Annotated in this window: 56 protein-coding genes (1 of these 56 running past the window's edge); 20 read left to right on the forward strand and 36 right to left on the reverse strand. The window is 53.8% G+C overall.

Annotated features, from left to right (window positions below; genetic code table 11):
* Positions 1-241 (forward strand): hypothetical protein (locus BM022_RS15775; RefSeq protein WP_218146881.1); only part of this gene is annotated, 241 nt, incomplete at its 5' end.
* A 136-nt stretch (positions 242-377) separates the two neighbouring features.
* Here the strand turns inward: BM022_RS15775 and BM022_RS12225 are convergent.
* The 13 genes from BM022_RS12225 to BM022_RS12285 form a co-directional block, all read right to left on the reverse strand.
* Complete coding sequence (locus tag BM022_RS12225; RefSeq protein ID WP_143079581.1) at positions 378-758, reverse strand: hypothetical protein; 381 nt, start codon at positions 756-758, stop codon at positions 378-380.
* A 78-nt stretch (positions 759-836) separates the two neighbouring features.
* The gene (gene sucD, locus BM022_RS12230) at positions 837-1,724 is read right to left on the reverse strand and encodes a succinate--CoA ligase subunit alpha (RefSeq protein ID WP_091139674.1); all 888 of its coding nucleotides are present in this window, start codon (positions 1,722-1,724) and stop codon (positions 837-839) included.
* Positions 1,725-2,915 (reverse strand): malate--CoA ligase subunit beta, encoded by a 1,191-nt coding sequence (locus tag BM022_RS12235; RefSeq protein ID WP_091139676.1) that lies wholly within the window; start codon positions 2,913-2,915, stop codon positions 1,725-1,727.
* A 175-nt stretch (positions 2,916-3,090) separates the two neighbouring features.
* A complete protein-coding gene (locus tag BM022_RS12240) occupies positions 3,091-4,038 on the reverse strand; it encodes an HpcH/HpaI aldolase/citrate lyase family protein (RefSeq protein ID WP_091139677.1) in 948 nt (315 codons plus the stop codon).
* Positions 4,039-4,315: 277 nt separating this feature from the next.
* Positions 4,316-5,332 carry an endolytic transglycosylase MltG gene (gene mltG / locus BM022_RS12245; RefSeq protein WP_091139679.1) on the reverse strand — a complete coding sequence of 339 codons (1,017 nt, stop codon included), beginning with the start codon at positions 5,330-5,332 and terminating at the stop codon, positions 4,316-4,318.
* 378 nt (positions 5,333-5,710) lie between these two features.
* Positions 5,711-6,949 carry a beta-ketoacyl-ACP synthase II gene (gene fabF / locus BM022_RS12250; protein WP_091139680.1) on the reverse strand — a complete coding sequence of 413 codons (1,239 nt, stop codon included), beginning with the start codon at positions 6,947-6,949 and terminating at the stop codon, positions 5,711-5,713.
* Between the two features lie 37 nt (positions 6,950-6,986).
* Positions 6,987-7,223, reverse strand: coding sequence for an acyl carrier protein (acpP, locus tag BM022_RS12255; protein WP_091139682.1), 237 nt, complete (start codon positions 7,221-7,223; stop codon positions 6,987-6,989).
* A 155-nt stretch (positions 7,224-7,378) separates the two neighbouring features.
* Positions 7,379-8,119 carry a 3-oxoacyl-ACP reductase FabG gene (fabG, locus tag BM022_RS12260; RefSeq protein WP_091139684.1) on the reverse strand — a complete coding sequence of 247 codons (741 nt, stop codon included), beginning with the start codon at positions 8,117-8,119 and terminating at the stop codon, positions 7,379-7,381.
* Positions 8,120-8,187: 68 nt separating this feature from the next.
* Complete coding sequence (gene fabD / locus BM022_RS12265) at positions 8,188-9,147, reverse strand: ACP S-malonyltransferase (RefSeq protein WP_091139685.1); 960 nt, start codon at positions 9,145-9,147, stop codon at positions 8,188-8,190.
* A gap of 182 nt (positions 9,148-9,329) precedes the next feature.
* Positions 9,330-10,289 (reverse strand): beta-ketoacyl-ACP synthase III, encoded by a 960-nt coding sequence (locus tag BM022_RS12270; RefSeq protein WP_091139687.1) that lies wholly within the window; start codon positions 10,287-10,289, stop codon positions 9,330-9,332.
* Positions 10,286-11,347 carry a phosphate acyltransferase PlsX gene (gene plsX, locus BM022_RS12275; protein ID WP_091139688.1) on the reverse strand — a complete coding sequence of 354 codons (1,062 nt, stop codon included), beginning with the start codon at positions 11,345-11,347 and terminating at the stop codon, positions 10,286-10,288. Before plsX ends, BM022_RS12270 begins: the two co-directional genes overlap by 4 nt.
* Before the next feature lie 56 nt (positions 11,348-11,403).
* Positions 11,404-11,583: a 50S ribosomal protein L32 gene (rpmF, locus tag BM022_RS12280; RefSeq protein ID WP_091139689.1), complete on the reverse strand. Its 180-nt coding sequence runs from the start codon at positions 11,581-11,583 to the stop codon at positions 11,404-11,406.
* Positions 11,584-11,601: 18 nt separating this feature from the next.
* Positions 11,602-12,093 carry a YceD family protein gene (locus tag BM022_RS12285; RefSeq protein WP_091139691.1) on the reverse strand — a complete coding sequence of 164 codons (492 nt, stop codon included), beginning with the start codon at positions 12,091-12,093 and terminating at the stop codon, positions 11,602-11,604.
* A gap of 225 nt (positions 12,094-12,318) precedes the next feature.
* On the opposite strand from BM022_RS12285, the gene BM022_RS12290 reads away from it, so the two are divergent.
* Both BM022_RS12290 and BM022_RS12295 read left to right on the forward strand, forming a co-directional pair.
* The gene (locus BM022_RS12290) at positions 12,319-12,915 is read left to right on the forward strand and encodes a Maf family protein (protein ID WP_177191716.1); all 597 of its coding nucleotides are present in this window, start codon (positions 12,319-12,321) and stop codon (positions 12,913-12,915) included.
* Complete coding sequence (locus BM022_RS12295; RefSeq protein WP_091139692.1) at positions 12,912-13,619, forward strand: SAM-dependent methyltransferase; 708 nt, start codon at positions 12,912-12,914, stop codon at positions 13,617-13,619. Before BM022_RS12290 ends, BM022_RS12295 begins: the two co-directional genes overlap by 4 nt.
* A gap of 187 nt (positions 13,620-13,806) precedes the next feature.
* Here BM022_RS12295 and BM022_RS12300 read toward each other — a convergent pair whose 3' ends face one another.
* A complete protein-coding gene (locus BM022_RS12300; RefSeq protein ID WP_091139694.1) occupies positions 13,807-14,757 on the reverse strand; it encodes a S49 family peptidase in 951 nt (316 codons plus the stop codon).
* 210 nt (positions 14,758-14,967) lie between these two features.
* Positions 14,968-15,972 carry an RluA family pseudouridine synthase gene (locus tag BM022_RS12305; RefSeq protein ID WP_091139696.1) on the reverse strand — a complete coding sequence of 335 codons (1,005 nt, stop codon included), beginning with the start codon at positions 15,970-15,972 and terminating at the stop codon, positions 14,968-14,970.
* Between the two features lie 408 nt (positions 15,973-16,380).
* Here BM022_RS12305 and BM022_RS12310 point away from each other — a divergent pair, with 408 nt between their 5' ends.
* The gene (locus BM022_RS12310) at positions 16,381-19,215 is read left to right on the forward strand and encodes an Rne/Rng family ribonuclease (RefSeq protein WP_091139697.1); all 2,835 of its coding nucleotides are present in this window, start codon (positions 16,381-16,383) and stop codon (positions 19,213-19,215) included.
* 129 nt (positions 19,216-19,344) lie between these two features.
* Here BM022_RS12310 and BM022_RS12315 read toward each other — a convergent pair whose 3' ends face one another.
* From BM022_RS12315 to glnE, 5 genes are all read right to left on the reverse strand, one after another.
* Positions 19,345-19,875, reverse strand: a complete 531-nt coding sequence (locus BM022_RS12315) for a low molecular weight protein-tyrosine-phosphatase (protein WP_371264336.1) — start codon at positions 19,873-19,875, stop codon at positions 19,345-19,347.
* Positions 19,876-20,040: 165 nt separating this feature from the next.
* A complete protein-coding gene (locus BM022_RS12320) occupies positions 20,041-21,417 on the reverse strand; it encodes a phosphomannomutase/phosphoglucomutase (RefSeq protein WP_091139763.1) in 1,377 nt (458 codons plus the stop codon).
* Between the two features lie 216 nt (positions 21,418-21,633).
* Positions 21,634-21,840: a zinc-finger domain-containing protein gene (locus tag BM022_RS12325; protein ID WP_091139700.1), complete on the reverse strand. Its 207-nt coding sequence runs from the start codon at positions 21,838-21,840 to the stop codon at positions 21,634-21,636.
* Positions 21,841-21,893: 53 nt separating this feature from the next.
* Complete coding sequence (locus BM022_RS12330; RefSeq protein ID WP_091139702.1) at positions 21,894-22,814, reverse strand: branched-chain amino acid transaminase; 921 nt, start codon at positions 22,812-22,814, stop codon at positions 21,894-21,896.
* 234 nt (positions 22,815-23,048) lie between these two features.
* Positions 23,049-25,829, reverse strand: coding sequence for a bifunctional [glutamate--ammonia ligase]-adenylyl-L-tyrosine phosphorylase/[glutamate--ammonia-ligase] adenylyltransferase (gene glnE, locus BM022_RS12335; protein WP_091139703.1), 2,781 nt, complete (start codon positions 25,827-25,829; stop codon positions 23,049-23,051).
* A 607-nt stretch (positions 25,830-26,436) separates the two neighbouring features.
* Here glnE and BM022_RS12340 point away from each other — a divergent pair.
* The 3 genes from BM022_RS12340 to tldD all read left to right on the forward strand — a co-directional run bounded on the left by BM022_RS12340 (position 26,437) and on the right by tldD (position 33,142).
* Entirely contained in the window at positions 26,437-30,291 is a 3,855-nt protein-coding gene (locus BM022_RS12340; protein ID WP_256209155.1) for a YhdP family protein, read from the forward strand.
* Between the two features lie 483 nt (positions 30,292-30,774).
* Entirely contained in the window at positions 30,775-31,641 is an 867-nt protein-coding gene (locus BM022_RS12345; protein WP_091139768.1) for a carbon-nitrogen hydrolase family protein, read from the forward strand.
* Between the two features lie 31 nt (positions 31,642-31,672).
* Positions 31,673-33,142 carry a metalloprotease TldD gene (gene tldD / locus BM022_RS12350; RefSeq protein WP_091139705.1) on the forward strand — a complete coding sequence of 490 codons (1,470 nt, stop codon included), beginning with the start codon at positions 31,673-31,675 and terminating at the stop codon, positions 33,140-33,142.
* A gap of 223 nt (positions 33,143-33,365) precedes the next feature.
* Here the strand turns inward: tldD and BM022_RS12355 are convergent, their stop codons facing one another.
* The 4 genes from BM022_RS12355 to BM022_RS12370 all read right to left on the reverse strand — a co-directional run bounded on the left by BM022_RS12355 (position 33,366) and on the right by BM022_RS12370 (position 35,178).
* Positions 33,366-33,797: an RDD family protein gene (locus BM022_RS12355; protein ID WP_256209156.1), complete on the reverse strand. Its 432-nt coding sequence runs from the start codon at positions 33,795-33,797 to the stop codon at positions 33,366-33,368.
* A 66-nt stretch (positions 33,798-33,863) separates the two neighbouring features.
* A complete protein-coding gene (locus BM022_RS12360; protein ID WP_091139706.1) occupies positions 33,864-34,253 on the reverse strand; it encodes a DUF3106 domain-containing protein in 390 nt (129 codons plus the stop codon).
* On the reverse strand, positions 34,235-34,609 hold the full coding sequence (locus BM022_RS12365; RefSeq protein ID WP_091139708.1) for a DUF3619 family protein: 375 nt from the start codon (positions 34,607-34,609) through the stop codon (positions 34,235-34,237). Before BM022_RS12365 ends, BM022_RS12360 begins: the two co-directional genes overlap by 19 nt.
* Positions 34,606-35,178 (reverse strand): RNA polymerase sigma factor, encoded by a 573-nt coding sequence (locus BM022_RS12370; RefSeq protein WP_091139709.1) that lies wholly within the window; start codon positions 35,176-35,178, stop codon positions 34,606-34,608. The genes BM022_RS12365 and BM022_RS12370 overlap by 4 nt, the downstream gene beginning before the upstream one ends.
* 618 nt (positions 35,179-35,796) lie before the next feature.
* Here BM022_RS12370 and BM022_RS12375 point away from each other — a divergent pair.
* The 6 genes from BM022_RS12375 (at position 35,797) to BM022_RS12400 (ending at position 39,632) form a co-directional block, all read left to right on the forward strand.
* Complete coding sequence (locus tag BM022_RS12375; RefSeq protein ID WP_256209157.1) at positions 35,797-36,288, forward strand: TlpA family protein disulfide reductase; 492 nt, start codon at positions 35,797-35,799, stop codon at positions 36,286-36,288.
* 1 nt (position 36,289) lies between these two features.
* The gene (locus BM022_RS12380; protein ID WP_091139712.1) at positions 36,290-36,943 is read left to right on the forward strand and encodes an energy transducer TonB; all 654 of its coding nucleotides are present in this window, start codon (positions 36,290-36,292) and stop codon (positions 36,941-36,943) included.
* Between the two features lie 4 nt (positions 36,944-36,947).
* A complete protein-coding gene (locus BM022_RS12385) occupies positions 36,948-37,712 on the forward strand; it encodes a MotA/TolQ/ExbB proton channel family protein (RefSeq protein WP_091139714.1) in 765 nt (254 codons plus the stop codon).
* Entirely contained in the window at positions 37,712-38,131 is a 420-nt protein-coding gene (locus BM022_RS12390; RefSeq protein WP_091139715.1) for an ExbD/TolR family protein, read from the forward strand. Before BM022_RS12385 ends, BM022_RS12390 begins: the two co-directional genes overlap by 1 nt.
* A 124-nt stretch (positions 38,132-38,255) precedes the next feature.
* Positions 38,256-38,777: a FecR family protein gene (locus BM022_RS12395; protein ID WP_091139717.1), complete on the forward strand. Its 522-nt coding sequence runs from the start codon at positions 38,256-38,258 to the stop codon at positions 38,775-38,777.
* A gap of 153 nt (positions 38,778-38,930) precedes the next feature.
* A complete protein-coding gene (locus tag BM022_RS12400; RefSeq protein ID WP_091139719.1) occupies positions 38,931-39,632 on the forward strand; it encodes a type 1 glutamine amidotransferase in 702 nt (233 codons plus the stop codon).
* A 25-nt stretch (positions 39,633-39,657) separates the two neighbouring features.
* Here the strand turns inward: BM022_RS12400 and BM022_RS12405 are convergent, their stop codons facing one another.
* From BM022_RS12405 to BM022_RS12425, 5 genes are all read right to left on the reverse strand, one after another.
* Positions 39,658-40,143 carry a YajQ family cyclic di-GMP-binding protein gene (locus tag BM022_RS12405; protein WP_091139720.1) on the reverse strand — a complete coding sequence of 162 codons (486 nt, stop codon included), beginning with the start codon at positions 40,141-40,143 and terminating at the stop codon, positions 39,658-39,660.
* 54 nt (positions 40,144-40,197) lie between these two features.
* Positions 40,198-41,439: an argininosuccinate synthase gene (locus BM022_RS12410; RefSeq protein WP_371264335.1), complete on the reverse strand. Its 1,242-nt coding sequence runs from the start codon at positions 41,437-41,439 to the stop codon at positions 40,198-40,200.
* Positions 41,440-41,507: 68 nt separating this feature from the next.
* Positions 41,508-42,434 (reverse strand): ornithine carbamoyltransferase, encoded by a 927-nt coding sequence (gene argF, locus BM022_RS12415; RefSeq protein WP_091139722.1) that lies wholly within the window; start codon positions 42,432-42,434, stop codon positions 41,508-41,510.
* Between the two features lie 74 nt (positions 42,435-42,508).
* Positions 42,509-43,681 carry an aspartate aminotransferase family protein gene (locus BM022_RS12420; protein WP_091139724.1) on the reverse strand — a complete coding sequence of 391 codons (1,173 nt, stop codon included), beginning with the start codon at positions 43,679-43,681 and terminating at the stop codon, positions 42,509-42,511.
* Positions 43,682-43,779: 98 nt separating this feature from the next.
* On the reverse strand, positions 43,780-45,759 hold the full coding sequence (locus tag BM022_RS12425; RefSeq protein WP_091139725.1) for an aminotransferase class I/II-fold pyridoxal phosphate-dependent enzyme: 1,980 nt from the start codon (positions 45,757-45,759) through the stop codon (positions 43,780-43,782).
* 118 nt (positions 45,760-45,877) lie between these two features.
* Here BM022_RS12425 and BM022_RS12430 point away from each other — a divergent pair, with 118 nt between their 5' ends.
* Positions 45,878-47,269 (forward strand): NfeD family protein, encoded by a 1,392-nt coding sequence (locus BM022_RS12430; protein WP_091139727.1) that lies wholly within the window; start codon positions 45,878-45,880, stop codon positions 47,267-47,269.
* A 15-nt stretch (positions 47,270-47,284) separates the two neighbouring features.
* Positions 47,285-48,052: a slipin family protein gene (locus BM022_RS12435; protein WP_091139728.1), complete on the forward strand. Its 768-nt coding sequence runs from the start codon at positions 47,285-47,287 to the stop codon at positions 48,050-48,052.
* Positions 48,053-48,139: 87 nt separating this feature from the next.
* Here the strand turns inward: BM022_RS12435 and rpsT are convergent, their stop codons facing one another.
* Entirely contained in the window at positions 48,140-48,403 is a 264-nt protein-coding gene (gene rpsT / locus BM022_RS12440; RefSeq protein ID WP_091139729.1) for a 30S ribosomal protein S20, read from the reverse strand.
* Between the two features lie 175 nt (positions 48,404-48,578).
* On the opposite strand from rpsT, the gene murJ reads away from it, so the two are divergent.
* Positions 48,579-50,117 carry a murein biosynthesis integral membrane protein MurJ gene (murJ, locus tag BM022_RS12445; RefSeq protein WP_091139731.1) on the forward strand — a complete coding sequence of 513 codons (1,539 nt, stop codon included), beginning with the start codon at positions 48,579-48,581 and terminating at the stop codon, positions 50,115-50,117.
* 104 nt (positions 50,118-50,221) lie between these two features.
* Here murJ and BM022_RS16100 read toward each other — a convergent pair whose 3' ends face one another.
* On the reverse strand, positions 50,222-50,512 hold the full coding sequence (locus tag BM022_RS16100) for a hypothetical protein (RefSeq protein ID WP_256209158.1): 291 nt from the start codon (positions 50,510-50,512) through the stop codon (positions 50,222-50,224).
* Between BM022_RS16100 and BM022_RS12450 the strand changes: the two genes are divergently transcribed.
* On the forward strand, positions 50,511-51,209 hold the full coding sequence (locus BM022_RS12450) for an MlaA family lipoprotein (protein ID WP_256209159.1): 699 nt from the start codon (positions 50,511-50,513) through the stop codon (positions 51,207-51,209). The genes BM022_RS16100 and BM022_RS12450 overlap by 2 nt on opposite strands.
* A 152-nt stretch (positions 51,210-51,361) precedes the next feature.
* Here the strand turns inward: BM022_RS12450 and htpX are convergent, their stop codons facing one another.
* The 5 genes from htpX to xseA form a co-directional block, all read right to left on the reverse strand.
* Positions 51,362-52,240 carry a protease HtpX gene (gene htpX, locus BM022_RS12455; RefSeq protein ID WP_091139734.1) on the reverse strand — a complete coding sequence of 293 codons (879 nt, stop codon included), beginning with the start codon at positions 52,238-52,240 and terminating at the stop codon, positions 51,362-51,364.
* 170 nt (positions 52,241-52,410) lie between these two features.
* Positions 52,411-52,929: a disulfide bond formation protein B gene (locus tag BM022_RS12460; RefSeq protein ID WP_256209160.1), complete on the reverse strand. Its 519-nt coding sequence runs from the start codon at positions 52,927-52,929 to the stop codon at positions 52,411-52,413.
* Complete coding sequence (locus BM022_RS12465) at positions 52,922-54,124, reverse strand: THUMP domain-containing class I SAM-dependent RNA methyltransferase (protein WP_091139737.1); 1,203 nt, start codon at positions 54,122-54,124, stop codon at positions 52,922-52,924. The genes BM022_RS12460 and BM022_RS12465 overlap by 8 nt, the downstream gene beginning before the upstream one ends.
* Positions 54,125-54,149: 25 nt before the next feature.
* A complete protein-coding gene (locus BM022_RS12470) occupies positions 54,150-54,524 on the reverse strand; it encodes a DUF423 domain-containing protein (RefSeq protein ID WP_091139739.1) in 375 nt (124 codons plus the stop codon).
* Between the two features lie 164 nt (positions 54,525-54,688).
* The gene (gene xseA / locus BM022_RS12475; protein ID WP_091139740.1) at positions 54,689-56,032 is read right to left on the reverse strand and encodes an exodeoxyribonuclease VII large subunit; all 1,344 of its coding nucleotides are present in this window, start codon (positions 56,030-56,032) and stop codon (positions 54,689-54,691) included.
* A gap of 299 nt (positions 56,033-56,331) precedes the next feature.
* Between xseA and BM022_RS12480 the strand changes: the two genes are divergently transcribed.
* From BM022_RS12480 to BM022_RS12490, 3 genes are all read left to right on the forward strand, one after another.
* Positions 56,332-56,943: a MotA/TolQ/ExbB proton channel family protein gene (locus BM022_RS12480; protein WP_091139741.1), complete on the forward strand. Its 612-nt coding sequence runs from the start codon at positions 56,332-56,334 to the stop codon at positions 56,941-56,943.
* 32 nt (positions 56,944-56,975) lie between these two features.
* Positions 56,976-57,401 (forward strand): ExbD/TolR family protein, encoded by a 426-nt coding sequence (locus BM022_RS12485; protein WP_091139743.1) that lies wholly within the window; start codon positions 56,976-56,978, stop codon positions 57,399-57,401.
* A gap of 258 nt (positions 57,402-57,659) precedes the next feature.
* On the forward strand, positions 57,660-57,671 hold the 5' end (the start) of the coding sequence (locus BM022_RS12490; protein WP_091139744.1) for a Trm112 family protein. The gene runs 201 nt beyond the window's last position; 12 of the gene's 213 nt are visible here — the first part of the coding sequence; its start codon is at positions 57,660-57,662; the stop codon falls past the right edge of the window.

Consider the following 57,671-nt stretch of genomic DNA (forward strand, 5'->3'; position numbering starts at 1 on the left):
TGCGCTCGCGCTCAACAGCGCGCCACATGCCAGCGTAACCACCCTCAGCCAAGGCTTAAATGCCATCTCTTCTCTCCTATCTTCCGTAGTAATTTTTTATTCAGATATCAAAACTAACTTGCCGACCGCGTGTCTTATTACTGCCCTTATTGCTGCTTATAGGACACCGCCCGCACGTCATCCCTATTTCAATATCCGGTCTTATCCGATAAATCCCCAGGGCAATCCCAGGCTACTCTAGAACGCCGCATAGCCTAACTCCCATACCTTATTGTGTCAAGAAAATTACAGCGGGAAATAAACAACCCGTTGTTCTCTATAGAAGAGGCGCTAAACTCTTCCAAGCGCGCGCACCGATGGGTCGCGACACGTTGCTGTTACTTATTCATCGCCAGCCATAATATAAGACCACACAGAATGGCAATCAACAAAACACAGACGATAAGCAATATCCTTACTCGAACTCGAAAAACATCGATAGCATCGACGATAAGCGCATTTTGCTCAGCAAGCGACTTGATTAACGCGGCCGATGATTTTTGCTCATTGCTCAGTTCAACGATCTTTGCCTCGATAAGTCGTGTACGCTTATTCAGCTTGTCCAGGCTGAGCGTCCCTTCGTCCCCGAACGGGCTCGGCTCTGCCGAAAATCCGCTGCTATCCGTCTTTACGGCAGAAAAAAGCTGCTTCGCTGCCCTGACAATATGCGGCGCGGATTCCAGTACGCTTCCCCATGGAATTATTTTTAATGCAGTCATCCAGCCAAATGCCATACTCAAGCCCCCGCGTTAAAAGCGCACCTGACAAGCAACTCGGGACATCACCCTCCAAGTACTCTACATCCGGGCTAATACTGCCGCAACTGTGTCTCCAATGGCGGAAGGCGTCGGGGAGATCGTTACGCCTAGATCTCTTAACGCGGCGACCTTTTCCGCCGCACTTTCACCAGCGGACGAGATAATCGCGCCCGCGTGACCCATACGGCGGCCTTCCGGTGCGGTCAAACCAGCAATATACGCGACCACCGGCTTGGTCATATGCTCGTTGGCAAAAATGCCGGCTTCTACTTCCTGCGGGCCTCCGATCTCCCCGATCATAACCACTACCTTGGTCTCCGGATCGGCTTCGAACCTCTCCAGGATATCACGGTGCGAACTGCCTATAATGGGATCCCCACCGATGCCGACTGAAGTCGAGATTCCGATGCCCAGTGTCCTCATTTGGTCGGCGGCCTCGTATCCCAGGGTTCCAGAGCGGCCAACAATTCCGACCTCACCCCGAAGGTAGATATGGCCAGGCATGATCCCGAGCATTGCCCGCCCTGGGCTAATCGTACCGGCGCAGTTTGGGCCCGTCAGGACCATTCTCCTTTCGATGGGGAACCGGCGTAAAAAGTTCTTAACCGTCATCATGTCCTGGGTTGGAATACCATCGGTAATCGCGACACAATATTTGATGCCGGCGTCAGCGGCTTCCATAATTGAGTCCGCCGCAAAAGCAGGAGGCACGAATACAATGCTCGCGTCTGCGCCGACTTGCTCCACGGCCTCTTTAACAGTATTGAATACGGGCAAGCCTAAGTGCCGCTGGCCCCCCTTGCCAGGAGTCACACCAGCGACCACGTTCGAACCGTAGCTAATCATGTCCTGCGCATGAAAAGTTCCGGTTTTACCGGTAAAACCCTGAACAACGATACGTGTACTCTCGTCAATTAAGATTGCCATCTATTTTCCTTCGCGCTCTTTCGCAACCACTTCGTTACGAGCCTGAACCACTTTCTCGGCCGCTTCGGCCAATGTTCCCGCCGTAATGATCGGCAGTCCGCTTTCCGCAATGATGCGCTGACCCTCCGCAACGTTTGTGCCCGACAACCGCACCACCAGCGGCACCTTCATCTCGATATTTTTCACCGCATGCACGACGCCTTCGGCGATCCAGTCACAACGGTTTATCCCCGCAAATATATTGACCAGCATCGCTTTGACGCCCTTATCAGCCAAAACCAGGCGAAATGCTTTCTCCGTACGCTCCGCAGACGCACCGCCTCCAACATCCAGAAAGTTCGCTGGTTCGCCGCCTGCCAGTTTAATCATATCCATGGTTGCCATGGCTAAACCGGCACCATTGATCATGCAACCGATGTCACCGTTCAGGCCAATGTAGCTCAAGCCGTGGTCAGCAGCAGCGACTTCCCTCGGATCCCCTTGGGTTTTATCCCGCAACTCGGCGATTTCATGGCGCCGGAACAAGGCGTTGTCATCAAAGCTCATTTTTGCATCAAGCGCGATGAGCTCGCCGGTCGCGGTGACCACCAGCGGGTTAATTTCCAGCATATTCGCATCAAAATCACGCATGGCACGGTAACAGCCTCGGATGGTTTTAACCGCATGACTCAATTGTGTCGATTCCAACCCCAAGGAAAAAGCCATCTCCCTTGCCTGGAAGTCCTGGAGGCCGACGGCGGGTTCAACAAAAATCTTTTTGATTGCATCCGGATTTGTTTGGGCCAATTCCTCGATTTCCATACCACCCTCGGAAGATCCCACCATGACTATGCGTTCGGAGCTGCGATCAATTAGAAAACAGAGATACATTTCTTTCGCGATTTGCGTCCCGGCTTCCACATACGCGCGTGAACAAACCTTGCCCATTGGCCCTGTTTGGCGTGTAACCAGATTTTTTCCGATCAATTCTTCTGCAGCCGCCTTTATCTCATCATGCGACTTACATACCTTGATGCCACCGGCTTTACCGCGCGATCCGGAATGAATTTGCGCTTTTACCACCCAGACATTTCCGTCGATTTCCCGCGCCCGCTGCACGCTTTCCTCGGGACTGTAAGCCAGTCCTCCTTCCGCGATCTTAACGCCATATTTCGTCAAAATCTCTTTTGCCTGATACTCGTGAATATCCAATGCATCACCTTATTCGTCGTAGATATCAATAATGAAACGAATGTCCAACCCCGGGGGGCGCAACTGATCCCGAGCAAAGACTTAGTGCTCCTCCGGCCTTCTCAATAACGGACTGACTCCGGTCGTTGATGAGATAAAAAGAAAAGCCGCTTAAAAAGCGGCTCTAGATATGGCATCAGCCTCTGGCGGCGATCGCCTCCGCCATCTCCACCACATTATTTGCCATCCGTGCAGAAGCAGCATCGATCAGACGGCCATCCAGCGCAGCTGCGCCTTTACCCTGAGCGGCTGCTTCCTTTAACGCAGCCAGAATGCGCTGCGCCTTTTCGACCTCGGCGGCGGGCGGTGAAAAAACCTCGTTGGCAAGGGAAATCTGCGAGGGATGTATAGCCCATTTTCCCTCACAACCCAGGGCCGCGGCCCTTTTGGCTGCCAGCTTATAGCCCTCTGGATCTTTGATATCCCCAAACGGGCCATCAATGGGGCGCAATCCATATGCCCGGCACGCCACCGTCATGCGGCTGATGGCATGATGCCATTGATCCCCAGGATAGTCGGGGTTGAGGCCGCCGATATTCGTTGTTCGGGCACGGTTGCTCGCGGCGTAGTCAGCCACGCCAAAATGCAGCGCTTCCAGGCGACCACGTGCGCCACTGCGCGCGATATCTTCTACATTCGCCATCCCCAGGGCGGTCTCGATCAATGCCTCGATACCTATCCGGTTCTTGAGTCCTTGCTGCATCTCCAACTGACTGAGCATGGCCTCTACCATATATACATCCGCGTAAACGCCGACTTTCGGAATCAACAAGGTATCGATCCGGTCGCCCGCCTGCTCAACCAGATCCACCACGTCACGTACCATGAATTGCGTATCCAGGCCGTTTATGCGCACCGAGATGGTTACACCGTGAGCTCTCCAGTCCAGGTCGTTGAGGGCTTGAATAACATTCCGGCGTGCCGAAAGTTTGTCGTCCGGAGCAACCGCATCCTCAAGATCAAGAAAGACAAAGTCTGCGCCGCTTTTCATCGCCTTTTCAAACATGCCCGGGTTTGAACCGGGAACAGCTAATTCACAGCGCTGCACGCGCACGACGGCAGCTTCATATAACGTATGGCTCATTTATTTATTCCGATGGAATTAACTAAAAATTGGCGGGATGATGAAAAAAAGATGGGGATGGCCGACTCTTCCCGGCATGAGTGAAAAAGGAGACCCCTCTGGCCTGTTCTTTTTTTGTTTATTATCAATAAGGCCCTATTTTACTTTTGATGGAGGGAATGTTCAATTCATACTTTCACTAAGTAAGCATACAAACAATCGTCAACACGTGCGGCTGCGGCTTCGCGCCTTACTTACGCAACGTGATTCGCAATATCCCCAATGAATATGAAACTTTTCACCGTGCCGCCTTTGGTGGCGCATTGGGTACTTTTTGATACTTCGATACTGCGCGATTGTGATCCGCTAAATTGTTGGAAAAATGAGATTGACCATTTCCCCTTGCAACAAAATAGAGCGCGTCCGTCTTCGCAGGATTGAGCGCGGCCTGGATGGAGGCCAAACCCGGCAGCGCAATCGGAGTGGGGGGCAGACCACGACGCGTATAGGTGTTGTATGCCTGATCAGTTAGAAGATCTTTCTTACGCAGGTTTCCATCAAATCTGTCGCCCATGCCATAAATAACCGTGGGATCAGTTTGCAGCAGCATGTTGAACCGCAACCGATTAACGAATACTGCCGCCACCATTCCACGGTCGTTCTCTCTGCCGGTTTCCTTTTCAACGATCGAAGCAAGTATCAAAGCCTGGTACGGGTTTTTCAGCGGCAGATCAGGCTCCCGTTCGCCCCATGCGGTATTGAGATGATTTCGCATCACCTTATACGCTCGCTTCAAAATTGCGGTATCGCTACTACCCCGGGCAAAAAAATAGGTGTCCGGGAAAAATAAACCTTCTGCTGCTGTTTCGGTAGCGCCGATCAGCTGGAGAATTTCGCTGCTACTCAGATTGACCGTATCATGCCGTAGCGCTGGGTGCTCATCCAGCGTCTGCCGAAGCTGGGAAAAGGTCCAGCCTTCTATAAATTTTATCTCGCTCTGGCTGATATCACCCTTGGTGATCCGATTCAGCAGCTCGAGCGGTGTAATGGGCTCGGCAAACTCGTAGTCACCCGCCTTAACAGAGGATGCCAGCCCTTTCATCCGCGATAACAGAATGAAAAGGCGCGCGTCATCCAGCACTCCCGCGTCCGTTAATTGATTTGCAACGCTGGTCAAGCTACTGCCCTGCTTGATGGAAAATTCGTAGGGGACAACTGGCAGCTGAACGGGAGCGTTGAGCTGATAGGTAATCCATCCGGCAGCGAGCAACCCCCCCGCCAGCAGGAAGATGATCAGGCGTTTTAGTGTACACATGGGCAAGCCAATTTTATCCCGTCCCGTTTAGGTAGCGCGCCTTCTTTTCCGCGCGCCGCCAGTACAGATAACAAAAATAGAGGCAAGCGAATGTTGGGGGGAAAAACCCGGGGAACGGCACGATGCCGAGCTGCGTCTGAAAGATACCTAGGGAAGACGCTCCACCTGAAGCAGCCCCAGGGGGCGGGCGAGAGAAGTATTTGGACAGTCCCCGGGCGGCCCGCCGCACTTCTGGCGCCCGATTCCGATCAGGAACCGGCCTTGCCGCTATACATCTTACTATCCGCTACAGTCAGGCGATTCCCATTCGGCTTACCGAGGCCCGGGGGATACGACCATCGGTCGCGCCGGTGATTCAGGAGCTCCAGCGATAAACGATCAGACTTTACGAAAAATCAGCGTCCCGTTTGTGCCGCCGAAACCAAACGAGTTCGACATCGCCACATCAATTTTCATTTTTCGGGCGTTATTTGCCACATAATCCAGGTCACAAAGGGGATCCTGGTGGAAGATGTTGATGGTCGGAGGTGAAATCTGATGATATACAGCAAGAGCGGAAAATATCGCCTCCACTCCACCTGCGGCCCCCAGCAAATGACCGGTCATTGATTTTGTAGAGTTCACCACCAGTTTTTTTGCATGCTCGCCAAAGCAGCGTTTCACCGCAACCGTTTCCGCAATATCCCCCAGCGGCGTCGACGTTCCATGAGCATTAATGTAGTCCACTTCGGTCGCAGGTATCCCAGCGATCTTCAAAGCATTGATCATGCAACGTGCAGCGCCCTCCCCATCTTCGCACGGTGCAGTCATGTGATAAGCATCCGCGCTCATGCCAAAGCCGGCTAGTTCAGCATAAATCGTCGCCCCGCGGCGTTTTGCGTGTTCCATTTCTTCCAGAACGAGAACGCCGGCGCCTTCACCCAGAACGAAGCCATCACGGTCCTGGTCCCAGGGACGACTTGCCGTCACAGGATCATCGTTGCGAGTGGACAATGCACGTGCCGCGGCAAAACCGCCAATGGCGAGCGGCGTAACGCATGACTCCGCGCCACCGGCGACCATCACATCCGCGTCGCCATATTCGATCATGCGAGCCGAATCGCCGACGCAATGGGTGGCCGTGGTACAGGCAGTTACGATGGCGAGATTCGGCCCCTTAAAACCAAACATGATGGATAAATTCCCAGCAATCATATTGATAATCGTGCTGGGAATGAAGAATGGCGAAATTTTGCGCGGACCGCCGGCGTGATATGCGTCGTGCGTACCTTCAATCATCGACAACCCGCCGATGCCAGAACCGATATTGACGCCGATCCGCTCGGCATCAAGCCCAGCGTCCGCGATGCCAGCTTCTTTAACCGCCTGGATCGCCGCAGCCATGCCGTAATGTATAAAGACGTCCATTCGACGCGCGTCTTTTACGGAGAGATAATCGGTAACATCGAAATCTTTCACTTCCCCCGCTATTTGGGAAGCAAATGAGGAAGCGTCAAACCGCGTAATTTGCGCTACACCCGATTTTCCAGAAAGAATATTGGCCCATGCATCCGGGACGGCGTTACCCACGGGCGATACGATGCCCATCCCGGTGATAACCACCCTACGTTTGGACAAGTTGACTCCGATTTCGATATGCGGGAAGCAAGTAGTATTAGTTGGTGTGAGCGTTGATGTAATCTATGGCTTGTTGAACGGTATTTATTTTCTCCGCTTGTTCGTCGGGAATTTCACATTCAAATTCTTCTTCCAAGGCCATGACCAATTCGACGGTATCAAGCGAATCCGCACCCAGGTCATCCACGAAAGAAGACTCGCTCTTGACGTCGGCTTCATTCACGCCTAGCTGCTCAGCCACAATTTTTTTTATACGCTGTTCTACATTTTCCATCTAGTTACCTCTTCTCCGGTAAGAAAAACGCCGCTATTCTAGCAAGTTTTCCATATTAATAAAATCGCAACACCCGCCGAGAACAAAAAGCCTCCCGGCTCATGGGATGCGCTAGCGCGAGTGCTCGTTAATGTAAGGTATGAAGGGGAAGTCTCTCAATCCATGAACATGCCGCCGTTGACGTGAAGCGTGGCCCCGGTGATATATGCCGCCCCCGGAGAAGCGATAAACGCAACCGCTGAAGCCACATCCTCGGCGTGTCCCAACCTGCCCAGCGGTATCTGCTGCATAAGATATTCCTGCTGTTTTTCAGTAAGGGAGCGGGTCATGTCGGTTGCTATGAAACCCGGTGCTATGCAATTAACCGTGATGTTGCGACTTCCCACCTCGCGCGCCAACGACTTGCTGAAGCCAAAGAGGCCCGCTTTGGCAGCGGCGTAATTGCTTTGTCCAATGTTACCGGTCGCGCCTACGACCGAGGAAATATTGATGATGCGGCCATAACGGGACCTCATCATTGCCCTCAGTACGGCGCGGCTCAGACGAAACACCGATTTCAGATCAGTCTCCAAAATCTCGTCCCATTCCTCATCCTTCATCCGAAGCAGCAAGTTGTCGCGGGTAATGCCCGCATTGTTCACCAATATTGCAATATCCCCGAATTCCTCGTTTACCACCTTGAGAACGGAGTCCATCTGAACGGCATTATTCACGTTCAGCGTCGCTCCGGTGCCGTTGACGCCGGCTTCCTTCAGGTACTTACCAATGAATTGCGCACCCTCTTCCGTGGTGGCTGTGCCGATTACGGTGGCGCCTCTTCTGCCCAATTCGAGTGCAATGGCGTGCCCGATGCCCCGGCTGGCCCCGGTTACAAACGCTATTTGATTTTCAAGCATTACTCTCCAGTACCTTCAATTAGGATGAATAAAAACCGCCCGTGCACGAAAATTACACAAACGCCCAACTATATCAATATGTCAGCAGCCTGCCGAAGCGCCGCACTGTCCGCCAGCGCCAAGCTCTGCAAATTTGAGTGTATACGCTTATTTAATCCGGACAGCACCTTGCCCGGCCCGCATTCGACTACGTATCCAACGCCAGCGGCGGCTAAAGAACGAATGGTCTCTGTCCAGCGCACCGGACTGAACAGTTGCTTGATCAAGGCGTTTTTTATATCCAGGGGGTTTTCGTGCGACAGCACGTCTACATTATGCAACAACGGCACCTGCGGCGTTCTTAAGGCTACGAACTCGAGCTGCTGTTGCATTTTCGCCGCGACCGCCCCCATCAGGGAGCAATGCGAGGGAATGCTCATTGGCAACATTATTGTGCGTTTTGCGCCTCTGGATTGAGCCAGCTCCATGCCTCGCAGAACCGCGCCCTTGTGGCCGGCAACCACTACCTGACCAGGCGAATTGAAGTTTGCCGGTTCCAATAACTCGCCGTTGGAAGAATTCGTGATCTCCTCGCACACGGCCTTCGCCACCTCGTCGTCCAAGCCCAGGATCGCCGCCATCGCCCCCACGTCTTCCGGCACCGCTTGTTGCATTATCTGTGCGCGGAAACGCACTAATGGCAGCGCATCGGCGAAATCCATCGCACCGGAGGCCACCAATGCGCTATATTCGCCCAAACTGTGACCGGCCAGCAACGCGGGCTGTGGGGCGCCGAGGCTTTGCCAGGCGCGATATACTGCAATGCCGGCGATCAGCATCAGTGGTTGAGTATTAATCGTCTGGTTGAGTCTATCTGCGGGCCCATTATTCACCAACGCCCAGAAATCCTCGCCAAGAACGTCAGACCCTTCCATGAACGTTTGGCGTACGATGGGAAAATCGCCATACCCCGTCATCATGCCCAGCGATTGCGATCCTTGACCAGGAAAAACACATGCGAATTTCGGATGTTCGGTTGATGTCAGCATATTAAGCGAGACGAACCTTTGGTGATTAGCACAACTGAGGCTTCAACCCCGAGGATAGAGAGGCGTGCGGCACCGCTAACGCGAATGATTTCAAGGAAATGCCTATCGACGGAGGCATTTGCAAGCTTTATAACAGCGAATGCCGGATCTAATACCCACTAGCGGTCTGGCGTGAGTGTTTCTTACCAAATCATCAAAACAGCTCCCCAGGTAAAACCGCCCCCTACGCCCTCGAGAAGTACGCGCTGCCCGGGTCTGATTCTTCCGTCCCGTACGGCGATATCAAGTGCGAGCGGAATCGAGGCAGCCGAAGTATTGCCCTGCTTCTCCAAAGTAGCGACCACCCTTTCCATCGGTATGCCCAATTTTTTTGCCGTGGAAATGATAATGCGGATATTGGCCTGATGAGGAATCAGCCAATCAATATCGGTCACTTGTAGATTGTTTTCTGCAAGGGCTTCCTGCACTACCTCTTCAAGCACTTTTATCGCGAATTTGAAAACTGTATTTCCTTCCATCATAACGAAAGGCGTGCCCCGAATCTTACCCCCGCATATACTCCCGGGTGCAGAAAGTATACTGCTGTGGCTGCCATCAGCATGCAAATGGCTGGAAATGATTCCGGGACTATCGCTTTGTGTCAGCACAACGGCTCCCGCGCCATCTCCGAACAGCACACAGGTGCTGCGGTCGCTCCAGTCAAGGATGCGCGAGTAGATTTCCGTGCCGACCACGAGGGCCGTACGAGATTTTCCTGCCCGTATAAACATATCGGCTGTGGCAAGCGCATAAATAAAACCGCTACAAACCGCTTGCACGTCAAATGCCGCGCAGCTTCCCGCACCCAGTTTATCCTGCAGAATGCATGCGGTACTTGGAAAAATTACATCGGGTGTCGTGGTGGCCACGATGATCAGGTCGATTTCTTCGGCGCCGATTCCTGCCGCTTTTATCGCCTCGCGGCTGGCTTTGAGCGCCAGATCGCTTGCCATTTCATCGTCTGCTGCGATGTGTCTCTGTGCAATTCCAGTACGAGTCCGAATCCACTCATCGCTCGTATCTACCATGCGCTCGAGATCCTGGTTGGTAAGGATCTTCTCCGGTAAATAGCTACCTGTCCCGATGACTCTTGAGTACCTCATATCGGACTCGCTGCGGACAACGATCCAGAAGTCGATGGTGGATTTTTCAGGTGATCCGGCAACTGCGCCACGCCTTCACTCATGCGGCCCAGCATCCCGCCGCGAACCTCTTCCACCGCTCGTGCGATGGCAAAACGAAATGCATGACTATCAGCCGAGCCGTGACTCTTAATGACGATGCCGCGGAGCCCCAGCAGGCTGGCGCCATTGTAACGGCGGTGATCCACGCGACGTTTGAATGCCTTGATGACCGGCAGTGCGACGAGCCCCGCGAATTTTGTCAGGAGGTTGCGTTTGAACTCCTCGCGGAGGTAGGTGGAAAGCATTTGCGCGACGCCCTCCGACGTCTTCAATGCCACATTACCCACAAACCCGTCACACACAACCACGTCCGTCGTTCCCTTATAAATATCGTTACCTTCGATGTTGCCGTAAAAATTCAGGCCGCTGTCACGCAGCAGTTCCGCCGCCTGCTTCACCACTTCGTTGCCTTTGATCTCTTCCTCGCCTATATTAAGCAAGCCGATACTGGGTCTGTCCTTGTTCTCGACGGTCGCAACCAACGTAGCGCCCATTACTCCGAATTGAAGCAAGTGCTCAGCGCTACAGTCGACATTAGCGCCAAGGTCGAGGACATAGGTATGCCCTCTCATCGTCGGCAGCACCACTGCCAGGGCAGGGCGGTCTATGCCCGGAAGGGTTTTCAGAACAAACCGCGAGGTCGCGATCAGTGCGCCGGTATTGCCTGCACTGACACATGCCTGTGCCACGCCGTTCTTGACCAGATCAAGCGCAACTCGCATCGACGAATTCTTTTTGCCGCGTAACGCGAGCGCCGGCGACTCGTCCATGCCGACCACCTCGCTTGCGGGGTGAATTCTCAATCGGGGATTCTGCGCAGCCTTCAGGGCGCGCAATTCTGACTCGATAACATCGGGCAACCCTACCAGAACAATCTGGGTTCCGGGATTACGACGGAGATACTCGACGACTGCAGGAACCGTCACATGGGGGCCATGATCGCCGCCCATGCAATCTACGGCTACGGTAATGTCCAATTTTGAACGCCCTCAAGGCAGGGATAGCTTATCCTCAGAACGATGGGGCGAAATAATTAATCTTCTTTTGTTTTGACAACCTTCTTGCCACGGTAGTAACCGTTGGGGCTGACGTGATGGCGCAAATGTACTTCACCCGTACCGGTGTCTACCGTTAGCGGTGAACTGGTCAAAAAATCATGCGAGCGATGCATGCCCCGCTTGGACGGAGATTTTTTGTTTTGTTGGACTGCCATACGAACTCCTTAAAAGATTCAATGCAATTTTTTCAGTCCCGCCAATGCGGCGAGCGGCTTTTCGCGTGCTATACCCCTGCCTTCCAGGCCAGCGATCGAGCACTCGCCCTCGTTGTGGCGGGGGGAACTCGGCAGACTCAGAAGTATTTCGTCTTCGATCAGCATCAGAACATCCGTGTCGCGCGCTGCCAGAATGCATTCCACCGATTCATGGTCATCAAGCCGCGCGAGCTCATGTTCATTTTTTGCCAGCCGCAGCACCGTGCTCAAATCGAGCTTGTGCTCGAGTTCGCCCAGACAGCGCTGACACCGAAGGGTTATTGCCCCTCGCACGGTGATTTGCAAGGCTGGCCTGGCATCTTTATCCAATGCGCCGGTAACCGCGTACTGCAACTCTCCGCTATTAGCGGCCAAGTAATCATGCAGCCGCTCAAACTCGGAAAGTGCGATTTTACCATGATGCGCTCCCGCATGACGGGCAAAATCTAGAGCGTCTATGATGAGCGGCATAAAGGTGAAACCTTATCCATCAAGGCTCGGCAGCTGCCTGCACAGCAACTGTCGAACTTTAATTTTCCTAACTTTTCAAAGTGATGACAAACGACCCGTTAATTTATATTTATGAGATACAATTGATGAACGGGTTCATTCGATATTAGAAATTTTCTTAGGCATGTATACGTGGAGCATAATATATTTTTTGCTCTCGAGTGTCAAAACCTCCAATAACAAGCCTTGAAAACACACCAGATCGCTCAGCAGCTTGTTTTGGGTTCCAGTTCGATTTATCGACGCGAACTGCTTCAACGCCTGCAGATTCCGTTCGAAATCTGCAGTCCGGATGTAGAAGAAACGCCACTGGCGGGTGAGCGCCCCGATGACGCCGCCGTGCGTCTGGCGGTCGCGAAGAGCCGCGCAGTCGCTAATACTCATCCCGGCGCATTAATCATCGGCGCGGATCAAGTAGCGGTACTGGAAGGCATCCAGCTCGGCAAACCGCTGAACCGAGCGAACGCAACCAGACAACTGCAGCTCGTTCGCGGAAAAGAACTCGTGTTTTACACCGCGTTGAGTTTGCTTAACAGCCGGACCAACGGCATTCAGACGCGACTTGTCCCGAGCCACGTGAAATTCCGTCAGTTGAACGACCGGCAGATTAATAATTATCTGGATAGAGAACAGCCGTACCACTGCGCCGGAAGCGCCAAAGCTGAAGGATTAGGTATTGCGTTAATCGAGCGCATCGTAAGCGACGATCCCAGCGCACTGATCGGTCTACCGCTTGTTGCGCTTGTAGACATGCTGGCAAATGAGGGTATTGAGGTAGTGTGAACCCCGGAACACTTTATCTCATCCCTGCCCCGCTTGGTCTGGGTGATATCGCGTGGACAATTCCCTCCGCCGTCCGGCAATGCATCGCAGGGCTGAGCCATTTTATTGTCGAGCATCCGAAAACCGCCCGGCAATTTTTGAAACAAGTTGGTTGTGCCTTGCCTATACAACAAATCAGTATGGAGGTTTTGGATGAGCATACTCGCCCGGCAGAGTTTGAAAAGCTGCTTGCACCGGTACTCTCAGGACACGACACTGGAGTGTTGTCGGAAGCCGGCTGTCCCGCGATAGCGGACCCCGGGACAGGGCTAGTGCGCCTTGCTCATCAAAAAAATATTCGTGTGGTACCGTTGGTAGGGCCGTCTTCCATATTGCTGGCACTGATGGCCTCGGGATTGACTGGTCAACAGTTCGTATTTCACGGCTACCTGCCCGTGGAACCTGACCGGCGTACGAAAAAGCTGGTTCAACTGGAAAAGGAATCGATCGCGCGCGATCAGACGCAGATATTCATTGAAACGCCATACCGCAACCAGAAATTGCTGGAGTCCATCGTACTCGCCTGTCTGGGGGGCACTCTACTCTGCATCGCGTCCAATCTTACCCTGGCGGAAGAATTCATTTCAACGAGAACAATTAAAGAATGGAAACATGCATTGCCCAATCTCAGCAATCAGCCCACCGTTTTTTTACTACATGGCTAATGCTGACACTCCCAGATGATCCTCGGGCGCGGTTTAGAACATTAACGTTCAGCCTGCGCATGAAAAGCGGGAACGTCTCGGCACAGCTAGTTACCACGCACCGGGATTGGTCCAAACCATTCTTCATGTGCATGAACTCCATCGGCCCCAGCTACGCCCGCATCTCTACCTGGTGAAAAACTCACGCCTATCGTACTCCCCATCCCAAGCCCGCGCTAATCAATGTTTCCGCGGTCACGGCACCGAAACGGCGCGCGAAGCGCTCAGCGAATCCTTCCCGGGTCGTGTAGTCGACGATGTGCTCAGCCTTGATGATTTCCCGCGCAACATACTCCGCGCTACCCATCGCGTCAGCAAGCCCGAGTTCGATACTTTTCTGACCTGTCCAGACCATGCCGGTGAACATGTCTGGCGTTTCTTTCAATCGCTTGCCTCTTCCTTGCTGCACAACCTGAATGAACTGGCCATGAATATCGCTCAGCATTTCCCGGGCATATTTCTCCTGTTGCGTATTGAGCGGTGAAAAAGGATCGAGGAAGGCCTTGTTCTCCCCCGCCGTGATCAATCGCCGCTCGACACCAAGCTTCTCCATTGCTCCCGTAAAACCGAATCCGTTCATCAGCACGCCGATAGAACCGACCACACTGGCCTTGTCCACGTAAATCTTGTCGGCAGCGGATGCAACGTAATAGCCCCCTGAGGCGCATACATCCTCGATGACGGCATAAAGCGGAATTTGCGGATACTCGGCACGAAGACGGCGGATCTCATCATTGATGTAGCCGGCCTGCACCGGACTGCCGCCGGGGCTATTGATGCGCAGAATGACGCCCTGGGTCTTCGCATCTTTGAACGCCTCCTGCAACCCAGCATTAACGTTATCCGCGCTGCTCACGCTATCGGGGGAAATCACGCCGCGCAACTCGACCAAGGCAGTATGCTTGCGAACCCTCGACATTTCATCCCCGGTAAACAAGTCCGTGGCAAGAAACAAAAGAATAAACAAATAGATGAAAGTGAGAGATTTGAAAAATATACCCCACTGACGGGCTCGGCGATGCTCATGCAACGACGCGAGCGCCAGCTTTTCAAGTACCTCCTTCTCCCATCCGTCAGTCCGGTTTTCCGAATCAGCCATGAGTATTCAATCCTTCAAGTAAAATAAGGCATCAGACTTTACTGCTAAACCCAGCCTTGCCGGAATAAGGCGTCATGCCCTTCGTTTTCATTTTCTCACATCAATTAATACTGCATTGATGAGTTCAGCTGGAACGACTGAACAGGGGATCCAAAGATCAACATCAATATCTTCCAGCCAGTCAGTCGGTTTACTGGATAGCGATGTTGGTCAATTTGAATTCAGCCCAAGCAGGAATTGCTGCAGCTCATCCGCTAACGGCGCTTCCAGATGGAGCCTCTTGCCTGTTAAAGGATGGATCAGTTCAACCGTGAGAGCATGCAAAAACATACGCGCAAGACAGGGTTCTAAACCTCTTCTGGCAAGCTCTTTGTTTAGGGCAAAATCCCCGTACTTGTCGTCCCCCGCAATAGGAAACCCAAGGTGGGCAAGATGTACGCGAATTTGATGGGTACGGCCAGTTTTTAGTTCCGCCTCCAGCAGGCTGAAGTTTTGCCAAGACTTCTTCAGGGTGAAAACAGTGTGAGCCCGCATCCCGTCTTCGCCCGCACCCTCTATCACTGCCACCCGTCTCTCACCTGTGGGGGTGAGATACTTGGTGAGAGCCAATGTGACATTCTGTTTCGGATTGCGCCATTTCCCCTTCACCAGCGCCAGGTATCGTTTTACCATTGTTCCCGCCCGTAGCTGCCGGTGCAACTCAACCAGCGCGGCGCGGCTCTTCGCCAGCAGCAAGACACCGGAGGTTTCCCTGTCAAGGCGATGGACGAGCTCCAGAAACTTCCATTCCGGATGTTGGGCACGCAATTGTTCAATGACCCCAAAACTCACGCCGCTACCACCGTGGACCGCCACCCCCGGCGGTTTGTCGACGACGACAAGCGCTTCATCCTCAAATAGAACATTGAAGCGGATAAACCCACTTGCGGGGAGCTTCTTCCTCAGCGAAACACTGCTTTCCACCATTCTAATCGGGGGAATTCTTACGGCATCGCCCGATTGCAGATGGTACTGGGGGCCAATGCGCTTACTGTTGAGCCGCACCTGCCCGCTGCGCAAGAGCTGGTAGATATGACTTTTGGGCACATTTTTCAGGCGTTTGATCAAAAAATTGTCAATACGCTGACCCTGGCTGTCCTCACCTATGATTTCCGTGACCGCAGCACTCAGTGGAATTTTTTTGCCTAAATCCTTAATTCTACTTATACTTACCAAATCGGAGTTCCAGCCTATCCTTTATCCGGTGCGCAAAATGGCGCTGTTGATGGGATTTTGTCCCAGATGGACAAGAGCCGACTCCGAAAATCTGGTTAAAGTCGCTCACCAATAAAGTAGCGATAGTAATGGATTTACGCGCTCAAAGCACACGTCGATTTCAGTTTTCAGTTTCGTAGCGCCCGCTCGCGGGCTGCCATAGTCGAAGCCTGATTGAAACTAATTCCGGGTCCTGCTTCAGAAGGCAGGGCCCCAGTGACACGCCAGAGAAATAGTCATCGTTATTTTTTATACGCAGCCCGACACCATGATCAAGTTGCCTGACTAAATGTTCTCTTATACGCGCAAGGACATATTCTCCCTTGCGCGTAGGCTGTCTGCCCGTGACCAGAGCGCGGGAGGCATATGATGAAACGCATGCTATTTAACGCGACACAGCCGGAAGAGCTGCGTGTCGCAATTGTCGATGGCCAAAAGCTGATCGATCTTGACATTGAGTCTGCTGGCAAGGAACAACGCAAGAGTAACATATACAAAGGGGTCATCACCCGCCTGGAGCCCAGCCTCGAGGCTGCTTTTGTGGAATACGGCGGCGAACGGCACGGATTTCTTCCATTCAAGGAAATATCCCGATCGTATTTCAAGGAGACCGCCGACCCGGCTCGAACGCGCATTCAGGACGCGCTGCACGAGGGCCAGGAACTCATTGTCCAGGTGGACAAGGATGAGCGCGGTACTAAGGGGGCTGCTCTTACAACCTATATCTCCCTAGCGGGACGTTATCTCGTCCTGATGCCCAACAATCCTCGCGGCGGAGGGGTGTCACGGCGAATCGAGGGGGAAGATCGCGCGGAATTGCGCGATGTGATGTCAAAATTAAGCATTCCTTCAGGCATGAGCATTATCGCGCGGACTGCTGGCATAGGCCGTAGCGAGGAAGAGTTGCAGTGGGATCTGAATTATTTGCTCCAGCTTTGGCGCGCCATTGAGGACGCTTCCAAAAGCCAAAGCGGCGCTTTCCTGATATACCAGGAAAGCAGCCTAGTAATACGCGCCATCCGTGACTACTTTCACCAGGAGATCGGGGAGATCCTGATTGATACTGAAAGTATTTATGAACAGGCGTGCCAGTTCATGAGTCACGTCATGCCCGCTAACGTGGGCCGCGTCAAGCTCTATCGGGACGATGTTCCGCTATTCTCCCGCTTCCAGATTGAGCACCAGATCGAGACTGCTTATTCGCGGCAAGTCACGCTGCCGTCCGGCGGCGCCATCATTATTGACCATACCGAGGCGCTGGTGTCGGTTGATGTGAATTCGGCACGAGCCACGCGCGGTTCCGATATTGAGCAAACCGCACTCCATACCAATCTTGAAGCTGCCGATGAAATCGCGCGGCAATTGCGCCTTCGCGATTTGGGTGGACTGGTCGTCATTGACTTCATCGACATGGAAATAGCCCGCAACCAGCGCGAGGTGGAGAACCGGTTGCATGAAGCTTTGCGCTACGATCGCGCCCGAGTTCAAATGGGCAAGATTTCGCGCTTCGGCCTACTTGAACTGTCGCGTCAGCGCTTGCGTCCTTCGCTGGGCGAAGGCAGCTATATCACGTGCCCCCGTTGCCACGGGACGGGACATATTCGCGGCACTGATTCTTCCGCATTGCATATTCTCAGGATTATCGAGGAAGAAGCGATGAAAGAGAACACCGCCGTGCTCCACGCCCAGGTACCAGTAGGCGTGGCTACCTACCTGCTTAATGAGAAACGTTCGGAAATCCATGCAATTGAAGCGAGGCTAAAAGTAAATGTAGTGCTAATCCCGAACGTGCATTTGGAAACGCCGAACTACAGCATTACCCGATTACGTCATGACGATGTAAAGCTCAGCGAAGTTCAGACCAGTTATCAAATGGTAGAAAAACCGGCTCAGGAAGTTGCATTGCCCTCGATTGCGCCGGAAGCCAAGCCAGTCCGCCAGCAGGCCGCGGTACGGGGGATCACACCATCGCAACCCGCGCCGATAAGAGCGCCGAAGCCGCAATATGAGCCCGGGCAACCTTCCTTTCTCGATAAAATATTTGGCTGGTTCAAGCAGATGGGCGGGACGGAAAGCCACGCCCGGCCGACCCCCCCCGCTACACCCGCGCAACGGCCGGAGCGGGGACGTATCCGGCGAGAACGTGGACGCGAGGAAAACGAGAAGTCGCCGCGAATTCCCCATCGGGTAAGCGACCACCGCGGGGAACGAAGCAGCGAACCTGCGGATGCGTTAAGTGCGGCTCATGAAGCTGCACCTCAGCGTGAGCGCACTGAAGGAAAACTCCAGGGCGAACGATTCCCGCAAAAAAAACATCCCCGGCCGCCCCGAGAAGAGAGAACTCGTTCAGACGTCAAATTGCCGGCAGAGGAACAGCCCGCCCCTCAGGAGGGGTTACAGGGCCCGCAGCAAAGCGAAGAAGGGGGGCGGCGCCGTCGCCGCGGGGGAAGACAGCGCGAGCGGGGGGAACGTGTAGACCGCAGCACGCGCGAAGGCAAACCCGCAACTGCGAGAGATGCTCATCCCGAGAAAGCAGCAACCGGGGTATTGGATGACGGAAACCCGGTCCCGGCAATTATTTCTGCACAAGCACCGGAGGTTTCGGAAGCAGCTCTGACCCTCCCCGCAGCGCAAGAGGGAATGATAATTTCGGATTCAGAAATCAGACCCGATGCTGAATCTTTATCTGCAGAGATAGGTGCCGCTGTAAGTGCGCCCGTGCCAGCTGACTTGATACAGGCAGAGTCGCTTTTAGCCGGGCAGGAAGCCGGGTCAGCCGCCGAGGAACCCAGCCAAGAGCCCATACAGGAGCGCGTTGCCGCTATTCCTACCCCTGCCCCTGTCCCTGGCTCAGGAATACTGCTTGAGTCAGTTGGGATTGAAAAAGCCGAAAAACCTGAAGCAGCCGAAGAGGCCAAAGCGGCCGAAACACAACCGGTAAAATCCACACCTCATGTCGATGAACTCCTCGGCGCGGCTCAAGAACAAGAAGCCCAACCTCACGGGCCATCTCAAGTGATACAACCGCTGGACCTGGTTGCAAGCGGACTCATTATGGTTGAGACCATTCCCGAAAAAATAAAGTCCGCCGAACCGGATCTAGCTGAGGAGCAGTTACCACTGCAACGTCGCCGAAAAAGAACTCCGCCGCCACCTGCCATGGAGAAAGAGGAGCCGTTAGTACAGGTCGAAACACACAAGTAAGGATTGCTTCTCCAGCCTCTCCTCTGAACGAGCGGGAATGAACTCCCGCTCGTTTTCAGGATTCCGGCAGCACGCGGAGGCGGAGAGTTTTCGAACGCATCTACTGGAGCGCAGAAACCGCGACAGTACTTAACGGTAGGTACCGGCCTGTCCTGGGACGCCTTCCAGCTGCTGACGAATACGGCCGAGTAATCCGCGCCCGGCGTCTTCCACCATATTCAGAACGTGTTCAAATCCCTGATTGCCCCCGAAATAAGGATCAGGCACCTCCTCCACCCCGTGGGAAAATTTATCGCTATACTGCATCAGCAACGCGAGCTTATGGCTGTGCTCGGCGGGACATTCACGCTTGAGCACAGCAAGATTGGCCCTGTCCATCGCAAGAATATAATGAAAAAGATCAAAATCCTTTTCATTTACCTGGCGTGCCCGCAGGCTGTTAGTCTCATATCCGCGGCGTACTGCCGCTTTCTGTGCCCTTTCGTCCGGCGGCGCGCCAATATGGTAATCATGCGTCCCTGCCGAGTCGATGTGGATAATTTTGTTCAAGCCGGCAGCCTTGACCTGTTCCCTGAATACCGCCTCGGCCGTGGGTGAACGACAGATGTTGCCCATGCAAACAAATAGGACATTGACTCTCTTGATTTCTCCGAAGCTCATCATAACAATTCAATAATTTGGTTACGCATTCCATACGCCCAACGGCGCCGGAACTTTTCAAATCCCACGGGTCCGGAAGGTTCGCACATGGTTTGGAGCGACAGTTGGGGTAATGAACGGCAAGTACTGAACAACTGTGACCGCGGCTTCCTTCATCCAGGCACGTCAGTACGGCAATGCTGCATCTGGTTTAACCTGTAAAATCACTCTGCGGAAATCCTCCTGTATACGCTTTAATGCTGCCTCATTGTCCGCCTCAAAGCGGAGCACGATAACAGGCATGGTATTCGATGAACGCGCCAAGCCGAAACCGTCCTTATACTCCACGCGCAGTCCATCGATAGTGATAATATTCTCAGGGTTATCAAAGCGCGCAGTATTCTGCAATTGCGCGATAACTGCGTAGTTTTCTCCCTCGTTCAACTTGATCTGCAACTCGGGCGTACTCAGCGCATCCGGGATCGCGTCGAGTTGCTCCTCGATATCCTCGCTGAAACTGAGCAGTTCAAGCAGACGTGCGCCTGCATAAAGGCCGTCATCGAAGCCATACCAGCGTTCATTGAAGAATATGTGACCGCTCATTTCCCCGGCAAGCACCGCACCTGTTTCTTTCAGCTTGCCCTTTATAAATGAATGGCCGGTCTTCCACATGATAGGCTCGCCACCGTGTCGCCGGACCCACGGTGCGAGACTCCGCGTGCACTTAACGTCAAAAATAATTTTACCGCCCGGATTTCTCGACAATACGTCCGCCGCGAAGAACATCAGCTGTCGATCCGGATAAATGATCGTGCCGCTCTTGGTAACCACGCCCACGCGATCACCATCGCCATCGAAAGCAAGCCCGATTTCCGCGTCCGTAGTTTTAAGCTTATGAATCAGGTCCTTAAGATTCTCAGGTACGGATGGGTCAGGATGATGATTAGGAAAAGTTCCATCGACGTCGCAGAACAGCTCCGTTACCTCGCACCCCAGTCGGCGGTATAGGTCAGGCGCATACGCGCCGGGAACACCATTGCCGCAATCCACTATTATTTTCATAGGACGCCTGAGTCCGACGTCGCCGGTTATGCGCTGAAGATAAGTCTCCGCAATATCGTGCTCGCGATAATCGCCGCTGCCGTATGTAAAATCCTCATTTTCGAGCCGTGCACGCAAGCCTTGGATCGCGTCTGCCGCCAGCGTTTCACCGCCGAGTACCATTTTTAAACCATTATAGTCGGGAGGATTGTGACTGCCGGTGACCATGACACCCGAGTAATTGCACAACGTGTGCGCGGCAAAGTAGAGCATGGGCGTCGCAACCTGACCCACGTCTATTACATCGACGCCACTCTTCTGCAGGCCGCGGGCCAGCGCATGCCCAAGCTCGGGGCCCGACAATCGGCCATCCCGGCCTATCGCTATCGATGCTATCCCCCGTACCCGAGCTTCAGAGCCGATAGCGTGTCCGATAGCTTCCACCAATTCAGCGGTCAGCGTTTTTTGGAATATGCCCCTGATGTCATAGGCCTTGAAGATTTCTTGGGGAAATTTGCGCATAAGATAGATGTAATGGATGGTAAGCACAGCCCGTTTCTGACGGCAATGCCATTCCTCGCCAACTGGCTACGCTATTCTAGCGCCATCGCGCTACGATAAGGAAGAGTCGCAGATAGAGCATAAAATGCGATCGGACCAGGCGCAAGGCAACGGAAGGCGATAGATGAACCTTACCTTTCAAATCCCAACCTTCGCGAGAACTGCCTCCGGCCCGATTCAATGATGGCCGGCCGCCGCACCGCCCTTGAGCACATAAAGCGTACCGCAGTATGGGCACAGCGCCTCGCCCGTGTTTTCTATCGGCAGAAACACGCGCGGGTGTGAATTCCATAAAAGCATGGATGGCATGGGGCAGTGAAGTGGTAAATCGTCGCTAGTAACCTCAATTTGACGTTGTTTGTTATCGGCAGCCTGATTCTGCATCGCTATTTCCTTATTACTTACTTATTTCCTTATTTACAAATATGGAGTCGACGTTATACATACGTAAGCCAGTCGCTATGATTGTCGGTCCTGCCGCTAACGCAGTCGAAAAACATTTCCTGCAGACGAGCCGTGATCGGGCCGCGCGTCCCGCCGCCGATTTTTCGATTATCGAGTTCTCGAATCGGCGTTACTTCCGCCGCGGTACCGGTAAAAAAAGCTTCATCGGCGCAGTATACCTCGTCGCGGGTAATACGCTTCTCAATCACCGGAATTCCGATCTCTCCCGCCAGCTCTACGATCGAGGCGCGGGTGATGCCTTCCAGGCAAGAAGTCATGTCAGGAGTATACAATTTGCCATGCTTGACAATAAATATGTTTTCCCCCGCTCCTTCCGCCACATAGCCATCCACATCGAGCAAAAGCGCCTCATCATATCCGTCATGGGCAACCTCCTGATGCGCCAATATCGAGTTGGCATAGGTCGTGACCGACTTGGCGCGGCACATGTTAATGTTCACATGATGACGCGTGAACGACGAAGTTTTGACCCGGATTCCGTGTTCGAGACCATCGGTGCCAAGGTATGCACCCCACGGCCATGCCGCGATAGCGACATGCACCGAAAGCGTCTTGGCTGAGATCCCCATGGCTTCCGAACCATAAAAGACAATCGGGCGGATGTAGCATTTTTCCAGCTTGTTCTGCCTTACCATATCAAGCTGGGCTTGCATCAGCGTTGCTTTGTCATACGGCATTTTCATCATGAAAATATGTGCCGAATTGAATAACCGGTCGGTATGCTCCTTCAGGCGGAAAATCGCGGGTCCCCGCGGCGTCTGATAAGCACGCAGACCCTCAAATACACCCATCCCATAATGAAGAGTATGTGTAAGCACATGTGTAGTCGCATCGCGCCACGGAATAATTTTTCCATCGCTCCAGATTACACCGTCGCGGTCAGCCATTGACATTCATAAACTCCGGAAAGGGTTGGGGGATGCGCTATTCTAACGCATTTCTCAACCGAAAACGGCACGGCCGAGCCAGCGATGCGACAGCGCGTCGCGCGTTATCAAGCGGGCCGCATACCCAGCAATCGCGAAAATCGTTTACGTGTGATCGGTGATAAATGAGCAAAATACGGCAGATGGGAGGAAAAAAACAGCAACCCGGGCGCATGCCCATACCGTATCTGGTCCAGGAGGTCAGGCGGCGAACACTTCATTCCACAGTTGCAGCACTGCCGCGATGCTATCTTGAAAGGGCTCTACTTCAACGCGCACGAATTTTCGCGATTTGTTCTCCGATGAGGGGAGACCGGTCAAGCTGGCGTCTCCGCTCAATCTTAAGCGATGTTGAACGCGCCTGAATTCCCGATAGGCTCCCAGCGCCCTTTCGCCCGTTTCCCTGCTGATAAGCCCCAGGTTTGACGCAAGCTTCAGTAGCGCAATGTTGCCGATATTTCTGGTCAACTCGTGATGCTCCCAGGCGTGACCCAGAATCAGGTACTGCACGACAAATTCGACGTCGATAATACCGCCACGGTCATGCTTTACGTCAAACAACCCACCTGAATTGGGATGGGCCTCCAGCATCTTTTTCCGCATCTCCAGCACTTCGCGCTTCAGATCCGACAACTCGCGTCGCTGCCGAAGAACCTCCTCGCGGATACGCTCAAACGTTCTTCCCACATTCGTATCGCCGGCGACGAACCGCGCCCGCGTTAATGCCTGATGCTCCCAAACCCAGGCTTGGTTGCGCTGATATTGAGCGAACGCTTCGATCGAACTCACCAGCAAGCCGCTGCTGCCATTGGGGCGCAAACGTAAATCAGTCTCGTATAACAAACCGGCCGAAGTATAACTGGTGAGCCACGAATTGATGCGCTGACTCAGCCTGGCATATATTTCTGGCGCATCAGGGTGCGGATCATCGTATAAAAATATGATGTCGAGATCCGACACGTAACCCAGTTCCTTCCCACCCAGCTTACCGTAGCCGACAATTACGAAAACCGGTTCATCCCGGTGCTTTCTTCTCAATCCTCCCCATGCCAGACGCAACACGTTTTCGAGCACCAGATCCGCCAGATCGGTGAGACGATCGCTCAATGTTTCCAGGAGCATCGTTCCTTCCAAGTCCCGGGCCAGCAATTGAAATATCCGGGAATGATGAAAGTGGCGCAGCAAATCCATTTGTTGCTCGGTATCCTGCCCGGAGGCTCCGGCTGCATCGTTCAATTGTTGAATTAGCTTGGTTTTGGATCGGGACCAATCGGACTCGCTTTGAACATCGCCGGGATGAAGCAACTCATCCAGTAAAATCGGATGACGGCCTAAATATTCGCTGGCCCATTGACTCGCGCCTACAAGCTTGGCTACGCGTCCCAATGCCTGTGGATGCTCGCCCAAAAGCGCCAAGTAAGCCGCCCGGCGGCTCACACTCTCCAGTAACCCCAATAGTCGCTCCAGCGTAATATCGGCGGATGGGGATCTGGCCGCCACTTCTATCAGCTGGGGCACAAGCGTATCCACCCGCGTTTTGCTGGAGTTAGGCAGTTGCCGATACCTCGCACTTTTACGAAATTCTCTCAAGTGGTCCAGTATATTCTTTGGATGAGAGAAACCCATTGTGACGAGTTGCGTGAAGACGGCCTCGGCCTCGATTTCTCCATCCTCCCCTTCGCCCTGCCACAACCATGTCAACATATCCGGGGCCTTTGACCGGGGCAGAGCGAATATCTTCTCAAAGTGGCGAGTCACATTGGCGCGATGGCTATTGAGCCGCCGCAAAAACTCCTCGTAGCCCGAGAAACCCATCGACCGGGCTGTCAGCGCCTGATCCACTGGATCATCGGGTAGCGTCTGGGTTTGCTGATCATCAAGATACTGCAAGCGGTGTTCAAGATTGCGCAGAAAGCGATACGCGGCCGACAGCTCAGTGGCGGCCGCGGCCGACAGATGCTGCTTTTCCCCTAGACGTCGCAATACAGATAATGTCGGTTGAACGCGCAGATCGATGTCGCGCCCGCCGCGGATGAGTTGAAACACCTGCGCAATGAATTCCACCTCCCGGATACCGCCTGGTCCGAGCTTGATATTCTCATGCATTTCCCGGCGATTCACTTCCTGCCGGATTTGTGCGTGAAGCGCCCTCATGGATTCGTAGGCGCCGAAGTCGAGGTATTTCCGGAACACGAACGGCTGGATTATCTGTTCCACAAGGGCCAGTGTCCCCGCCTCAGGACCGGCGATAACGCGACCCTTGATCCATGCATACCGTTCCCATTCGCGCCCCTGGGTGATGAAATACTCTTCAAGCATGGCAAAACTCATTGCAAGAGGACCGCTTTCGCCGTAAGGGCGCAGGCGCATATCAACGCGAAAAACATAGCCGTCGGAAGTGATATGGTTCAGACTACCAATCAGCTTCCGCCCAAGCCGGGCAAAAAAATCATGGTTTGAAATACGCCGGTAACCTTTGGTCTCACCTTCCTCGGGATACACAAAAACCAGATCCACGTCCGACGAAACGTTGAGTTCGCACCCCCCGAGCTTACCCATGGCGATAACTAGCAGGCCTTGGACAGAGCCGTTCTCCGCACTTGCCGGCTGGCCAAAACGACCTGGATCAGTCAACCACTTCTGCTGATGCTCGAGGGCGGACGCGATGGTGACTTCGGCGAGATGGGTCATGCTCGTCATCACTTCCCCGAGATCAGCCAGACCGCTCAGATCCCGCACCGCCAGGCGCGACATTACGCGCTTGCGCAAGCGCCTCAAAACGTAATGGAGACCCGATTCATCATTCGTGTTACTGGTGCTGGCATCGAGATAAGCAAGCATCTCGTCCCGGAGAAAAGGCTGGTGCAAGCCTTGCTCCAGGTCAGGCAATAATTCGGGTTCACTCTCCAGCAAGCGTTGCAGGTAGCGGCTGTACGGTAGGATAGAATCGATTATCTTTTCACCCGGCCGATCGGCATGCATGGTTATGGAACCTCGGGTGCTGTGCCGCCCCGGCGCATGGAGCACATGAAGGCGGCGAAGAATGTGCGGCCCGCGCAGGATGGAGGCGACAAAAGCTCAGCCGCGGCATAGCTCCACAATATCTCATGTCCGCCACACGAAATCCTCATTTAACGCGTCCGGCTCCGCTCCTTCTTCATAAGTTTGACCACGCGGCATTTATCCGGTCCCCGCGGATGCACTGCGAACATGTACGCTGGCTGCATTGCACTCCTCGGTATCGTAGACTAAGCTACCACGTCTTTGCGTCGCTTGTTACGCAACTCGTCATCATTGCGATTTTATCAGCTCAGTTGCCAAATAAGTTGCCAACGGGGTTGCCAAATGGAGCGGCTACGAGAGCACGCTGCGGACATCGGGTCTTTCTATTACTGATGAGATTGAGCTTTGAATGAATTAAACAATAAGGCAAAAAGGCGGGATATGTGGACGGCGTGCGTTGCTCTGTAGGCCGGATTGAACAAAGCATGGCGGCCCTGTCTAATTGTCTTATCGAGTACCCTTGCACAGTCCCAGCTGCGTTCGTGCTCAACGGTACGCCTCTCAAGTAGATAACTGGAAGTATTTATTGAATTTATCGGTAGTTTCACGTCTCGGGGGATTAGGCGACTTTTCGTTTCGCCTGCTGACATGGGTCCTGATTGCCGTCGCCGCCTCCGTTTCACTGCTGCTGTTATCCCTTCGCTACTGGCTACTTCCCGACGTCGAGCAGTACCGCGAGAACATTGCGCGCGCAATCAGCCACGCTTCGGGGCAGCGTGTCACGATAAGCGAGCTTAGCGCGAACTGGGACGGCCTTCGCCCTCATATGGTAATGCGCGGTATACAAGTGCATGACAAAAAGGGCGATACAATGTTGCTGCTACATCGTCTTGAAGGCACGCTTTCGTGGCGTTCGATTCTTGACGGCACGTTGCACTTCCGGGAGATGGAGATCGACCAGCCCGACCTGGTTGTGCGACGCGACTCCGGAGGCGTCATTCATGTTGCAGGATTCGCGCTCGACAAGGAGTTGACTGAAACCGACAATGGGTTTTCCGATTGGCTCTTAAATCAGAGACGAGTCATTATCAAAAATGCCAGCATCCTCTGGCAGGACGACTATCGGAAGGCTCCTGAACTGGAACTGCTAGTTAACTTGCGCCTTGAAAATCGTGGCGATCGTCATCGCTTCGGGCTGCATGCGGTTCCACCTGCCGAACTTGCCGCGAACCTGGAGCTTCGGGGTGACCTGATTGGAGCATCGCTGAACGCTCCTGAACGTTGGCGAGGAAGGCTGTTTACACAGATCGACCGTGCAGACATCGCCGCATGGCGCGCCTGGCTGCCTTTTCCGGAGGAGATTCGGTTGAACCGCGGCACAGGCGCGCTGCGAATGTGGGCCAGTGTAGAAGGGCTGGAGATGACGAAATTGACAGCAGATATGCGCCTGCGTCACGTCAAAACACAGCTGGCTACTGACCTGCCTGAATTAAGCCTAATGCGGTTACGTGGAAGAGTCGGATGGCAAACGATCGGCCACGGAGCGGGTACAGGTTTCGAGTTGTTCGGGAGAAGCCTCAGCGCTGTTCTCCCCGGCGCCCGCGAGTCACAGCCTGTCGATTTTTCATTGCGGATGATCCCCGATCATGGGGATAAGCCTGCTCGCGGAACGTTCAGCGTCGATAGACTGAACTTGAAATTCCTGAACGATCTTGCGGAATACCTGCCGTTGGGTTCGAAGCTGCACCACGAACTTGATCGGCTCTCACCTCGCGGTGAGTTGCATTATGTGCGGGCAAAGTGGGTGGACGACGTGGCGACGCCGTCAAGTTTTAGTGCGATGGGAAAATTCACCAATCTCGGGATGAAAAAGTCTGCAACGCTACCTGCATTCGATGGCATTTCCGGCAACATCGACATAACTGAACGAGCTGGCACCCTCAACCTTAACTCCCATGGCGTCACGGTGGAATTCCAGGAGGTATTCGATCGACCGTTGAAGCTGGATACGCTTACTGGTCAGGCAAGCTGGAGCAGGTTGCGTACCGATGATTCCATTGCACTTAAATTCAGCAATATCTCTTTTTCCAATACCCACGTTGCTGGCCTGGCCTATGGAAATTACTGGAGCACAACTGTTGGCCCAGGCGTTATTGACCTTACGGGTCATCTGACGCGTGCCGACGCCCGTTATACAAATGAATGCTTGCCTATCGCAGCAAAGCGTTACGCTCCTGGTTGGTTTGCGGACGCAATCGTAGAGGGACAACTTTCGGATGTCCGGTTGCATCTCATGGGAGATTTAGCTGATTTTCCTTTCGTTCATAATAGCGGCGTCTTCAAACTGAACGCGAAACTAGCGGGGCTAACGCTGGAAAATATTCCCGAGTGGCCGCCTATAGAAAACATCACGGGAAGCCTGAAGTTTCACGGTACCCGTTCAGAACTGGACTTATCGGAAGCGAGCATGTTGGGCGTAGCCCTTACCGACGCCAGATTCCGCATTGGGGACCTGTCCGATCCCCACGCGATACTTAACGGCAAACTTGGGGCGACTGGTGCGACGCGTCAATTTGTCAGAGTTGCCGCACAAACGTTAGCGCGAGGTCGCCACGGGGGTCTGGATGACAGTATTCCCGTTTCCGGAAATGGAAAACTGGCAGTGCAGTTTGATCTGCCCCTGCAACAGCCCGAGCATATCAAATTTACGGGCAATTACGAGTTTATCGATAATCAGCTCGATCCAGGGCCAAGGCTACCCAGTCTGGCTAAAATTAACGGCGGAATCGCTTTTACCGAGTCCGGACTCAAGGTGGACAATATAACGGCGCGATTGCTTGGCGGACCTGTTGCTATCAATTCCGCCAATTCGGCCGGTACAGTGGACGGAAGCGTGCGCCTCTTAGCCGTTGGGAAAATCGACCTTGATAATTTGCATTCGCATTCACGCGACGGGATAACGCATGCTCCCCAACCGTGGATGCAATATTTACGGGGCAACGCCGATTGGCGCGCGGCCATCCACATAAACAAAAAACTGGTCGATATTTCGGCCGAATCCACGTTACGGGGGCTTGCGTCGGATTTACCCGAGCCTTTTTCGAAGGCTGCTGCGGATGCGGCACTGCTTCGTCTTGAGCGAAAAACTTTGAGTCCCGAGAGGGACCGTCTGGTCGTCACCTATGGAAACGTGTTAGCCGCAACAATTAATCGTTCGCGCGACGGTTCCGGAAATTTTCATGCTGAGACGGGCGACGTTACTTTGGGTACAGTGTCCCGTCCCCCAGCCGAAAAAACGGGCATAGCCATAACTGGCGCATTGCCGTCACTCAATCTGGATCGATGGAGCAGTCTTCTCCGCCAGCTTAATGATGAGCCGGATTTTTCACCCGACCTGACCGGCGTTCATGTCCACATCGGCACGCTCGACTTTCTAGGAAAACGTTTCCAGGATCTCACGCTGCACGCGAGCAACAAAGATGGCGTGTGGCATTCAACTTTGGCTGGCGCCGAGATCGATGGAAATGTCGATTGGGATCCGTCTGCTAATGGAAAAGTGCTTGCAAGATTGCATAGGCTCACAATTCCGGTCCGATCGCCCTCGAGACCAGGGGTGGAGGGGCAAAAGCGGCAGCAAAGCAAAACCTTGCCGGCCCTGGATGTGGTCGCCGATACTTTCCTTATCGGCGACAAGCAGCTCGGCAGGCTGGAATTGGTCGCTGGGCAGGATGAACAAGCTTGGCGCGTAGAGAAACTGAATGTAACCAGTCCCGACAGCTCAATTATGGTCCGCGGCCTGTGGCAGAGCCGCAGTGGCCCACCCGGCGTGCATGCGGATCTCGTACTGGAAGCCAACGATATCGGAGCATTTCTGACCCGCCTCGGCCTTCCTGATCGCGTGAAACGCGGAAGCGGGAAGCTTGAGGGCGTGTTGTCTTGGCACGGCAGCCCGCTATTGATCGACTACTCCACTTTGTCTGGAACCTTCAAGCTGAACGCCAGACGAGGACAGTTTCCAAAATTTGAACCGGGTATCGGCCGCTTGTTCGGTATTTTCAATCTGCAAGCGCTGCCGCGAAGGATTACCCTGGATTTTCATGATGTGTTCAGTGAGGGTCTGGCGTTTGATGATATCTCAGGTGAGGTGAAAATCACTCGCGGTCTGGCGTCAACCGATGACCTTCGGATTCAGGGTCCCTCCGCAAAAATATTTATCAATGGGGAGATGAATCTTGAAGCGGAGACGCAAAAATTGCACATCAGGGTAAGCCCATCGTACGGACTGGCCGCGCCAGTTGTCGGCATGGCATCCGTAATTGCAAACACTGCATTGCAAAACCCGAGCACGTCGAAAGAATATTATATTACCGGTAGCTGGGCCGATCCGGTTGTCGCCAGAATAACGCCAAGGGAACGAGAATCAGGCGAACGGGAACAATAGGATTGCTGCCTGTGGCAGTGCATATACCGGTCCGGATGTGGTGAATATTGCATGGAAATGACGGGCATCTGCCGGATTATAAAGGGAGAAAGGAACGGCTGAACAAGTCCTCGCGGAGCTGGCTACTCGCAAAATCGGGATACTCACAGTGTTCCCCCGTCACGTCCTGCACACGTCGGGTTTGATCGGCGATACCAAGGCCGCAACGCCGCAAGCGCTACGCTTATAACGCACTCCCCAGGACGTCGGACAGCGCTCTCCGATAGCATGCTTTGCTGGGCTCCTGGCGAGGGGATGTGTCGCCCTTCGCGTATCCGATGGTGAAAAGTCGCCGTTGCGCCCATTTTTGGACGGGGGGAGACTTATTCAGAGGTTCCTAAATACATCGTTTTCAGTTACTCTTGTTTTGCAGAGACACTTGCCTTACGGCTACTTATAAAAGGCACCTAAACGTATTCGCGGGCCATGAAGCCGCCTATGAACATGCTTGATAACTCCACAACTGGTAAGGAACCCGAATCTACCGCAACAACTCGCGACAGTTTTACGCGCGTCGCCGCAATCCAGATGACGGCGGGGCCAAATATTTGGGGCAATCTGGAAGAGGCTGCGCGGCTGCTGGAACTAGCGGCTGCCGAAGGAGCCAAACTAGCGGCGTTGCCCGAATATTTTTGCTTGATGGGAATGAGTGACGCGGACAAAGTCGCGGTGTGCGAACAGGCAAACAGGGGGCCGATACAGGAATTCCTGAGTAAAACTGCCAAACGCCTGGGTCTGTGGATTGTGGGTGGAACGGTACCATTAGTTTCTTCCAGGCCGGACAAGGTAAGGAATAGCTGCCTGGTTTATGACGACAAGGGCGAACAGGTCGCGCGTTACGACAAAATTCATTTGTTTGGGCTGGAACTTGGCACCGAACGCTATGCCGAAGAAGAAACGATCGAAGCGGGTTGTGGCGTCGTGGTCGTAGACTCACCCTTTGGCCGTATGGGTCTTTCCATCTGTTATGATCTGCGTTTTCCCGAGCTCTACCGATCCATGGGCGAAGTGGATATTATTTTTGCCCCGGCAGCCTTTACTGCGACGACCGGGAGGGCGCATTGGGAAACGTTGATTCGTGCGCGCGCGATCGAAAACCTCGCCTATGTCGTCGCACCGGCTCAGGGAGGGTATCATGTCAACGGCCGCGAAACACACGGGGACAGCATGATCGTCGATCCCTGGGGCGTGGTTCTCAATCGGCTTCCGCGCGGGTCCGGTGTGGTGACGGCGGATATTAATCCCGATTACCAGGCCAGCCTGCGCAACAGTTTGCCTGCGCTGAATCACCGGACCCTCCATCACTGTTGAATCTTTCCTCGACAATTCTTACACTGGACCTATGACCACTGAAACCACTGAACCCGTCACCCAATCTGAGGATCTTTTTACCACGGCCAACCGTTGCCTATTAATGCCCCATGAGATCGATACCGCTGCATTGCAGACAGTGTTCGGCCAAATGCTTTCGCATCACATAGACTACGCCGATCTGTATTTTCAATACAGCCGTGCCGAGGGTTGGGCGTTAGAGGAAGGCATCGTCAAATCCGGCAGCTTTAATATCGACCAGGGGGTAGGCGTGCGTGCCGTGAGTGGCGACAAAACCGCATTCGCCTATTCCGACGATATCAGCATGCCGGCTTTGGCATCGGCAGCTCAGGCCACCCGCGCCATCGCGCGTCACGGCGTGACCCAGTCGGTTCAAGCGGTGAAACGCAGCAAAGGACGCGAACTCTACCTGCCCCAGGACCCCATCGGCAGCCTGAATGACAAGGAGAAGGTAGCGTTGCTCGAAAAGCTTGAAGGCTACGCGCGCGCCATTGATAAACGTGTGATTCAGGTGATGGCATCGCTGGCCGGAGAATATGAGGTGGTCCTCGTCGCCCGCGGCGATGGACTTGTGGCGGCCGACGTACGCCCGCTGGTACGACTTTCGGTCCAAGTCATTGCCGAGGAAAATGGTCAGCGCGAACAAGGTGCAGCGGGAGGAGGAGGACGCTTTGACTATGCTTATTTCGCAGATGATGTACTGCGCGATTACGCCGCCAAAGCAGTGCACCAGGCTCTCGTCAATCTGGATGCAAAACCCGCGCCTGCCGGTACCATGACGGTAGTTTTGGGTGCCGGTTGGCCGGGAATACTGCTGCACGAGGCTATCGGCCACGGACTGGAAGGAGATTTCAACCGCAAAGGCAGCTCCGCATTCTCAGGTCGCATCGGCGAACGTGTCGCTGCCACCGGGGTAACGGTAGTGGATGATGGTACGATTGCAAGGAGGCGAGGATCGCTGAATATCGATGACGAGGGCAATCCCACCCAGTGCACCGTACTGATCGAAAACGGCATACTTAAGGGTTATTTGCAGGACAGCCTCAACGCGCGGCTGATGAATGTTCCCGTGACCGGGAATGGTAGACGTGAATCATTTGCGCATATTCCCATGCCGCGGATGACAAACACCTACATGTTAAACGGCGACAAGAGCCCTGAGGAGATTATCGCTTCGGTTAAACATGGCTTGTATGCGGTCAACTTTGGCGGCGGGCAGGTGGACATTACCAGCGGGAAATTCGTCTTTTCTGCGGCTGAAGCATACATGATTGAAAATGGGAAGATTTCCTACCCGGTAAAAGGAGCTACCCTTATCGGCAACGGCCCCGACGTCCTCACGCGAGTGTCTATGATCGGTAACGATATGTCGCTTGATCCTGGCGTTGGTACCTGCGGTAAGGAAGGGCAAAGCGTGCCGGTGGGAGTAGGCCAGCCAACACTACGTATCGATGGGTTAACGGTAGGCGGTACCGCTTGAGAAAGCCGCGATCAATTTAGGGGAAATGCTTCCATGGTTGAGGTGCGATAGGTAGGCGGTCACGTGAATCATGTCTTAGCGCAATCCGTCGCCGGCGGGCCGTCTCGGTCGCCGTGCAGGATGCCGAGATGGCCTGGATATTCGCCACCGACGAGCCTCAGCCACGTTTCATATTCCATACACTGCTGTGAGCAGTCGGCAGAGGCCGAGTCGTCACAGAGAGCTAGCCTTCGATTCTAACAATTTTGGTACCGGCCAGCCGGTCATGCAGAAAAAGTCCGTCACGATCGAAGAATGCCCACAGAATTCCGCAACCAAGGAGAAAAAAGCCAATAACTGCAAATAGATACCGCGCAACCGCCTGCTTCAAATAAATCCGCTGCCCGTCGGCGGCGACCACACGAAGCTTCCAGGTCTGCATCGGTAGCGTCTGCCCGCCGTGGGTCCAGAACCAGGTGAAATAAATGCCTCCGATCAGCAGGAGATAAATTTGAAAGGCGGGACGGAAAAAAATGGAGCTTGTATTCTGAAAAACGAGATGAAAAATGAAACCGGCAATAAACAGAACCGCCACTAACATCAGCGATTCATAAATCATGCTCAGCAGTCGCCGCCCAAATCCGGGCATCGATGCCTCTATCGGTCCCGAACTCATTCAGAGCGCGCTTTCGCCTCTATTCATGGCGACTTTCGTCGGCCTTCGCGAACGCAAACGCATCGCCTAATCCCCTCGCTGGTCTTGCGAGGTTTGCCCATACTCACGCCATTTCTGTTTTATTTCGTGACGCTTCTCCGGCGGCAGCTTTTTAATCGTCTTATATTTCTCGCGAACCAACTCGCGCTGCTCCGGAGTGAGGGAGTACCAGTCACGCATCTGCAACTGGGTGCGATGTTGCTCTTCCGGCGTCATCCCCGGGTAGCGCCTGGCAATACCTAACCATTTCTTTTTTTTCGCTGGGTCCATGCCGTTCCATTCTTGTGCCAGGGGAGCCAGGACTTCTCTCTGTTGCGACTTTAATTCATCCCACACAGGGTCTGCGCCTGCGGCTGACGCGGATACCAAGAACGACATGTATAGCCAGAACGCGGCAGCTATGAAGGATCGAGCCATGCATCCAACTCATTATCCAGATACGCACTCACGGGCAACTCATCGACAAGCAGCATAATGTCGATTTCCTCGTTTTCATCAATCGGCTGCAGAGTCTGCCAGTATGCAATCCCCGCCAGAGCAGCCACCAGCATAATGGCCGACAATAGCTTACGCGTTTTTAGGTGCCATTCATGCCCGCCGCGCGCAGAAATCCCCTGACCAACGCTAATCTCCGCTTCGGCCATTTGATAATTTTCGAGGGCCGCACGCCGGGCAGCCTGAAGGCGGTTCAATGTACTCTGCCTGAGGTTGTCCAAGCCGCAGTCCAATAGCCGCGCGACATTCCTCCCGATTTCGTTTTCATCCTTGCTCATAACTCGATTCCTTGTTTTTTCAGCAGCGTAGCAAGGGCGTGGGTTGCACGAGAGCAGTGCGTCTTCACACTTCCTTCAGAACACCCCATGACCTTCGCGGTCTCGGTAACATCCATCTCTTCCCAGTAACGCAAAAGAAAGGCTTCGCGTTGACGCGCGGGGAGCACTTCTATGGCTTTCTCCAGCAAGCTGATAAGCTGCGTTTGCTCAAGCAGTTTACGGGGGTCATCTCTATTAGATAATCCCTCCAGTTCCAAAGTTTCTAACGGGTCATAATCTTCGGGTTCTTTTTCCTGATTAGTGGGCAGAAATGAAGAAAACAGCGTTGTCCATATGGAACGGGTTTTCTGCCGCCGGTAAAAATCACGGATTGTATTTTGCAGTATACGCTGAAATAACAGGGGCAATTCTTCGGCCGGCTTACGAGAATAACTCTCGACAAGCTTGGTCATGGAATCCTGAACAATATCCAGCGCTACATGTTCGTCGCGAACCGCGAACAACGCTTGCTTGTAAGCGCGCCGCTCGGCTTCAGCGAGAAAATTAGAAAGTTCCTGTTGAGTAGCCAGGACAATTGCCTATCGCGAAAACACGGTGAAGACCGCCGTAAACCTCTACAGCAATGTTAACAAAAATCCGGGAGTGGATGAAATCTCCCGCCGAGAACGATAGCCAGCAGCGTCCGTTCGGACCGGGCCTCTCTGTATCACACTAGATTTCGCTTGCACTGCCGGCATCCTCGCCATATCGCTTATTCAGGAAGCAGCGGCTCAGCGATGAAGCAACGATGGCCATCTATTTTTATCCTCTATTCCTGTTTACGGCGCTGCGAAGCGTCGCCTTGCGACGCGCAATCTATAGCGATTTGTGCGAACCAAGCAGCAGGATCTTAGTCATAGCTAGGAAATTCGCATCATTGCCTGGGAGGGACGCCCTGCGACAATTTGTCGCATTGTGATTATGTTCCCCTCCGCCTATCATGCTTCTGACTTATATCGGATAGCAGATTGGCAAACGAATAAATTTTACCGCTCGCACTTTACGTAGATTTGCAGCTTCATGGTAAAATCGCACCTTCTGAGTGGAACTGATTCTCAATTAGATTCACATTACCGATGCCAAGTAACTCAACTACGAATTCCGCCGGGGGCGGTGCGCAGTTTACGCGCGGCAGGGATCATACAATATTGCGGCTTGTTATTCTCGCATTCCTGCTGTGTTGTGCGAAGGTTACTTTTGCAGCAGAAACTGTTCGTCCTTTTACTCAAGGAAGTCTGGGAGAGCTCCTTGCTGCCCGGGAGGGTAAGCCGTTCATTCTCGTCTTGTGGTCGCTCGACTGTCAATATTGTCCCACCGAATTGAAAACATTGAGCGAACTCAGGCGCAGCCATCCGAATCTTGACGTGGTACTTGTTGCCACGGACACGATAAGTGATGCGGCCCAATTGGCCCTAAAGGCTGAAACGTACGGAATGAGCCAAGCGGAGCAATGGGTTTTCGCGGACGATATGCCTGAACGCCTGCGCCGTGAAATTGATACTCGCTGGTACGGAGAAGTGCCGCGAACCTATTTTTACGATCGAAGACATCAGCGTGAGGTCAAGACCGGGCTGGTCAATAAGCAGTTTTTCGAACAGTGGCTGGCAAAGAATGCATTGTCAGGTGCGACGCATCGATAGCATGGTAACCAATCGAAATCCCGCTTTTTTACCCAGCTTGATGCTAGTGCTGGCGGCTCATGGCGCCTTGCTATATTTTTTGTTTAAACAGCAGCTTATTCCACCACCGGAACAGCTGGCGACAGTGTTCGTCAACTTTATCCCTGCGGCTAGGCCGAAAGAAGAACCGAAGGCTGAGCCGCCTCCCCCAGCACCCAAGCCTCAGCCCGCAAGGAAGACACCGCAATCACGCCAGATAGTCGCTGAAGCACCGGTGCTGGCACCTAGCGAGCCGGTAGCGTTGCCAACCCAACCCGATCCCGAGCCAGAACCGGTAGCGGTGGCGGAACCTGCCCCCGCGGCACCGCAGATGCCGGCCGGACCCGTCACGCTATCCTCGGAGCTTTCTGTTGCATGCCCCCAGTTGAACGCGCCTGTTTACCCGGCCTTGTCCCGGCGATTGGGGGAGGAAGGAAAGCTGGTGCTAAAGGTGGAACTGGATGAAAGCGGTCAGGTAAATATTGCCCAGATCGTCAATAGCAGCGGCTACAAGCGTCTCGATGAAGCAGCGCTGGCAGCGGTAAAAACCTGGCGTTGCAACTCACCAACACGCAATGGTCAGCGGGTTCGGGCTATTGCCCTGCAACCCTTCAACTTTGTATTGCAAGGAGATTGATTCAATGGAAAAAGGTCTCGGCTTCTCGAATTTCATCACCCAGCTCGATGGTGTAGGCATGACCGTGCTCATGCTGCTGCTTACGCTTTCAGTAGCGAGCTGGTATCTCATACTCACGAAGAGTATCTCGAATCTCCTGGCCGGGCGACGGGCAGATGCGTTTCTCAAGCGCTTCTGGAGCGCGGGTTCCTTGCAAGAGGTCAACTCGACACTGAACGAAGGATCGCGTGATAACGCTTTTGCCCAGCTTGCCCACCTCGCGATGGACGCAGCCGCTGATTCCGAGAAACACGGTTTGCAGAAGCTGGCGGCAGGAGGCGGAGCGAGCGAATTCATCACCCGTGTACTGCGCAATGGACTCGATCAAGAGGCTACGCGTGTGGAAAACGGCCTGACACTGATTGCTTCAGCAGGGTCGGCCGCGCCTTATATCGGCTTGTTTGGTACTGTATGGGGGATTTATCACGCCCTGATCCAAATTGGATTATCCGGCCAGGGTACGCTTGATAAAGTAGCCGGCCCCGTGGGTGAAGCATTGATTATGACTGCGCTGGGGCTCGCGGTAGCGATCCCGGCCGTGCTGGCTTATAACACCTTCGTTCGGCGCAACCGCATCTGGCTGGCGCGTCTGGACGCCTTCGCTCATGACCTCTTCGTGCTTATCGCGGTAGGAGCCAAAACGAATAGCTCCGCTGGGGACGAGCGACAGCTTCGTGTCGTTGTACCTGTTGTGGCGCCCGCAGTCGTGCCCGGTGAAAGGAGATCGTAATGGCATTTGGCACGATGAACAACGGTAACCGTCCGCCGCCGCTTTCTGAAATCAACGTAGTCCCGTTGGTGGACGTGATGCTCGTATTGCTCGTAATCTTCATCATTACCGCGCCGTTGCTGACGCATTCGGTCAAGGTTGATTTACCCAAAGCATCGAGCAACCCGAATATCACTCAACCCGATCATATCGAATTTGCGCTTCGTGAGGACGCGACCCTTTACTGGAACGGCGAGCCGGTTACAATGGACCAGCTGGCCCCGCGGTTTGCCGCGACGGCAAAGGAGAAGCCCGATATCGAGTTGCATATTCGTGCTGACAGCCACGTGCATTACGAGCACGTGGCACGCGTGATGTCCATCGCTGCAAAAGCCGGGCTCGTCCGGATCGGGTTTGTTACGGACCCTTCGAAACAATAGCGCCATGCCGCTCCCCGAGCTGCAACATGATGCAGGCAGCCCGAACCCCGACTGCTGGCATGCAATGGGGGCAAGGTTCTGGTAGTATGCCGCTCGATATGTCCAATACCGATACCTCCGCCACATGGCTGCCCTAGACCGTCCGCCCGGCCGCCAGCACTTCCTCGTGCATGGTTCCATAATAATCATCGCGGTCAGCCTCGGCTTAATGTCATGGTTCATTGCGAAGCCCTTGAGCACACGACTGCATGAAACTGAACCCGGACAGCGGGTGACCATCACCGCCACTCCAAATATCGATATCAGTCTTGATGCCGATAGCAGCGTGACTGTCAGCAATACAGATCCTCCCCGCATGGAGCTGTTACGCGGCAACGCGTATTTCGACGTTCGGGGCGATGGGGCGGGCAAACTGCAACTCAAAGTGGGCACTACCTACATCAGGGATACGGGTACACGTTTCAGTGTCAGCAAGTCCTCTACGGGGGGCAGCGTCGCTGTGGCCAGCGGTGAGGTGGAGATTCAGGTAGAGATGGGTACATATCTGGTTGGCGCCCATGAAACGGCAGATTTTGACGGTGTGCGAGTCACCGGCCAGAAAGTAATCCCGGACTCAGCCATCGCGCCTTGGCGGCGTGGAGCGTAATACCCGTCGCAACTTTTTGCCTCTTGTACGAGCATGGCTTGAGGAGGCCAAGCTCGTACCTTCACGTTTGGCGTAAACTGAATTAATTCACGCGGCGCAACCTCAAAAGCCGTATTCGTACCCGGCAGATCAGGCTGAAAATAATCTCTTTCAATGAAACCTGTTGCGATCTTCAGGCATTTCCCAACCGAGGGTCCAGGTTACTTTGCAACCTTCCTTGATTCTCATTCTATTCCTTCGCAACTCATCAGAATCGATGCCAACGAAACCGTTCCTTCAAGCACCAACAGCTTTAGCGGACTGATATTCATGGGTGGGCCGATGAGCGTAAACGACGACCTGCCGTGGATTGCCCCCGCGCTTGCACTCATTCGGCAAGCGGTAGCAAGCAATATTCCCGTGCTGGGCCATTGTCTCGGCGGGCAATTGATGTCGAAGGCCCTCGGGGGCGTGGTAACTCGAAGTTCCGTCAAGGAAATCGGCTGGGGTGAAGTGCGAATCGCAGACAACGCCACCGCACGCGCCTGGTTTGGCGGGACGGTAGCGTTCGAGGCGTTCCATTGGCATGGAGAGACGTTTACCATTCCAGAGGGTGCCACGCTTCTGCTTTCCAGCCACTGCTGCGAAAATCAGGCATTCGGGCTGGACGGGCACCTGGCGCTTCAATGCCATGTCGAAATGACTCAAGAAATGGTAAAAACGTGGTGCGAGACAGGGGCGGCGGAAATTGCGGCCAGTATTGCGCCCTCGGTGCAATCGCCAGAGGCAATTCAGACAGACCTGGCAGAGCGCGTAAGCAGATTGAATAATATCGCGCGGCGCTTATATGAGCGGTGGATCGCAGGGTTGGCGTAAGAATTTTACCGCGAGGTCGCGCCAGTTACTCACGGAAATTCTGGAATTGGAGCGGATATTCAGAAATAGACTTCTTGACCAGCTGTATCGCTTCCTGCAGGGTATCGCGCTTGGCCCCTGAAACACGCACCGTCTCGCCCTGAATGCTCCCCTGGACTTTGAGCTTGCTGTCCTTTATCAGTCTGATTATTTTTTTTGCCAGTTCGCTTTCCACGCCGGTTTTAACCGTAACCTGCTGTTTTACTTTATTACCACTTATTTTCTCCAACTGCCCTTTGTCCAGACAACGCACGTCTACATTGCGCTTCGCCAGCTTCGCCATCAGAATGTCCAGCACCTGTCCTAATTTGAATTCATCATCGGCAAAAATCGTGAGCGCGTAGTCCGCCTGTTCGACGCGCGCATCCGAACCTTTGAAGTCGAATCGCGTTCCCACCTCCTTGTTCACCTGGTCAATGGCGTTTCTAACCTCTTGTTTATCAACTTCAGAAACGATATCGAACGATGGCATGAGCAACTCTCCCGAATATACTGACGTGGGGATAGGCGAAACGTTAGCAAACGGTCATCCGCGCTTCCTCAAGTTTGCTGCTATTCGCATGCGCAGCGCATTCAGCTTGATGAACCCAGCGGCATCCGCCTGATTGTAGGCGCCTTTGTCTTCCTCAAAGGTGGCAATATCCGGATCAAACAACGAATCCGTATTCGAGTCTCGCCCAACTACGATCACATTTCCCTTGTAAAGCTTTAATCGCACCCAGCCGTTCACATGAAGCTGGGAAGTATCAATCATGGTTTGCATCATTTTACGCTCGGGACTCCACCAATAGCCATTGTAGATCAGCTCCGCATAGCGCGGCATCAGCTCATCCTTTAAATGTGCCACCTCACGGTCGAGCGTGATGGATTCGACTGCCCGATGGGCGCGGAGCATGATTGTCCCGCCCGGCGTCTCATAACATCCCCGCGATTTCATACCCACGTAGCGATTCTCGACCAGATCCAGACGCCCGATGCCGTGCTTGCCGCCTAACCGATTGAGCTCGGCAAGTACCTGAGCTGGAGAGAGCTTCTCGCCATTCAATGCAATGATATCGCCTTGCCTGAATTCCAGTTCAACATATTCGGGCAAATCGGGGGCCTGTTCAGGCGATACGCTCCACCGCCACATGGATTCTTCCGGCTCCTGCGTGGGGTCTTCCAAAATACGTCCTTCGTACGAGATATGTAGCAAGTTGGCATCCATACTGTAGGGAGACCCTCCCTTTTTCTTCATCTCGACCGGGATGCCATGCGACTCGGCGTAATTCAAGAGCTTCTCGCGGGAGGTAAGATCCCATTCGCGCCAAGGGGCAATGACGTGAATATCAGGTTGTAGCGCGTAATAACCGAGCTCAAAGCGCACCTGATCATTGCCTTTTCCCGTTGCGCCATGGGAAACCGCATCGGCACCAGTCTCACGAGCGATTTCGATTTGGCGTTTCGCGATCAATGGGCGGGCAATACTGGTGCCGAGCAGATACTCGCCCTCATAAACGGTATTGGCCCTGAACATGGGAAAAACGTAATCACGCACGAATTCTTCCCGGAGGTCCTCAATGAAGACTTCCCTCACACCAAGCTGTTCTGCCTTCGCCCGCGCAGGCTCTACTTCCTCGCCCTGACCAATATCCGCGGTGAACGTGACTACCTCGCAACGATACGTATCCTGCAGCCATTTCAGGATGACCGAGGTATCCAGACCACCTGAGAACGCCAGTACAACCTTTTTAGTTTCAGCCATATCACTTTTAGTTGTTATCTTCATACTTTGACTCACTTACGGTAAATCGTTGCTACCCAGCAGGGGTTTAAGAACGAATAATCAGGGTCAACCTACTCTTGTTCCTTCAATCTTCCCAACAATAAATATTCGATCAGTACCTTCTGGGTGTGCAGCCGGTTCTCCGCTTCTTCCCATACTATCGACTGTGGACCATCTATTACCTCAGCCGCAACCTCTTCGCCTCGATGCGCCGGGAGGCAATGCATGAATAATGTATCCTTCTTCGCGCAGGACATCATTTCCGCATCTACCCGAAAATTGGCAAAATCTTTTTTCCGCTCCTCGGTTTCCGCCTCGAATCCCATACTCGTCCAGACGTCGGTCGTCACCAGGTCGGCGTCCTTCACCGCATCATGTGGATCAGCGAATTCCTCGTAGTGGCTGGTGCCATAAAGCCCGGCGCGTTCAGGTTCCACTTCGTAACCTGGCGGGGTCGAGACATGTACGTTGAAATCGAAAACCTCCGCGGCCTGCAGCCAAGTGTTGCAGACGTTATTCGAATCTCCGATCCATGCCACGGTTTTGCCGGAAATATCCCCGCGTCGCTCAATAAAGGTAAAAATATCCCCCATGATCTGGCACGGATGATATTCGTCCGTCAAGCCGTTGATCACGGGGACCCTCGAATGCGCGGCGAAGCGCCTGATGATGTCGTGCTCGTAGGTACGGATCATGACGATGTCCACCATACGCGAGATGACGCGCGCGGCATCTTCGACAGGCTCACCCCTGCCAAGCTGTGTGTCGCGGGTAGATAGGTAGATCGCCGCGCCCCCCAGTTGGTGCATGCCCGCCTCGAACGATAATCGCGTGCGGGTGGAGTGCTTGTCAAAAATCATGGCAAGCGTACGATCTTCCAACGGCCAGTAGCGCCGGTATTGCTTGAATTCCTGTTTGATCCAGCGCGCTCGCTCAAACAGATACTCATATTCCTCTCTGGAAAAATCGTTGAACTGCAAAAAATGCTTGATCTGCATAACGCCTGGACCATGGAGTGGATCAAAACTCAAAACGTGACGTCTTCACGGTTCACGTTCCGACTGGGAGTGCGTCAAGCCTTCAAAAACTCCTTCACGATACCGGATAAGGTATTTACCACTTGTTCCGCTTCGGCCCTCTGAATCACCAATGGCGGCAGCAGCCGCACCACCTTATCCGAAGTCACGTTTATTAGCAGGCCTTTTCCCAATGCTTCTTTGACGAGCTCTACACACGGCCTGGAAAGCTCGATGCCGATCATCAACCCTTGCCCACGAATTTCCTCAACCCCTGACACGCCAGTCAGTTCTGCCTTCAGCATGGCGCGCATGTAATCCCCCACTTGCGTCGCGTTGTCTAGCAACTGCTCTTCGTCAATCACCTGAAGGGTGGTAAGCGCGGCCGCGCACGCGAGAGGATTACCGCCGAAGGTGGAGGCATGATTGCCGGGCTTGAAAACGCCAGCCGCCACGCCTTTGGCCAGGCAGGCCCCGATGGGCATCCCCGAACCCAATCCTTTTGCAAGCGTTATCACGTCCGGCGCGATATCGCTGTGTTGAAAGGCAAACCATTTGCCGCTTCGGCCGATTCCGCACTGCACTTCGTCCAGCATCAGCAGCCACCCGTTTTGATCGCAGAGATGGCGCAAACCTTGCAGATAATTCGCTTGCGGCACATTCACGCCCCCTTCTCCCTGATAAGGTTCCACCAGAATCGCGACTACGTTCTTGTTGTGAACCGCCACTTGGGATACCGCTTCCAGATCATTATAGGGAACGCGCGCAAATCCGGTAAGGAGCGGTTCAAAGCCAGCCTGTACCTTCCGGTTTCCACTGGCCGTCAAGGTTGCCATCGTGCGGCCATGAAAGGATTTTTCCATCACGATAATCGTGGGCAGATCTATATTCTTGCCGTGTCCATATAATCGGGCGAGCTTGATCGCGGCTTCATTCGCTTCTGCTCCTGAATTACAGAAAAAGGCGTTATCCATGCCGGACAATTGTGCAAGCCGGCTACCCAACTGTTCCTGCTTGGCAATATGGTAAAGGTTGGAAGTATGGATGAGCGTGCCCGCCTGATTGGAAATGGCCTCTACCAGCCTAGGATGGCAATGGCCAAGCCCGCATACTGCAACGCCTGCCAGCGCGTCCAGATAACGCTTTCCCTCTTCGTCCCAGAGCCAAACGCCCTCGCCTTTGGCAAAGGTAACGGGAAGACGCAGGTAGGTGTTCATTAAATTCGACATAAGGATTACCCGTGTTAGCCAGGGTCAGAAAGCGACACGGCGGCATAAGCCGCCGTGCGCCCGATGAATGGTTGTGTTTTAAACTCTGGTATATTTACTTATTTAACTAGCTTTTTCAAGCCCTTTTCCTCAGTTGCTGTCAGCAGACGCAAGCAGGGCAGATAGCCATCGTAAACGATGCCATGTACTTCAACGCGCTTTTGCGAACGCAACATGCTCACGATATATTGCACGACGTCGCTCGTAATACTCTGTCCCGGGACGAGAACAGGAATACCGGGTGGATACGGCGTGATCTGATCCGCGCAAACCCTGCCATTCAGCTCGTTGTTTATACGCTCCTGTTCGTCCAGCAGCGGTATCAGTTCGCCCCCGGAGTAAAATGCGTCGCGCGGCAGGTATTTCAATTCGGTAAAGCCCGGAATCTGTGGAATCTGATAGAGGCGCCGGGGCGCACGGCCTTCCCGCGCGATGCGCATCAGCGCATCATATAGACGCGAAACCTTGCTGCGGGTAGTGCCAATTGTAAGAAGCAACGTCAGCGTATTGAAGGTAGATTTCTCCACCTGAATATTGTAGCGCTCAAACAATTCTCGGATCAGATCTTCTATGGTAAAGCCACAGCGCGAGATATCGACCGTCACTTTGGTGAAATCGAGCTGAATATTGTCCTGCTTTACTTCATCAGGCAGCAGATCGGCGAGTTCCAGCACGCGAAATACGCCGGTGGAATTGATTTGCTCGCGCACTTCCTTTGCCAGCTCCAGCGTGCGGGAAAGAAGCTTGTACCCTTCCAGCGTTGCCTGCTTGCGGGCGACGTCGAGACTGGCGATCATGCTGTATTGTGGGCTCGTCGAGGTATGCATGTTGAAATTCTCACGAAACAGATGTTCGTTGAAATCAGGGTCATTGACATGAATCATGCTCGACTGGGAAAAAGCTGACAGTACTTTATGCGTGCTCTGGGTCGCGTAATCCGCGCCTGCTTCCAGTGCCGTGGGGCGAAAGGCGGGGTGGAAGCGGGCAAAACCGTACCAGGCTTCATCAATAATAACTTTGATGCCTTTGGCGTGCGCCGCCTCGATGATGGGGGGAAGATCATAACGCAACCCATCGTACGTGCAACTGGTAAGTATGAGCGCCTGCGCATCCGGGTTATCGTCAATCGCTTGTAACACCGTTTTTTTCGGAACCGGTCCGTAAACCCCGTATTTCTTGTTGACAGACGAGTCGAGGTAGATCGGATGCGCCCCCGATAGCACGACGCCGTGATGCACCGACTTATGGCAGTTTCGATCTAGCAGCAGCTTCTCGCCGGGCGCAAGCAGCGTTTGAAAAATGACCTTGTTCGCTGTGGAGGTACCATTCGTGGCAAAAAAAGTCCGGCGCGCCCCGAATGCCTTCGCCGCAATCTTTTGCGCTTCGGCGATTACGCCGGAGGGCTCCATGAGGGAGTCGAGCATCGGCACCGAGACCGAGAGGTCGGCGCGAAAAATATGTTCGCCGATGAACTGGTAAAAATCACTGGCCCAGGGGCTGTCCCGCAGCGAATCCCCCGAGGAATGTCCCGGCGTGTGCCAGGCATCTTTTGCCATCAATACATAGCTTTTAAGCTGATCATAAAACGGGGTGCGGGCTTTTTCCTGAAGTTGAGCGTTGAGGATACGGTACATCCCCCGATAATCACGCTCTTCTCGGTAGAAATAGCCATCTACCGTTTCAGAAAAGAGCGCATCCACCACTTCGTCTTCCTGTTCCTGTGCAATTAGTATGTAAATATCCAGCTCGGGACGAAACCGAGTGATTTCCTGCACCAGCTTCAGCGCCGTCATTTGCAGATTGCGGGAACCCTTTTCACCGTTTTTCAGGGTGTAGAGCGTGTCATCCACCAATACCGACTGAATGTCACCGTCGTCCTGGATGGCCTGCAATGCTTCGCGCGCAGTAGTTACGCCCGTAAAACTGATACCTAACGGGTTTTCCAGGGATTTCGCGGCGGCATTCAGCCCCCGGATCAGCTCCTTTAATATCAGCTTTTCATCGTTGATGATCAGTATTCGGCTTATTGGTTTTTTCATGAAATAGTGCTTTTACTTTGGAAGTCGCGTTATGCGCTAAAACAATCCTGATTGCAACAGCGAAAGACCCCCGTTTCGACCGACCGCAATGGAGGCTAAAAACATCTATATTTGAGATATGAAAAGGTCAACCGGTTTTTTGCGGAACGGCTTGGCGGCAATACTTCTCCTACCGGTGTGGGTTGGTGCTGCGCCGGTGGTAGTACTGACAGCAAGTGGCCCTATCACTCCCGCCAGCGCTGACTTCATCGAGCGGGGTATGCAGCATGGTGCGGTTGAAGGAACGCCCCTAGTCGTATTGCAACTGGACACACCCGGGGGACTCGACACCTCGATGCGCCAGATTATACGCGCCATTCTTGCGTCACCTGTACCAGTAGCCGTTTTTGTGGCGCCGAGCGGAGCCCGGGCTGCGAGTGCCGGAACATATATCCTGTATGCCAGCCACATCGCGGCGATGGCGCCGGGGACAAATCTGGGCGCTGCCACACCGATCCAGATCGGAGGTCCGCCGGAATTCGAGCCTGAACCTGAAACCAAGCCAAAATCTGCACCTCGACCAACTGAAACGCCATCGGACGAGAGCGGCAAAAAATTATCGAAAGACGAGAAGGGATCCGCAAAAAGTGCAAGCTCCCGCAAAGCAATACATGATGCCGCAGCGTATATTCGCGCGCTTGCACAGATGCGCGACCGCAACGCAGAGTGGGCGGAACTGGCTGTGAAAGAAGCGGTAAGCCTGTCGGCGGTAGACGCACTGAAACTCAAAGTCATCGATTATGTGGCCACTGACGTGGCCGATTTGTTAAAACAAGTACATGGCAGGCAAGTGACCATACTTGGAGAGAAGATTATTCTCGATACTGCGTTTGCCGAGGTGCGGATAGTAGAACCCGACTGGCGCACGCGATTGCTGGCTATTATCACCGACCCGAGTGTGGCATATGTGCTGATGCTTATCGGCATTTACGGACTATTTTTTGAATTTTCCAATCCCGGCTTCGTGTTTCCCGGCGTCGCGGGCGGCATCTGTCTCTTGATTGCCATGTATGCGTTTCAGTTATTGCCGGTAAGCTACGCCGGTCTTGCCCTAATCCTGCTGGGCATCTCGTTCATGGTGGCGGAAGCCTTTCTGCCGAGCTTCGGTACGCTAGGCATTGGCGGCGTTGTTGCCTTCGTCGTGGGCTCCTTAATGCTGATTGATAGCGATATGCCTGGTTACGGCATTCCCTGGCCCCTGATTGCCTCGGTAGCCCTGGTCAGCGTGTTATTCCTGGTTCTTGTTGTTGGCATGGCGCTCAAAGCCCGGCACCACCCGATTGTCAGCGGCAGGGAGGAACTGATCGGAGCGGAGGGGGAAATTCTGGAGGATATTGTCGACGAAGGCATGATCCGGGTTCATGGTGAGCTCTGGAGCGCCCGTTCTGCGCAGCACCTTTTCAGAGGGCAGAAGGTACGCGTGGTGGGAATGGAGGGCTTGGTTTTAATTGTAACTTCGACAGAGAAATAACCCAAAGGAGAAATCATGTTCACCACTTTCGGTGCTCTTGTCATTATCCTCCTCGTGACACTTTTAACAACGTTTCGAATATTGCGTGAATACGAGCGAGGTGTCGTGTTCCTGCTCGGTCGCTTCTACAAAGTAAAAGGTCCTGGACTCATTGTCATAATTCCCGGCATCCAGAAGATGGTCCGAGTTGATCTGCGCACCGTGGTTATGGACGTACCCAGCCAAGACGTCATCTCACGCGACAATGTTTCGGTGAAAGTCAGTGCGGTCGTATATTTTCGCGTAGTTGACCCGCAAAAATCCATTATCCAGGTAGAAAATTTTCTTGCCGCTACCAGCCAGTTCGCACAGACCACTCTACGCTCCGTGCTCGGAAAGCATGAGCTTGACGAGATGCTGGCTGAACGGGAAAAACTCAATATGGACATTCAGAAGGTGCTGGATATTCAAACCGACGCTTGGGGCATCAAAGTCGCCAATGTTGAGATCAAGCATGTGGATATTGATGAATCGATGATACGCGCCATTGCCCGCCAAGCTGAGGCCGAGCGCGAGCGGCGCGCAAAGGTAATACATGCCGAAGGCGAACTTCAGGCATCCGAAAAATTGACGAAAGCGGCCCAAACCCTATCGCAGCACGCCGGGGCCATGCAGCTCCGCTATCTGCAGACCCTCACGACTATCGCCGGTGACAAATCCAATACCATCATTTTTCCAATACCCATGGATTTGGTATCTCCACTGACAGAGGTCTTTAATAAAGACCATTTTAAGCCCTCCTGAAATTTACTGTGCGGGGGCCGAACACGAAGAAATCAGGGAAATAAAAAAGCCCGGGGAGTACCCGGGCTTTTTTTGAAAATTTACTGCTCAGGCCATTGTCTTGATGGCGGCAGACAAACGGCTTTTATGGCGGGCCGCCTTATTCTTATGGATGATACCCTTGTCAGCAATTGAATCAATCGTAGCGGCCGATGCCTGGAACACAGTTTGTGCATTGGTTTTATCGCTAGAACTGATCGCTTTTCTGACATGCTTGATCGCGGTGCGCAATTCCGAGCGCAAGCTCATATTACGGTCGCGCTGACCGGCGTTCTGTCTTGCACGCTTTCTCGCTTGTGCGCTATTAGCCATGAAAATTCCTGAATTAACGGGTGCTGAAAACTGCGGAATGATACGGACGTTTTCGGCATATTGCAAGAAAAAACCGGAAGCTGCCTTCCATTCGGCAACCCAGGCAGCACGATAGCGCCTGAATTTTCTCCCTGCCGCAAATGCCTCGCGGTATTCAGGTTAACATACCGGCTCCATGAATTTGCTTAAAGCCCTCGCTACCGTCAGCGGGATGACGCTGATTTCCCGCATCCTCGGATTTGTCCGGGACGTGCTCATTGCCCGGATCTTCGGGGCAGGTATCGCAACCGACGCGTTCTTCGTGGCCTTCCGCATACCCAACCTGCTTCGAAGGCTGTTTGCGGAAGGCGCATTCTCGCAAGCATTCGTCCCCATATTCGCCGAATACAACAATCGCCGCACATTGGGAGAATCACAAGAACTGGTCAACCACGTTGCCACACTGCTATTCATCGTCCTGTTTCTGGTGACGCTCATCGGAGTAGTTGCTGCGCCGTGGATAATTTACGTTAGTGCGCCAGGGTTTGCCACCAGCCCGGAAAAATTTGCGCTGACCACCGAGCTATTGCGCATTACCTTTCCTTACATCCTGTTCATCTCGCTTGTATCGCTCGCTGGCGGGATACTGAATACGTTCGGCAGATTTTCGGTACCGGCGTTAACGCCAGCATTGCTGAATCTCTCCTTCATCGGTTGCTCGATTTGGCTTGCGCCCCTGATAGACCCACCGGTAATGGCGCTGGCATGGGCAGTGTTTATCGGCGGCGTGCTCCAGCTTGCCTTCCAGGTACCGTTTCTCATGCGCATCCGATTCCTGCCGAGACCCCGCCTCAAGTCTCCAGACACGGGTGCATGGCGCGTCATCAGGCAAATGGGTCCCGCCGTGTTCGGCGTATCAATCGGACAGATCAGCTTACTGATCAATACGATATTTGCCTCGTTTCTTATCACGGGCAGCGTGTCCTGGCTTTACTATGCCGATCGCCTGATGGAATTTCCCGCCGGGCTGCTCGGCGCTGCGCTGGGGACCATATTGCTACCCTCGCTTTCCCGGCACTACGCCACCAACAGCACCGGGGAATATTCGCGTCTGCTGGATTGGGGCTTGCGCCTGACAATGCTGCTAACGCTGCCGGCAGCGCTAGCATTGGCGATACTTGCCACACCGCTCATCAGCACGCTGTTTTACCATGGTGAATTTTCAGCCAACGACGTCTGGATGACGCGGCATGCATTGGTCGCCTACAGCGTGGGATTGCTGGGGCTCATCCTGGTGAAAGTGCTGGCTCCAGGATTTTATGCGCGACAGAACATCAAGACACCGGTGAAAATTGCCGTTATTACGCTCACCGCGACACAGCTGATGAACCTCGCGTTCATCATCCCGCTGCAGCATGCAGGTCTGGCGCTGGCCATCGGTTTAGGCGCATGCCTTAATGCCGGAATGCTCTACTACAAACTGCGCAGCCACGACATATTCCAGCCCCAGCCGGGATGGGCGGTTTTTATGGCGAAGATAGCGGTGGCGCTGGCGACGATGGGCACAGTACTCTGGTTTGGTTCAGGCAGCGAGGCTTCATGGCTGGTCGGGCCAGCGTTAGACCGCGCGTTGCGGCTTGGAAGCGTGGTGGCAATAGGAATAACAAGTTATTTCGCCATGCTGTGGCTGCTCGGTTTCCGCCTGAAGGATTTTGCCAGACGCGGCACTGTCTAGATTGCCTCGAGCTAAGCTGAACTGTAGGAAAACGCAAGAAAAAAATACATTGCGTACATAAATTAGCAATATAATGTCGCCGTTTGATCCCCCTAACCGTAAATTTAGATCAATTCGAATATGACCCGTACCGTCAAACCTTCTATTCTATTATCGTTACTCTTGGGGTTTTTGCTCAATGGCTGCGCGACCACCAATAAAAGCGCAACGGCCGATACTAACACTTCGGCTAGCGCGAGCGTCCCGGCAAATACCAGCACCTCCACGAGCACCACTCCTCCAGTCGCCACCAGTCCTGCGGCCGTTTCGAATACTCCCACGACGACCGATGCTTCCGCCAACACAAGCGTAAAGGCTGACAACGATCTGAAAGATGGTCTGGAATCGCTTGACATGCCGGTATTCAAGAGTGCCGGCCCGGCGGCGCATCCCACAACTTTTCGCAGCAAACAGGACCCATGGGAGCCGGTAAATCGCAAGATATTTGGTTTTAACGAGACGGTTGACGATTACCTCTTCAGACCGGTAGCCAAGGGCTACAGATGGGTGATGCCTGACCCGCTCGAAATAGCGGTTGGAAACGTTTTTTCCAATTTGAGAGATATCCCCATCACCCTCAACAATCTTCTACAGCTGAAGTTCAATAACGCGCTTACGAGCAGCATGCGCGTAATAGTCAACAGTACCCTGGGCTTGGCCGGCGTGGCTGACGTGGCCAGTGGCATTGGCCTTGCGAAACACGATGAAGACTTTGGCCAAACCCTCGGATATTACGGAGTGTCGAGCGGGCCTTATGTCGTTCTTCCTTTCTTTGGCCCCAGCTCGACGCGGGACGCTCCAGCGAGCATAGTTGATGCAGTGATTGATCCTGTTTTTGTCGGCAGCTTCTTCGTGGCCCCGTTTATCGGACCCATCGTTGGATCAGCCCGGACTACTGATACACGCGCAAGCCTGCTTAAATCGGAGAAAACGCTGGAGGAAGCAGCGCTGGATAAATACGAATTCATGCGTGAAGCATATCTCCAGCGGAGGCGGAATCTGGTACATGACGGCAACCCGCCGAAGAAAACGGAAGACGAAGATACCGAATAAGTTGGAGCATTGCGCCATTTCTGAATGAGGCTAGAAGACAATTTCATTCGAAAAGAGCGAAGCGAATAGGAAAAAAAATAAAAGAGGCGGGGGCATTACATGCCCCCGCCTCTTTTATTTTAAATATCTTCTTTAATTTTTACAAATGGGAATCAGGCCATCGCCCGCAACGCCGCAATCCGCTCCTCAAGCGGAGGATGCGACATGAACAAGGCTTTGAAGCGGCCTTCTCCTCCAGAAATCCCGAATGCCGCCAGCCTTTCCGGTAGTTGCGATGGCTCATGCCGTTGTTTCAGGCGTTCCAGCGCAGCAATCATCTTATTCCGGCCGGCCAGTTGGGCACCGCCGGCATCCGCTCGAAACTCGCGGTGACGGCTGAACCACATGACGATCATGCTTGCCAATATTCCTAGTACCATTTGGGCGATGAGGCTTGTAATCATGAAGGCGGGGCCATAGTCCCGTTCAGTTTTAAATACCACCTTATCTACAAAGTGCCCGATTATTCGGGAAAGAAAAATCACGAACGTATTAACGACACCCTGGATCAAGGCAAGCGTCACCATATCGCCGTTGGCAACATGGCTAATCTCATGCGCCAGCACGCCTTCGATCTCATCCTTGCGCATGTTCTGAAGCAAGCCCGTGCTCACTGCTACCAACGCGTCGTTACGGTTCATGCCAGTCGCAAAGGCATTCACGTCGGGTGCGTCATAAATGGCTACTTCAGGCATTCCAATACCGACAAGCTCGGCCTGTCGCCGGACAGTTTCCACCAGCCAGCGTTCAGTCGGGTCGGATGGCTGTTCGATCACCACCGCGCCAGTCATGCGTTTGGCGGTCCACTTGGACATGGCGAGAGAAATCAGCGAACCCCCAAACCCTATTACAGCTGCCATAATGAGCAGCGAGTTAAAGTCTATCCCACCCTGCGCGTCCAGCATCCGATCTACGCCCAATAGGCGCAGGGTAATACTCAAGACCAGGAGAATGGCCAGGTTTGTAACAATAAAGAGAAAAATTCGTTTCATGGATGCGTTCCTGTTACTGATGAGAAGAATGGGTCATATATAGGGATTCAAGTACAGTTTTCAAGAGCGGCCGTGCTAATCATGAAGAAACCGAAGTTAATTGTCGCAACCCCTGTTTTTTCAAAGAGGCAAGAATTTGACAGGAGGATTCAGCGCACTGTTGATGAGCTTCACCAGCGGCGACGGCGCCTGGCTGAAAAGACACCATATAACGCCAGCCCGCCAAAAATAATGAAAAAAATGGCTGACCAATCGGGAAGAGTAAGCGAAGCGAACTTCCAGGTCACATCGGCGCAGTCCCCATTTGCTTCAAACATGCTTGGCCACCAGCGGGCAAGCGGCAACGCATTCAAAAATCTTTCCTCCGGGCTGATACCGCATTCGAAGGCCTCCGGATAGCGTATCAGCCAGGCTTGACGCAACGCGACAGTTGCTCCACCAAAAGCAAAGAGCGCCAACAGACCGTGGTAGATTCGGCTACCGGTTGCTCCGGGCGAGTGGAAAAAAGCCAACAGCGCTGTCACGCCGATCAGCCAGTATGCAATGCGTTGCGCTACACAAAGCGGGCAAGGCAGCAGATTTTTTACCAACTGCAGATAGAGGGCGTAACCGATCAGGACAATACAGCCCAGAAATACTGAAAGAAATATTCCTCTTCCCGCCCCATGCGGTTGTCGGTAACTAGGCACCGTCACCCTCGAGAGCAGACGTGCTGGACGGCGAGAGCGAGGGACTTTTGACTCTACGCATGCCGCCCGCAACCATCTTGTATTCCAGCAAGCGGCATTCCAGCGCGCCATTGAACAAAGGGATTCGCCGTGAGGCTGTTAACCGGATTAATTTTGGCAGAAGCGGGTCGGCAGTAAGGATATATGCGCTCCAGCCGCTGAATTTCTTCTTCAGCGCATCGCCCAGCCGAGGGTAAAACTCTGCAAGCTGCTGCTGCTCGCCGATGCGGACCCCATACGGCGGATTAGTGATAAGGAAACCAGAAGGCGCTGGCGCCGCGATTTCCAGCACGTTTGCCTGCTTGAGCGAAACTGCGTCCGAAAATCCCGCCTCCGCTAAATTCGCGCGAGCAGCGGCCAGGATATCGCCATACAGATCACTGCCGAATATCGGCTGGCGCAATAGTGGCCTCTGCCGGGCCAGGGCTTCCTCCTTAAGCTGCTTCCATTGCTGGGCATCAAAATTCTTCAGCTTTTCAAATGCGAAATGCCGTCCCGATCCTGGCGCAATGTTCAGCGCGACCTGGACGGCCTCGAGTAGAAATGTGCCGCTGCCGCACATCGGGTCAAGCAACGGAACTCCCGGCTTCCAACCCGTCAGATGCAAGATTCCCGCAGCAAGGTTCTCCCGTATCGGAGCCGCTACAGTATTTTTTCTGATACCACGCTTGAACAGCGCATCACCGGAAGTGTCGAGATATAGCGAGAACCTGCGTGCATCGAGGAAGCCATGAATCCGCATATCCGGCTGTACGGTGTTGACGTCCGGGCGTCTCCCTGTGGTTTCGCGGAATGCATCGCAAACCGCATCCTTGATCCTGAGGGTAACAAAATCGAGACTGCGTAACGGGCACTTTATCGCCGCCACATTGACCCGGATCGTAAGAGTCGGATTAAACCACTGGCTCCATAGCAACCTCCGGGTGGCGGCATACACATCGGCTTCAGTGACGTAGGGCTCGCTTGCGACCTGCCATAAAATACGGCTGGCTATCCTGCTTTCAAGGTTGGCCCGGTAGCAGTCCGACCACCCTCCCTGGAACTGCACGCCGCCGTCACTCCGCAGCACGGACGATGCGCCGAGCGCCTCCAGCTCGGTAACGAGTGCAGGCTCCAACCCACGCGGGCAGGGAGCGAAAAAATTATAAAGCGTCACAGCAGGACCAACGTTACAGGATGGATTATCTCGATGCCTGCACCCCGTACGCGAGCATTCCCCAAGCACTCAGGAACGCCACACCGCCAAACGGAGTGATCATACCGAGTCCACGCATGCCGGTGAGACTCAACACATACAGGCTTACGGAAAAGAGGACGATTCCTGCTTGCATCAGCCAGCCTGATATTGCCACCGGTTTGGACGCCGGATAGTGCAATAGTATGAGACCGACTGCAATAAGTCCCAGCGCATGATAGAAGTGATACTGCACCCCCGTTTGATACACGGCAAGCATGTCCGCGGAAAGTTTTTGCTTCAGGCCATGCGCGCCGAAAGCGCCCAAGCCCACGCATAGAAATGCATTCACAGCACCTAACGATAAAAAGAGTCTTGACATTGAGAGATACGTTTCGTGATGAGAGGAGTAAAAGAATGAGCAGCCGGAATATCAGGAACAAGCGGGCCGGGCTGGACGTGCCTAAATACAGCGCACAGCGGCTGGCTGGCACGTCAAGTCTGCATGACCCAGGCCCAAATGTCCACAATGATGAGCAGTTACGGCTAGGGTCCCTTCTCTGTCACGCGGCCACTGGCCCACCCTTTCGCGAGCGTTATCCTTATTTTATCGTCGACCTCGATCTGGTCGCTGCTTCGCAATATCCCGCCGTCTGCGTCATAAACGATGCTGTAACCACGGTCGAGGACCGACCCCGGATCGAGATGGGCAAGATGAGCGCGCTGGCGTTGCAAACTTACCGTCAGCTTTTCCAGACGAACGCCCATCGCCCGGCGCAAGCGTAGCTGGAGTTCACGCTGGCGCTGGGTCATCAACGAAGTATCCGGGCCGGCCGCCGTTATTCGTTGGTGAAGTTCCCGCAGTCGCCAGTATCGGCCCTCCGCCGTACGCAGCCAGGAGGCATCAAGCCGGGCACGCAAGCGCTGCACGTGCGCAAGCTCGCCATCGATCCGTTTGCCGGGGTGGACCAGGCGGCATCCCATCACGTCAACATTCTGCATACGGCCTTCGAGGGCGCGTTGCATGCCGCGATTAAGACCCGCACCGAGCATTCCAATCTGCCGGACCAAATCTTCGCGATCAGGACAGACGAGCTGTGATGCTCCGGTTGGGGTGGGGGCACGAACATCGGCGACGAAATCGGCAATGGTAAAATCAGTTTCGTGCCCGACACCGCTTATAAGAGGAATTGAACAGGCGGCAATCGCCCGCGCCACAACCTCCTCATTAAACGCCCATAAATCCTCGATACTGCCGCCCCCCCGGCATAGGATGAGCACGTCGCACTCGGCCCGACTTGCAGCCTTTTCAATAGCTGCAGCGATCTTGGCCGAAGCGCCCGCACCTTGAACCGGTGCTGGGTATATCACCACCGGCACGGAGGGCATGCGGCGGCGTAAGGTCGAAAGCACGTCATGCAGCGCAGCAGCCGCTGGCGACGTAATGATTCCAATCTGCTTCGGGCACGAAGGCAACAACTTCTTCCTCTCGGCATCGAACAATCCTTCTTTGCCAAGCCTGACCTTGAGCTGCTCGAATGCTTCGAACAGCGTACCGAGCCCGGCGCGGCGAATAGCCTCGATGCTCAGCTGAAAATCCCCACGAGCATGATACAACGTCACCAGGGCGCGCACTTCGACCCGCATACCATCTGTGGGCTGCCAGTCCAGATACTGGTTCTTTTCCCGGAACATTACGCAGCGGACCTGGGCCTCCGCGTCCTTCAGCGTAAAATACCAGTGACCGGAGGCATAGCGCTTCAGGTTCGAAATTTCACCGGCAACCCATAACAGCGGGAATGCCCGCTCAAGTAAGTCCTTGGCGCTACGGTTTAATTCGCTCACACTCAGGACATCCCGAGCAATTTCCATTTCCAGGAATAAGTTCATCTTGACATTCTACAATAATCCACATCCGTCACGAAAATTGCATAATTCCGCCGGGGAAACTGCCTCAATTCCGGCATCAACATATAACTACCTGTTTATTAACGGCTATATACAAGGCTAAAAATTAGTCTACCCAGAAAAAGTGCTTATGAGTGGGCGACTTAATGGTCCTATCGCCACGTTACCCACAAACTTATCCACAGCAATTGTGGAAAAGAAAAAAACCCTGTCGTCCTTGCCGAAATTACAGGGGCAAGATACATTACGGCTCTGATTTATGCGCTACTGGGGGGTTGTCAGTGTTGGCGTTGATTCACGCTGCCGGGTGGCCAATCTGGCCGATCATTTTAGCCTCCATCATTGCGCTCGGCATTATAGGCGAACGGCTGTGGGCGTTGCGCCTTAGCATAGTGACTCCCCGAGATCTCTTGCCCCAAGTGGTGCAGGAGTACAGAAAAAGCGGCGTCACGCCTGAAATGCTTGCACGGCTGCAAAAACACTCCCCTCTGGGCCAAATCTTTGCCGCAGGCTTGAGAAATGACAAGAGCACGCGGGAAGTCATGAAAGAATCCATTGAGGAAGCCGGCCGCGCCGTCGCACACGACCTGGAACGGTACCTCACTACCCTCGGCACCATTGCCTCTTTGAGTCCGCTGATGGGTTTGTTTGGTACCCTGGTCGGAATGATCGAGATTTTCGGGGCCAGCGTGCCCACTGGAAACAGCAATCCCGCGCTACTCGCCCACGGGATTTCCGTAGCACTCTATAATGCGGCGTTCGGCATTCTGGTGGCTATCCCCGGTATCATTTTTTACCGTCATTTCCGTGCAAAGGTAGACGCGCTGGTGGTGGAAATGGAATTACAGGCGTTAAAACTGGTGGAAATCATTCATGGAGAGCGGCAGGGCTGACCGACTGTCTCGAGCAGGAAAACGGAAAATCGATGAATTTTCAGCGTGGACGGCAAAAAGAAGAACCGGAGATCAATTTGGTGCCCATGATCGACGTATTGTTGGTCATTCTGATATTCCTGATGATTACCACCACCTACTCGAAATTCTCGGAACTTGAAATTACCCTTCCCCAGGCAACACCGGAACAGGCAACGCCAGCCTCGAATGTAATTGACATAACGGTGAGTGCCAACGGGAGCTATACAGTCAATCGTAAACCGGTCGAGTCGCCCAGCACCGCGCAGCTTGGCGAGGATTTGCGCAAGGCGGCCGCGGATCGGCCTGACCCGGTCATTGTAATCAATGCCGACGCACAGGCTACACATCAGTCCGTGATAACGGTCATGGAAGCAGCGCGTTCGGCGGGATACAATCACATTACTTTCACTACGCAGAATTCAGGTAAAGCACCCTGACGTTGCCGCAGCGTCGTCTTGCGGGAAAACAACCGCCGGGGGAAACCGTTAGCTGAATAAGCGGTCGGGGACAGTGAAGCACCAAAAAATAGGACGTATGAAGTCTTGAATGCGACCCCGCGCCTGACACGCCGCGCGACGCAACATAACTTTCGCGATGAAAATATACATCGCGTTACTTGGGCTTCATGCGTTGCATTGGCCAGCCAACGCTATTAAAACCATCCACGTTTAAAATTTAAAATTGGGGACAGTATTATGGATTTGAAG

This window comes from Nitrosospira sp. Nsp14, assembly GCF_900113575.1.
Classification (GTDB): Bacteria; Pseudomonadota; Gammaproteobacteria; order Burkholderiales; family Nitrosomonadaceae; genus Nitrosospira.

Coding starts and splice junctions, on each gene's coding strand:
- BM022_RS12360 (WP_091139706.1), bottom strand. CDS start 34,253: ATGGCTCGATCCTTCATAGCTGCCGCGTTCTGGCTATACATGTCGTTC.
- tldD (WP_091139705.1), top strand. CDS start 31,673: ATGACCACTGAAACCACTGAACCCGTCACCCAATCTGAGGATCTTTTT.
- BM022_RS12325 (WP_091139700.1), bottom strand. CDS start 21,840: ATGCAGAATCAGGCTGCCGATAACAAACAACGTCAAATTGAGGTTACT.
- BM022_RS12450 (WP_256209159.1), top strand. CDS start 50,511: ATGCCGGTATTCAAGAGTGCCGGCCCGGCGGCGCATCCCACAACTTTT.
- BM022_RS12385 (WP_091139714.1), top strand. CDS start 36,948: ATGGAAAAAGGTCTCGGCTTCTCGAATTTCATCACCCAGCTCGATGGT.
- BM022_RS12395 (WP_091139717.1), top strand. CDS start 38,256: ATGGCTGCCCTAGACCGTCCGCCCGGCCGCCAGCACTTCCTCGTGCAT.
- BM022_RS12425 (WP_091139725.1), bottom strand. CDS start 45,759: ATGAAAAAACCAATAAGCCGAATACTGATCATCAACGATGAAAAGCTG.
- BM022_RS12310 (WP_091139697.1), top strand. CDS start 16,381: ATGAAACGCATGCTATTTAACGCGACACAGCCGGAAGAGCTGCGTGTC.
- BM022_RS12365 (WP_091139708.1), bottom strand. CDS start 34,609: ATGAGCAAGGATGAAAACGAAATCGGGAGGAATGTCGCGCGGCTATTG.
- acpP (WP_091139682.1), bottom strand. CDS start 7,223: ATGGAAAATGTAGAACAGCGTATAAAAAAAATTGTGGCTGAGCAGCTA.
- fabD (WP_091139685.1), bottom strand. CDS start 9,147: ATGCTGACATCAACCGAACATCCGAAATTCGCATGTGTTTTTCCTGGT.
- BM022_RS12300 (WP_091139694.1), bottom strand. CDS start 14,757: ATGGCTGATTCGGAAAACCGGACTGACGGATGGGAGAAGGAGGTACTT.
- glnE (WP_091139703.1), bottom strand. CDS start 25,829: ATGCATGCCGATCGGCCGGGTGAAAAGATAATCGATTCTATCCTACCG.
- murJ (WP_091139731.1), top strand. CDS start 48,579: ATGAATTTGCTTAAAGCCCTCGCTACCGTCAGCGGGATGACGCTGATT.
- BM022_RS12380 (WP_091139712.1), top strand. CDS start 36,290: ATGGTAACCAATCGAAATCCCGCTTTTTTACCCAGCTTGATGCTAGTG.
- BM022_RS12390 (WP_091139715.1), top strand. CDS start 37,712: ATGGCATTTGGCACGATGAACAACGGTAACCGTCCGCCGCCGCTTTCT.
- BM022_RS12270 (WP_091139687.1), bottom strand. CDS start 10,289: ATGAGGTACTCAAGAGTCATCGGGACAGGTAGCTATTTACCGGAGAAG.
- htpX (WP_091139734.1), bottom strand. CDS start 52,240: ATGAAACGAATTTTTCTCTTTATTGTTACAAACCTGGCCATTCTCCTG.
- sucD (WP_091139674.1), bottom strand. CDS start 1,724: ATGGCAATCTTAATTGACGAGAGTACACGTATCGTTGTTCAGGGTTTT.
- mltG (WP_091139679.1), bottom strand. CDS start 5,332: ATGTGTACACTAAAACGCCTGATCATCTTCCTGCTGGCGGGGGGGTTG.
- BM022_RS12355 (WP_256209156.1), bottom strand. CDS start 33,797: ATGAGTTCGGGACCGATAGAGGCATCGATGCCCGGATTTGGGCGGCGA.
- BM022_RS12485 (WP_091139743.1), top strand. CDS start 56,976: ATGAATTTTCAGCGTGGACGGCAAAAAGAAGAACCGGAGATCAATTTG.
- BM022_RS12420 (WP_091139724.1), bottom strand. CDS start 43,681: ATGTCGAATTTAATGAACACCTACCTGCGTCTTCCCGTTACCTTTGCC.
- BM022_RS12400 (WP_091139719.1), top strand. CDS start 38,931: ATGAAACCTGTTGCGATCTTCAGGCATTTCCCAACCGAGGGTCCAGGT.
- BM022_RS12320 (WP_091139763.1), bottom strand. CDS start 21,417: ATGCGCAAATTTCCCCAAGAAATCTTCAAGGCCTATGACATCAGGGGC.
- xseA (WP_091139740.1), bottom strand. CDS start 56,032: ATGAACTTATTCCTGGAAATGGAAATTGCTCGGGATGTCCTGAGTGTG.
- BM022_RS12240 (WP_091139677.1), bottom strand. CDS start 4,038: ATGAGCCATACGTTATATGAAGCTGCCGTCGTGCGCGTGCAGCGCTGT.
- BM022_RS12225 (WP_143079581.1), bottom strand. CDS start 758: ATGACTGCATTAAAAATAATTCCATGGGGAAGCGTACTGGAATCCGCG.
- BM022_RS12410 (WP_371264335.1), bottom strand. CDS start 41,439: ATGAAGATAACAACTAAAAGTGATATGGCTGAAACTAAAAAGGTTGTA.
- BM022_RS12430 (WP_091139727.1), top strand. CDS start 45,878: ATGAAAAGGTCAACCGGTTTTTTGCGGAACGGCTTGGCGGCAATACTT.
- BM022_RS12405 (WP_091139720.1), bottom strand. CDS start 40,143: ATGCCATCGTTCGATATCGTTTCTGAAGTTGATAAACAAGAGGTTAGA.
- BM022_RS16100 (WP_256209158.1), bottom strand. CDS start 50,512: ATGTCAAGCGATTCCAGACCATCTTTCAGATCGTTGTCAGCCTTTACG.
- rpsT (WP_091139729.1), bottom strand. CDS start 48,403: ATGGCTAATAGCGCACAAGCGAGAAAGCGTGCAAGACAGAACGCCGGT.
- BM022_RS12330 (WP_091139702.1), bottom strand. CDS start 22,814: ATGTCAATGGCTGACCGCGACGGTGTAATCTGGAGCGATGGAAAAATT.
- BM022_RS12285 (WP_091139691.1), bottom strand. CDS start 12,093: ATGCCGCTCATCATAGACGCTCTAGATTTTGCCCGTCATGCGGGAGCG.
- BM022_RS12315 (WP_371264336.1), bottom strand. CDS start 19,875: ATGAGCTTCGGAGAAATCAAGAGAGTCAATGTCCTATTTGTTTGCATG.
- BM022_RS12470 (WP_091139739.1), bottom strand. CDS start 54,524: ATGTCAAGACTCTTTTTATCGTTAGGTGCTGTGAATGCATTTCTATGC.
- BM022_RS12435 (WP_091139728.1), top strand. CDS start 47,285: ATGTTCACCACTTTCGGTGCTCTTGTCATTATCCTCCTCGTGACACTT.
- rpmF (WP_091139689.1), bottom strand. CDS start 11,583: ATGGCAGTCCAACAAAACAAAAAATCTCCGTCCAAGCGGGGCATGCAT.
- argF (WP_091139722.1), bottom strand. CDS start 42,434: ATGCAGATCAAGCATTTTTTGCAGTTCAACGATTTTTCCAGAGAGGAA.
- fabG (WP_091139684.1), bottom strand. CDS start 8,119: ATGCTTGAAAATCAAATAGCGTTTGTAACCGGGGCCAGCCGGGGCATC.
- BM022_RS12345 (WP_091139768.1), top strand. CDS start 30,775: ATGCTTGATAACTCCACAACTGGTAAGGAACCCGAATCTACCGCAACA.